Here is a 55,374-nt window from a genome sequence, read left to right as displayed (position 1 = left end):
GCTGCCCGTCATCAACGAGGAATGCGTCAAGCAGGCAATCCGCACCGGCCTGGGGCTGAAGGCGGCGATCAACCACAAGTCGGTCTTTGATCGGAAGAATTACTTCTATCCGGACCTGCCGCAGGGCTATCAGATTTCGCAGTTCAAGCAGCCGATCGTCGGCGAGGGCACGGTGATCGTCTCCGTCGGCCCCGACCGCCAGGGCGAGTTCGAGGACATCGAGGTCGGCATCGAGCGCCTGCACCTGGAGCAGGATGCCGGCAAGTCGATCCACGATCAGCACCCCACCATGTCCTATGTCGACCTCAACCGTTCGGGCGTGGCGCTGATGGAGATCGTGTCCAAGCCCGACATGCGTTCCGGCGACGAGGCCAAGGCCTATGTGACCAAGCTGCGCACCATCATGCGCTATCTCGGCACCTGCGACGGCAACATGGACGAGGGCTCGCTGCGCGCCGACGTCAACGTCTCGGTGCGTCGGCCAGGTGGCGAGTTCGGCACCCGCTGCGAGATCAAGAACATGAACTCGATCCGCTTCATCGGCCAGGCCATCGACTACGAGGCGCGCCGGCAGATCGCGATCCTCGAGGATGGCGGCAAGATCGACCAGGAAACGCGCCTGTTCGATGCCGTCAAGGGCGAGACGCGCTCGATGCGCTCCAAGGAAGAGGCGCACGACTATCGCTATTTCCCCGATCCCGATCTTCTGCCGCTGAAATTCGATCAGGCCTATGTCGATGCCCTGGCCAAGGAATTGCCGGAACTGCCCGACGACAAGAAGGCGCGGCTGATCACCTCGCTCGGCCTCTCGACCTATGACGCCGCTATCCTGGTGTCGGAAAAGTCGATCGCCGACTATTTCGAGAAGGTGGCTGCCGGCCGTGACGGCAAGCTCGCCGCCAACTGGGTCATCAACGATCTGCTCGGTCAATTGAACAAGGCCGGCAAGGACATTGAAGATGCTCCGGTTTCGCCCGAACAGCTGGGAGCGATCATCGACCTGATCAAGGACGGCACCATCTCCGGCAAAATTGCCAAGGACCTGTTCGAGATCGTCTGGAACGAGGGCGGCGATCCGCGCCAGCTCGTCGAGAGCCGCGGCATGAAGCAGGTCACCGACACCGGTGCCATCGAAAAAGCGGTCGACGAGGTCATCGCGGCCAACCCCGACAAGGTCGAACAGGCGCGCGCCAAGCCGACCATGGCCGGCTGGTTCGTCGGCCAGGTGATGAAGGCGACCGGCGGCAAGGCCAATCCGCAGGCCGTCAACGACCTCGTCAAGGCCAAGCTGGGTATCGAGTAGGGGCATGTTCGTGCGCACCGCCGGGGATCGCGACCTCGCAGCCGTCCGGGCGCTGCTGGTCGAGACCTGGCATGCCACCTATGACGCGATCTACGGTGCCGAACGGGTCACCGAGATCACAAATGAATGGCACTCCATCGCCTCGTTGAAGGCTAGGCTGGTCAAGCCGAGCAGCGAGTTCCTCGTTGCCGATGACGGCAAGCGCATCGGCGGCATGGCGTTTGCCGAGGCCGTCGGTGACGGCGGCGTGGTTATGCTCAGGCAGCTCTATGTGCTTCCCGCGCTGCAGGGCCGAGGTATCGGCGGCATGCTGCTCGACGAAATCATCGAGAGTTTTCCGGAAGCCCACAGGATTAGGCTCGAAGTGGAAGAGAAGAACTCGCGCGCGGTCGCCTTCTATCAGGCCAATGGCTTCGTCCAGGCAGGCCGCACCGAGAATTGCGGCTCCGCCGGCTCGGCCATCCCGGCGCTGATCTATGAACGGATCCTTGCCGCCTGAGCCCCGTCGGGACGTGATCACCTTCGCGCGAGTGCGCGTCCCGGGCTCTGTTTTCGTTTGACGGCCCTGATCTCCGGCACCAAAGCTGCCTGGGCCAATCCGTGCGAAGCCGGAATAAACCGACACGCACGGGATGGCTTTGGGGGAAACCATGCCAAGCTTGCCGGAACTGATGCCGACGCAGGTGTCGGACGAAACCTTTGGTGGCGTCACCTATCACATAGCGGGCGAACTGGTGCCCGTGCTCTCCGTCGACGTGACGCGGATGCCTGTCTATTTCGAGCACCATATCCTGCTGTGGAAGAATTCCACGATCACCATCGGCCTGAAATCGCTGAAGGGTGCGCTGAAGCGCATGATGGCCGGCATGCAGATCTTCGTCACCGAAGCGTCGGGGGCGGGCATCATCGCCTTCAGCCGCGACGGACCGGGTCACATCGTGCCGATCCACCTGCGGCGGGGCGAGGAGATTCAGGTGCGCGAGCACCAGTTTCTGGCTGCCACCGGCAATGTCGACTACACGTTCGAGCGCGTGCGCGGCCTGGCGACGATGCTGTTCGGGCAGAGCGGCTTCTTCATCGACCGGTTTCGCGGCGACGCCGGGGACGGCATCGTCTGGCTGCATGGTTATGGCAATGTTTTTGAAAAGACGCTCGCCGCTGGCGAAACCATCGACATCGAGCCCGGCGGCTGGCTGTTCAAGGATGCCTCGGTCAGGATGGAAACCAAGATCGACCGGCTGTCGAGCGGCTTCTTCGGTGCCAATATGAACTTCATCGTCAACCGCTTCACCGGGCCGGGCAGGGTCGGCATCCAGTCGATGTACCTGCATATGCCGACCGAGGAGTAGGCTCGGAGGCAGAACCGGACGGATGAAAGCCTGTGCCAGCGCGAACGCGGCGGGACTTATCTCCGGTTAGGTTTCCCCTGCGCCTTGGCAGTGTCGAACCTGCAAACCGTGATCGAACGCACGAGCGCCGATCAGGCGGCCGGAACACCCACATTGTCGATCAGCCTGGTTTTTCCCAGCCATGCGGCGGCGAGAACGCGGCCCGCGCGGTCGTGCCGCCATGGTGCCAGTGTCAGGCTTTCGCGGGCCTCGACATAATCGACCTTCTGGAAGCCGGCGGCGATCAGGGCGCGGCTTGCTTCGGCGATCGTTTCCTCTTTACCCGCGCCCGCCGCCAGCGCCGCCGCCGCCTTGCGCAGGATGAGGTTGAACTGGCGGGCGATCTGGAGTTCGGCTTCATCGAGATAGGCGTTGCGTGACGACATGGCCAGCCCATGCGCGTCGCGTATGGTCGGCGCGCCGATGATCTCGACGGGCAGGTCGAGGTCGCGGCAAAGCTGCCTGACGACGCAAAGCTGCTGGTAATCCTTTTCGCCAAAGATGGCGACGTCGGGGGCCGCCTGCAGGAGAAGCTTGGCGACCACGGTGGCGACGCCGTCGAAAAAAGTCGGGCGAAAGTCCGTTTCGAGCCCGGCTGACGGGCCGCCGACCGAGATTTTCGTGGCAAAACCAGCCGCATACATCTCGCCGACATCAGGCGTGAAGGCAAGATCGGCCTTGGCTGTCGCGAGCATGTCGAGGTCGCGCGCCAACTGGCGCGGATACTTGTCGAGATCCTCGCTCGGCGCGAACTGCGTCGGGTTGACGAAGATCGACACCACGCATCGATCGGCTCTTTCGAGGGCGATCTTGACCAGCGAAAGATGCCCGTCATGCAAGGCGCCCATGGTCGGCACCATGGCGATGCGCAGCCCATCGCGCCGCCACTCACGGATACGCGCGCGAAGTGCTGCAACGCTGTCGACGACGACGGGCCGGCTCATGCTTCATCCCCGCCACTTGTTTTCGAAAAGACATGGGCACGGCCGGGGAATTCGCGGTCCCGCACCTCCAATGCGTAGCGCTCGGCGGCATGCGCGATCACGCTGCGCAGATCGGCGTATTGCTTGACGAATTTCGGCACGCGGTCGACGGTCAGCCCGACCATGTCGTCGATGACCAGGATCTGGCCGTCGCACTCGCTGCTGGCGCCGATGCCGATGGCTGGAATGGCGATGCGGTGGGTGATGTCGGCGGCGACCGTCTCGATCGTGCCTTCGATGACCAGGGAAAACGCACCGGCCTGCTCGACCGCGAGCGCGTCGGCCAGCAGGGCGGCGATATTCTCGTCCGTGCGGCCCTTGATCTTGTAGCCACCGTCCTTTTCCACCGATTGCGGCTGCAGGCCGATATGACCCATGACCGGGATGCCGGCGGCGACGATCGCCGCGATCTGCACGGCCACATCGACACCGCCCTCGAGTTTCACTGCCTGGCAGCCGGTCTCGCCAATGATGCGCCGCGCCGAGGCCACTGCCCGCGCGGCCGAATCCTCATAGGTGCCGGCCGGCATGTCGACGACGACGCAGGCCCTGGCCGAGCCCCGCATCACGGCCTGGCCGTGCGCGATCATCATCTCCAGCGAGGCGCCCAGCGTGGTCCCGTGGCCATGCAGGACCATGGCAACGCTGTCGCCGACCAGGAGCAGGTCGACATGAGGATCGAGCAGGCGGGCGATGGGATAGGTGTAAGCGGTAAGGCAGACGATCGGCGTGCCGCCCTTGCGGCGGCGAATCATGTCGGCGCCGATGCGAATGTCGGTGGTCGGCAATTGCGTGGCCAATCGTCGCCTCCTTCAGCCCGCCGCTGGAGTGGACTTCCGCATGGGCGCGCAGAGCTTTAGAAAGAGCGGCGAGGCTTGGCAAGCGCGCATCCAGCCACCCCGGGGGATCACAGGCCAGGGATCACAGGCTTGTGTCGGATCCCTGGCGCGCCATTTGTGCGCTCCCGTGGCAAAACCCTTGCCTTCGCGAAGGCCTGACGCCATAAGCAGGAAACGGGCGCCGCCAGCGCGAGGGTTCTGAGATGAAGACTTTCCTGACGCAGTTTTTCACCTGGTGGAACAGCCAGACGCTGGGAACGCGCCTGCACACCTGGCGCTACGGCAAGAGGGTCGGCCAGGACGAGACCGGCAATGTCTACTACGAAGGCGGCATCGATTCGGAAGGCCGTACGCGCCGCTGGGTCATCTACCGCAACTATTCGGAAGCATCGGCCATCCCGCCGGGCTGGCACGGCTGGATTCATCACCGTGTCGATGTCGCTCCCCCCAGCGATGACTACCAGCCGCGCGACTGGCAAAAGCCGCATCTGCCCAATCTGACCGGCACGCCCTCGGCCTATCGCCCGAAGGGCTCGGTGCTGACCAACCAACACCGCCCGCAGGTCACCGGCGACTATGACGCCTGGACACCGGGCTCGTAACGGCGCGGCTTATAACGGTAAGGTGCAGGCCGGTCCTTTATCGCCACAATTGGTGTTTAGCTGCTTGCTGATCAGAAAACGGCGACTAGCCTTGGCGATCGACGGAATCACCTAGGCGCGAACCACCGGTACCCCTGCATGAGCTTTTTCAACCTGATATCGACGGGCGGTCTGACGCTAGCCGCCAGCCTCGCCGTCGGCACCGCCGCCTTTGCGGCGTCGCCTGCGCCCGCCGCGCCGGCGCCGGCGCCGCCCGCGGGATCGGACCGCATCACCAACCCGGTCGCCGAGTTCGCCGGCATCGACAAGATCACCGGCCGCATCATCACCTTCGATGTTTATATCGACGAGACTGTGCAGTTCGGCGCGCTGCAGGTGACGCCGCGCGTCTGCTATTCCCGGCCGCAGAATGAAGAGCCGAAGACCGATTCCTTCGTCGAGGTCGACGAGATCACGCTCGACCGCAAGATCCGCCGCATCTTCACCGGCTGGATGTTCGCCGAAAGCCCTGGTCTCAACGCCGTCGAGCACGCCGTCTATGACGTCTGGCTGAAGGAATGCAAGCAGAAGTCGGATGTGCCGGCGCCCGATGCTGGCAACAGCGACGCGACCAAGGCCGAAGGGGCGAAAGTCGACGCCTCGAAGCCAGCCGCGCCCAAGCCCGCCTCGGCCAGGCCGAAGCCCGCGGCCACTCCCGACGCAGCAGAGCCCGACGACGCAGTGGAATCGGATACCACGACCACCAACTGATCCGTTGGAACCGCCATGGCTGGCGCGCGTTGGACCATCACCACGCGCCCGGAGGATATGCCGATGTCGGACAGCAAGCGGATCACCGCCAACAAGGCCGAGTTGCTGGAGCTCGAAAAGGGGTTCTGGACCGGTGACGCTGCCTACTTCGCCGCCAATGCGGATACCGAGTGCCTGGTGGCGTTTCCGCAGATGGCTAAAGCGATGGACAATGCCGATCTGGCCAAGACCGCGACCAAGCCCACTCGCTGGCGCGATCTCGACATCGAACTCAAGGGGATAATCGAACCCGGCAGCGATATCGTCATGCTGACTTACGAAGCGCATGCGACGCGCGAGAATGGCGAGCGCTACGCGGCGCTGGTCAGCACCGGCTACGTCCACCGCGTCAACGGCTGGAAGATGATGTTCCATTCGCAGACGCCGATCGAGGCCACCGCCGAGTAGGCCTTGATCCCTAAGGAAAAAAGACCGCTTCACCCTTCAGCGCGTCGGCCAGCATCTTTTCATACTTGCCGCGCGGCACATCGACCGCGCCGAAGCGCTTGAGGTGCTCGGTGGTGAACTGCGTATCGAGGAGCGCAAAGCCGCGCGCCTTGAGGCGCTCGACAAGATGCACCAGGCAGGTCTTCGAGGCATCGGTCTCCCTGGAGAACATGCTCTCGCCGAAGAACACCCGTCCGAGCGAGACGCCATAGAGACCGCCGACCAGCCGCTCCTCACGCCAGGCCTCGACGGAGTGGCAATGGCCCATGCGATGCAGTTGCACATAGGCCTCGCGGATCGGTGCGTTGATCCAGGTCGAGCGGCGCTCTTCGCGCTTTTCGGCGCAGCCGTCGATCGTCGCCTCGAAATCGAAGTCGAAACGGATGTCGAACTGGTGCCTGCGGATCGTCTTCTTCAGGCTTTTTGGGGTGTGGAACCCGTCGAGCGGAATGATGCCCCGCGTCTCCGGCCGCACCCAGAAAACTTCCGGGTCGCTGGCACTTTCGGCCATCGGGAAGACGCCCGAGGCGTATGCCTTGAGCAGAAGGTCGGTGGGGATGCGATAGCCTGGCGCGTAGGGACGGGTCATCGCATCATCATGGCGCCAAGTTGGGCCTATTCGCCCTTGGCCAGGTATTTTTCCAGCCAGTGGATATCGTAGTCGCCATTGGCGATGTCGGCATTGCCGACGAGGTCGCGAAACAGCGGCAACGTCGTCTTGATGCCGTCGACGACGAATTCGTCGAGGGCCCGGCGCAGCCGCATCATGCATTCGACGCGGTTGCGTCCATGCACGATCAGCTTGCCGATCAGGCTGTCATAGTAGGGCGGGATCTTGTAGCCGGAATAGACCCCGGAATCGACGCGGATGCCGAGGCCGCCGGGCGTGTGAAAATGGGTAATCGTGCCGGGCGATGGGGTGAAAGTGCGCGGATCCTCGGCATTGATGCGGCATTCAATGGCGTGGCCATTGAACTTGATGTCTTCCTGCTTGACCGAAAGACCGCCGCCGGAAGCGACCCGGATCTGCTCGTGGACCAGATCGATGCCGGTGATCGCTTCCGTCACCGGATGCTCGACCTGCAGGCGCGTGTTCATCTCGATGAAATAGAACTCGCCATTCTCGTACAGGAACTCGATCGTTCCGGCGCCCGAATAGCCAAGATCGGCAATCGCCTTGGCGCAGATGCCGCCGATGCGGGCCCGTTCCTCGGCGTTGAGCGCCGGTGAATTGGCCTCTTCCCAGACTTTCTGGTGGCGCCGTTGCAGCGAGCAGTCGCGCTCGCCGAAATGCACGCCGCGGCCGAAGCCGTCGCCGAACACCTGCACCTCGATGTGGCGCGGCTTTTCCAGGTATTTCTCGATGTAGACCGCGTCGTCACCGAAGGCGGCTCCCGCTTCCGAGCGGGCCGTCTGCAAGGCGACCTCGAGGTCGCCTTCGGTAAGCGCCACCTTCATGCCGCGCCCGCCGCCGCCGGCCGATGCCTTGATGATCACGGGGTAGCCGATCTCGGCGGCGATCCGCTTGGCTTCCTTTTCCTCGGTCACGGCTCCATCGGAGCCGGGCACCACCGGAATGCCAAGGCGTTTTGCCGTGCGCTTGGCCTCGATCTTGTCGCCCATGACGCGGATGTGGTCGCCGGTCGGACCGATGAAGGTGATGTTGTGCGCGGCCAGAATGTCGGCGAACTTGGCGTTCTCCGACAGGAAGCCGTAGCCCGGATGCACGGCGTCGGCGCCGGTGATCTCGCAGGCCGCCACGATCTGATGGATGTTGAGATAGCTGTCACGCGACGGCGGCGGACCGATGCAGACACTTTCGTCGGCAAGCCGCACATGCATGGCGTCGGCGTCGGCGGTCGAATGCACCACCACCGTCTGGATGCCGAGTTCCTTGCAGGCGCGCAGCACCCGAAGCGCGATTTCGCCGCGATTGGCGATGAGGATCTTCTGGAACATCCGGCCCGCTCTACTCGATCACGACGAGCGGCATGCCGTATTCGACCGGCGTCGCGTCCTCGAACAGGATCGCCGTCACCGTGCCGGCGCGCGGCGAGGGGATCTGGTTCATGGTCTTCATCGCCTCGATGATCAGGAGCGTCTGTCCTTCCTTGACCTTCTGGCCGACCTCGATGAACGGCTTGGCGTCCGGCGACGGCGCCAGATAGGCGGTTCCGACCATGGGCGAAGGGACGGCGTTCTTGGACACGTCGACCGCCGCCGGGGCAGCCACGACGGCGGATTGGGATGCGGCCGCCGGCGCATAGGCCGGTTGCGGCGCGGCCATCGCATGGACGGTGGGCGCCTGCCGCGACACCCGCACCTTCAGATCGCCGAGTTCAACCTCGATCTCGGTCAGGTTGGTGTCGTTCAGTATGCCCGCCAGATCGCGGATCAGTTGCTGGTCAACACCGGTCTTCTTTATCGACATTTTCGAGCCTTCTGTTTGTGGGCCGGTCATAGGCGTGCGGCCAGCGCCTGTAGCGCAAGCTGGTAGCCGAGCGGCCCAAAGCCACAGATCATGCCGACAGCGACCGGCGCGACCATGGAGACGTGGCGGAACGGTTCCCGCGCATGGATGTTGGAAAGGTGAACTTCGGCGACCGGCAACGGCGCGACCGAACGGATGGCGTCGTGGATCGCGATCGAGGTATGGCTGTAGGCGCCTGGGTTGATGACGATGCCGGCGGCCTTGTCGCCGGCTTCCTGGATCCAGTCGACAAGATCGCCTTCATGGTTCGACTGGCGGAAATCGATCTCGATCCCAAGCGATTGTCCCGTCTGTTTGCAGTCATCCGCGATGGCGGCAAGCGTCTTGCCGCCATAGATGCCCGGCTCGCGCTTGCCGAGCGCGTTGAGATTGGGACCGTTCAGGACGAAAACCGTTTTCAAAAAAGCCGACCTTTTCCGGCGCCGGCGTCAAGCCGGCGCGCTGGGCCTCTATACCGGGCATAGTCGCCCGCGGAAAGAGCGCAAGTGCGTTCTTTCACTGTCCACAACAGGCCGAAATGCGCCAGTGAAGAAAACCGCTCGCCGATCAAAGCGCGGCTTTCGCCGCCTCGATCTTTTCGGCGAGCACTTCCTGCCCGAGCGCTCCGAACACGACCTCGTTGCCGACGACGTAGGACGGTGTTCCGGTGATCTGCAGCTTGTTGGCGAGATCGTAGGTCTTGGAGAAGGCCTCGGTGATCGACGGATCCTTCATTTTCTCGCGCAGTGTCGCCTCGTCGGCGCCGAGCGAAAGCGCGATCTTCATCGCGGTTGCCTCGGTGGCGCGCCCCTGGCCGCCGAGCAGCGCGTTGTGGAATTCGCCGTACTTCTCCGGCTTCATCAGATGGAACGCCATCGAAACGACGCTCGCCTTCTGCGAATCCGGGCCGAGGATCGGGAACTCCTTGAGCACGAAACGCAGATCCGGATCGGACTTGGTCAGGGCCCGCATGTCCTCGATGGCGCGTTTGCAGAAACCGCAATTGTAGTCGTAGAACTCGACGATGGTGACCTTGCCGTTCGGGTTGCCGACGACGCCGTCGAAGGTGGAGTTGAAGATCTGGTCCTTGGCGTTCTTGATGACGCCGAGTGCGGCGAGCCGCTGTTCTTCCTTCTGCTTGGCCTCGAGCGCGTCCTGCACTTCGAGCAGCACTTCCGGGTTCTTCAGCAGGTAGTCGCGGATGATTCCCTCGACCTCGGCGCGGTCGATTTTGGTATCCGCCACGGTGGTCTGGGCCGGCTGCGTCGCCTGGGCAGGCTGCGTCGTTCCGGCCTTCGCGACCTGAGGATTGCCGGCCACGAAACCGAAAGCCAGCATGGCAAGGGCGACCGCAACCCCCGTGGTGCCCAGCAGCAGTGCCTTTTTCATCGTTCTCGTTCCTTCTGCCTGTGTTCCGGTCTGGCTGTGTCGCAGCACGCGGCCGGAGGGTTCATGAGATCACTGGCTCTTGCCTGATGATTTGTAGTTTATGATGTCCTGCGCGCGTATCCAACGCGGTTCGCCGCGCTTCATCTGCTGCTGTGCCCGCATGGCGAAGATCTTCGCATCCTTGTAGCTACCGGAATAGAAATGGCCTTCGGCGGTGGCAAGCTCGGCGCCCGGTATGTCTCCCAACTCGCCATAAGCCTGCGCCAGATAACGATACCCGGTGGAATTTTCCTTGTCGCGGCTCAGGCCATTGTTGATCTGCACGACAGCTTTCTTGAGCGAATCGGGCGTGCCGACCGCCATCAGCGCCTGGCCAAGCGAAACAGGCAGCAGGCCGGACCGTGCCGGATCGAGGCTGACCGCCTTGGCGTAGGCGTCGGCCGCATCCCCAGGCTTGTTCGCTTTCATCAATATGTCGCCGCGCAGCTCCTGGAAGTAGGCATTCCTGGGCTGCGCCTTGATCAGGGCGTTGGTCTTCGTGAGCGCCGCGTCGAGGTTGCCGTAGAGATAGGTCGACTGGGCATCGCCATATAGCGCCGCCATGCCGCCGCGCATCTTTTGCATCAGCCGCGCCGCGGCGGCCTGGCCTTCCATGTAGACGGCAATCTTCACCCGCATCATGTCATGGCGCTGCTGCAGCGCCGGCGCGTCGGCCTTGTCGACATTTGGGCTCTGCTTGACCAGCACTTCGAGGTTGGCGATGCGGTCCTGCGGCATCGGATGGCTGATCCGGTAGGGATCCACCTGCGCGCCCGACAGCGACAGCGCCGTCTGGAAGCGGTGGAAGGTCTTCAGCATGCCCAAGCCGGACTGGCCCGTCGCATTGAGATAGGTGATGGCGGAGCGGTCGGCGGTGATTTCCTCGGTACGCTGATAGGCGAGGATGCTGCGCTGCGCCATCTCGCCGCCGCCAGCCGCCACGCCCATGCCGGCGCCGGCAAGGCCGCGGCTGTTCGTGGTCGCGCCGGCAACCATGGCGCCGGCACCCAGCAAGGTGGCGATGATGGCCATGGTCTTGGCGCGTTCGAGCTGGTCGCGCAGTTTCTGCTGGTGGCCTCCGGCGATATGCCCGGCTTCGTGCGCGATGACGCCGATGATTTCGTTCGGCGTCTCGGCCGTCATCAGGGCGCCGGTATTGATGAACAGCCGGCGCCCGGTGACGAAGGCGTTGAAGCTGGAATCATTGACCAGCACGATGTCGATGCCGTCATTCGCCAGTCCGGCCGCCCTGAAGATCGGCCGTGCGTAATCGCGCACCAGAGCCTCGATCTCGGCGTCGCGCACCACGGGCACGCCTTGAGCGAAGGCGGTCACCGAACCGGCCATCGCAACCGCGGCGGCAAGCGAGATCGTCGCGAAGGCGCGCGCTGCCTGGGCAATCGTCGATCTGGGTCGGCTCAACATAATGTGTCCACTGGTAGACGAGCGGGCGAAAGATGAAAAGTCGGCGCCGGAAAAACTTCCTCAACTTGTGATCCTCACATCAATCGGGCATTTGTGCGGCGCATGCGTCAGGACCTGGCGCGCTCAATCCTCGCAACAGGGGTAAAAATGGTCGTTTCGCTCTCCCGTCGCGGCAATGTCGAGCCGTTCCACGCCATGGATGTGCTGGCTGAAGCGAACCGGCTGAAGGCCCAAGGCGTGCCGGTGATTTCCATGGCGGTCGGCCAGCCTTCCGATCCGGCGCCTCTCGGGGTTCGCGCCGCCGCGGCCAAGGCGCTGGAGGATGGACGCATTGGCTACACCGACACGCTGGGTCTGACCTCCTTGCGCAAGGCGATCGCCGGGCACTACGCGGATCACTATGGCCTCGATGTCGACCCCGGGCGGATCGCGGTGACCACCGGATCGTCGGCGGCCTTCAATCTTACCTTTCTGGCGATGTTCGATCCCGGCGACCGGGTCGCCATCGCCGCGCCCGGCTACCCCGCCTATCGCAACATCATGGCGGCCCTTGGCATCGACGTGGTCGAAATCGAGCTCGGCGACGCGGCTTATCTGCATGCCGGCCATCTGGAGGCCGCGCATCGCGAGAAGCCGTTGAAGGGCGTGCTGTTCGCAAGTCCGGCCAATCCGACCGGCGCCGTCATACCGGCCGACGAACTGGCGACCCTGGTCGCCACGGCGCAATCCCTCGGTATCGCCGTCATTTCCGATGAGATCTATCATCGGCTGGCCTATGGCGCCCCGGACACCACGGCGCTCGCCTTTAGCGACAGCGTGACTGTGATCAATTCCTTCTCGAAATATTATTGCATGACCGGCTGGCGCATCGGCTGGATGGTTTTGCCGGAAGAGCTCGTGCGGCCCGTGGAGCGCATCGCCCAGAGCCTCTACATTTCGCCGCCGGAGCTGTCGCAGATCGCGGCGGTCGAGGCTTTCGCCGCGACCGAGGAACTGGAAGCGGTGAAGCGGCGCTATGCCTGGAACCGCGAGCTGCTGATGACGCGCCTGCCGGAGCTTGGGTTTCCCCTGGCGGCGCCCATGGATGGCGCCTTCTACGCTTTCTGCGATGTCACCCGGCACAGCAATGACAGCATGGCGTTTGCCCGCAAAATGCTGGCCGAGGCGCATGTGGCGGCGACGCCAGGCCGCGATTTCGACACCCGGGCGGGCCACCGCACGATGCGGTTTTCCTATGCCGGCAGCCACGACGACATGGTCGAGGCGATGGCCCGTATCGAACGATGGTTGAGGTAGCGCCATGCCGGAACTCGAACAGGCCCCCAAACTCGATCAAACCCTCAAACTTGATCAAGCCCTCAAACTTGGTCAAGCATTGGCGGAAGTCGCGGCGGAAATGGCGGAACGCACCGATCGCGGCGATGTCGCGACCTATATTCCCCAACTGGGCAAGGTCGACCCAAAGAAGTTCGGCATCTGCGCCGTCACCAATGACGGCCGCACGCTGCTGGCTGGCGATGCCGAGGAAGCATTTTCGATCCAGAGCATCTCGAAAGTGTTCACCCTGACGCTGGCGCTCGGCAATGTCGGCGACGCGCTGTGGAAGCGAGTAGGGCGCGAACCCTCCGGCAACCCGTTCAACTCGATCGTCCAGCTCGAGCACGAGAATGGCATTCCACGCAATCCGTTCATCAATGCCGGCGCCATCGTCATTTCCGACATCCTGCTTGCCGGCCACCAGCCGCGCGAGGCGATCGGCGAGATCCTGCGCTTCATCCAGTTCCTCGCCGACGACGAAACAATCATTATCGACCGCGACGTCGCGGCCTCCGAACGTGCCACCGGCTACCGCAACTTCGCGCTCGCCAATTACATGAAGTCCTTCGGCAATCTCCACCATGCGCCGGAGCTGGCGCTGGGCGTCTATTTCCATCATTGCGCCATCGCCATGAGCTGCCGGCAACTGGCGATGGCCGGTCGCTTCCTCGCCAATGGCGGCAAGAACCCGGCAACCGGGCATTCCGTGGTGTCGGCGGAGCGGGCGCGGCGCATCGGCGCCATGATGCTGACCTGCGGCCACTATGACGGCTCCGGCGACTTCGCCTTCCGCGTCGGTATTCCCGGCAAGAGCGGCGTCGGCGGCGGCATACTGGGCATCGTGCCGGGTGTCGCCTCGCTCGCCGTCTGGTCGCCCGGCCTCAACGCCAACGGCAATTCCAAGCTGGGTTCGATCGCGCTGGAAAAGCTCGCCAGGATGATGAACTGGTCGATCTTCGCGCCCTAGAGCAATTCCAGGAAATGTGTGTAACGGTCTTCCCGGGGGAAGCGCGTAGCGCTTCCCCTTGGGAATTGCGTAAAAACAAAGAGTTAGAGCGGTTCGGCGATTCTAACAAACGCTGAACCGCTCTAGGGTCAAGACCTGCCGGATATGAAACCCCCGCGCCGTTCATTTCGATCGGCGCGGGGGTCTTTTTGTCAGAAAATCAACTCAAGAATTTGAAAAGCTTAGAAAAAGCCTTTCCGCTGCCACCAGCCGGCACGCTTGGGCTTTTCTTCGGATTCGGCTTTGGCTTCCGGTTCATCGGCGACGGTCGAGGAAACCACCGGTACGACAGGTGTATCGGCGGCTGCGGCCTTGCGGCGTGATGGCCGGGTCTTCGGTGTCTCCCCGGCGACCGCTGCCTCGTCCGAGGCCGTGGCTGGCGTCTCAGCGGCTGCCTGAACGGCCACTTCCACGGTCGGCTCCTCGGCCACAGCCTCGGCGGCTGCCTTCTTCGGCTTGGCTGCGCGCCGGGGCTTCTTGGGCTTTTCGGTGCTAGGCACCTCGTCGCTCACGGTAGTTGCCGGCTCTTCGGCGGCCGCGGCAGCCACCGGCTCGATCGACACAGGCTCGCTTAGCGAAGCGTCAGCCTCGGCAGGTTCGGTCGTTTCACCGGCTGCCGCCTCCGTCTCGCCTTCGCCGTCCTCACGGCGGTTGCGTTTGCCGCCGCGCTTGCCGCGTCGGCGCTTCTTGCCCTGGCCATCGTCGGGTGCTTCGGCCGTTTCGACGGTCTCGGTTGCGGCGACCGCAGCCTCGTCGTCTGCCTCGGCATCGTCATGGTCCGCCGCGCCTTCCGACGCGGAGAAGCCGTCATCCGACGTGGAAGCGCCCTCGGTCGGAGCACCATGCTCGCGGTCGCGATCCTTGCCGCCGCGCCGCCTGCGGCGCTTGCGGCGCTTGCGGTCGCGGCCTTCGCCATCCTCGCCGGTCCGCTGCTGCTGGCCCTGCTGGGGCTGACGCGGCTGTTCGGCCTGAGCCGGCGTTTCGTCCTCTTCCTCGACGACAACGATCTCGTCCTCGGGCTCTTCCGGCTCGATGTAGGCGGGCAGGCTGCGCGCCTCGACGAAGCCTTCCGGCTTTTCGGCCAGCGCGCCGCGGAAGATCGCGTAGTGCTGGGCGCCGACCGTATCGTCGGCCTCGATGGTGATGGTCAGGCCGAAGCGGCTTTCGAGCTCCACCAGCGTACCGCGCTTGTGGTTAAGCACGTAGAGCGCGGTCGCGGCCGGCGTGCGCACCGTGATGTGGCTGCGCGAATCCTTGAGCAGGAATTCCTCGATCGCTCGCACCACCATCAGCGCGACCGACGAATCGGAGCGCACATGGCCGGTGCCGCCGCAATGCGGGCACGGCTTCATGGTCGATTCCAGCACGCTGGCGCGGATGCGCTGGCGCGACATCTCCATCAGGCCGAAATGCGAGATACGGCCGACCTGAATGCGGGCGCGGTCGTTCTTGAGGTGATCCTTCAGCCGCTTCTCGACGGAGCGGTTGTTACGGTTCTCCTCCATGTCGATGAAGTCGATGACGATCAGGCCGGCAAGGTCGCGCAACCGGAGCTGGCGGGCAACTTCTTCCGCTGCCTCCAGATTGGTGTGGAGCGCGGTGTCCTCGATCGAGTGCTCCTTGGTGGAGCGTCCCGAATTGACGTCGATGGCGACCAGTGCCTCGGTCTGGTTGATGATGATGTAGCCGCCGCTCTTCAGCGTCACCTGCGGCTGCAGCATGCGGTCGAGCTGCGCTTCAATGCCGTTGCGCACGAAGATCGGCGTCGTGTCGCGGAACGGCTGAACCACCTTGGCGTGGCTCGGCATCAGCATGCGCATGAAGTCCTTGGCCTCGCGGTAGCCCTCTTCGCCGGAAACCAGAATCTCGTCGATGTCCTTGTTGTAGAGGTCGCGCACCGAGCGCTTGATCAGGCTGCCTTCCTCGTAGACGAGGGCAGGGGCGGTGGACTGGAGCGTGAGATTGCGCACGTTCTCCCACAGCCGCATCAGATATTCGTAGTCGCGCTTGATCTCGGCCTTGGTGCGGCTCTCGCCGGCGGTACGCAGGATGACCCCCATGCCTTGCGGCACTTCGAGATCGGCAACAACTTCCTTGAGGCGCTTGCGGTCGACCGCGCTGGTGATCTTGCGCGAAATGCCGCCGCCGCGCGCCGTGTTCGGCATCAGAACCGAATAGCGGCCGGCGAGCGACAGATAGGTGGTGAGCGCCGCGCCCTTGTTGCCGCGCTCTTCCTTGACCACCTGCACGAGCAGAATCTGCCGGCGCTTGATCACTTCCTGGATCTTGTACTGGCGACGCACCGGCTTGCGGCGGTTGCGCACTTCTTCCAGCGCATCCTCGGCGCCGACCGATTCGATCTCATGATCGTCGGGATGGGAAGAGGATACTTCCTCCAGCATGCCGCGATCATTGTCGGTGGAGGTGGCTTCGCTGCCTTGCTCCGCCTGCGCGACAGTCTCGGAAATCACATCGGCTTCGACGGAGGCGGCGATCGACTTGGGGCCGCCGTCGCTGGCCTCGCTTTCATCCTGTTCGGAAGAACCGTCGTTATCTTCGGATGCAACGGCGTGCTCCGAGGCATCCGACGCGTGTTCCGTGGTTCCGGAAACGTCGGACATGTCCTCGGCGACCGCGTCAGCGCCATTGTCGTTGTTTTCGTCCGTCTCGCCGATGCCTTCGTTTGCGTCCCCGGAATCGGCCGAACCCGCATCGCGCCTGCTTTCACCGCGGTCGCGAGTCTTGCCGCCGCGCCGGCGGCCGCGCCGTCCGCGATCCCGGCTCTGGCGATCCTCGCCTTCGCCGTCCTCGTTCTCCTCGTCCTCGGCCTCCTGCGCTTCCGCGCGCAGCAGTGCCTGACGGTCGGCGACCGGAATCTGGTAGTAATCGGGGTGTATTTCACTGAAGGCGAGAAAACCGTGACGGTTGCCGCCATATTCGACAAAGGCTGCCTGAAGGGAGGGTTCGACGCGCGTTACGCGGGCGAGGTAGATATTTCCTTTGAGCTGCTTCTTGTCCTGGGATTCAAAGTCGAATTCTTCGATACGGTTACCGCGTATGACGACTACGCGTGTTTCCTCCGGGTGGGAGGCGTCTATCAGCATTTTGTTGGGCATTATTTCGTTTCCCCCCGGCAGCCGTCAGCCGCAGCTGGCGGGGCAAAGCCCGCTGCTGTGTGTCTGGATGAGAGTGGGTGCCGGATAATTGAACGTCCGCCGGACGCTGCCCGCGTGTCATGGCGGTGCCGCCCGCAGCCAAATTGGCGCGGTTTGATGCGGACCTTTCCATGATTGCGCTTGAAGCCATCGTCACCAGCAGAACTTTTGAACCAAAGCCCGGAAACCGGACCAGCTTATTTGCTCTTACAGAGCCGGCACGGGAACAACCCGGCCGTTTTCCTCACGCAGGCGATTCCCCCGCCACGGGAGCACACCTGCGAAATTCGTCGCAATCACCTGAAGCCTTTTCGCGTGAAGCGAAAGGAGCCGCCTTTCATCTGACCCTTTAGCAGGAAGCTGCGGAGGAGGGCGGTTCCAGGATTGCAGTGATCCACCATCGCTTTTATGATTTGGCGGGTTGGAAGGCAACCCCGATTTCCGATGCCGGCAAAAAGCAGTTCCGTAGCGTAAGCCTGGTTCCGATCCTTGCATGAAAAGGCTTGGTTAACCTTCTCTGGATACCAATCGTTAATCGAACTCGTGGCCTGACCGGCGCTTCGATGAAACGAGCCGGCGCCGGGCGCCAAACCGGGAGCGACTGGGAGAGAGATGGGACTGGCGGACTTCACAGACAAGGGATGCCGTGTTGGCGGCCGGTTTCTGTGCGCCTTCTGTCTCTTGTTGCTGCTGGTGGTTTCGTCCGCCTTTTCCACTGTTGCCAACGCCGCCGACGCACCGCTCGTGGCGAGGGGGTACAAGATGGCCGGCGACGCCACCAAGATGCGCATCGTCATGGATTTCGATCGCGAGCCCGACATCAAATGGTTCCTGCTGCGCGGGCCCAACCGGCTTGTCATCGATCTTGCGAACACGCGATTTGCCATCGATGCCAAGGATTTGAAGCCGCGCGGCCTAGTCAGGGGCGTGCGGCTCGGCGAACTCGGCGAGGGCGTTGCGCGACTGATTCTGACCGGCAAGGGGCCGTTCGCCGTCGACAAGCTCGATGTGCTCAAGAACGAGGACGGAACCGGTTACCGCATTGCCATCGACATGTCGGCGGCCTCCGAACGAGAGTTCGACGCCGCCCTTGCCAATCAGGCGTTGACCACCGGCTCCACCGTTTCGACCGACAAGGGCGGCCGGGTCGGCACCGGTCCCGTCTCCAATCCGGGACATCGCTTCACCGTGGTCATCGATCCCGGCCATGGTGGCATAGACGGCGGCGCCGAAGGCCTGAACGGCACCATCGAGAAGAACGTCACCCTGGCCTTTGCCACGGAGCTGCGCGACAAGCTCGCGGCCATCGGCAGATACGATGTCTTCATGACCCGCGATACCGATGAATATCTGCGCCTGGACGACCGCGTGCGCATTGCCCGCCAGCATGAGGCCGATCTGCTGATTTCGATCCATGCCGACACGATCAGCGTCAAGGGCATCCGCGGCGCCACGGTCTATACGGTCTCCGACAAGGCCTCCGACCCGGAAGCGCAGGCGCTTGCCGACCGCGAAAACCTGTCCGACCAATTCGCCGGCATGGTCATCAAGGACGACAATAAGGAAGTCACCGACATCCTCATCGACCTGATCCGCCGCGAGACGCACACTTTCTCGATGAGTTTTGCCCACACATTGGTCGGCCAGCTCTCGACCAGCGTCGGCCTCATCAACAATCCGCAGCGTTCGGCGGGATTCAAGGTGCTGAAGGCGCCGGACGTGCCCTCGGTGCTGGTCGAACTCGGCTATCTCTCCAACGCCAAGGACGAGGCGCAGCTGCTCGACGCCGAATGGCGCGGCAAGGCAGCGCAAAGCATCACCAATGCCGTCGCATTGTTCGCTTCCGCGCGCGCCGGGGTCGGAACCGGAGGTTGACATGCGTCGCGGCGCCTGCAACCAGAAGCGGCGTTGCGGGATGACAACACAAGGTGCTTTTATTTCCGGCTTGCGGCCGCCAGACGCGGCCTTGCCGTATTTTGTCCACATGGTCGCGACATGGGTTTTCGATTACGGTTTGGGACCGGCTCGAAAGCTTGCGTGGAAGGCGGCTTCGTTTAGGAAATTCCCGAACCAAGGACTGGAGCGGGTATGATTCGTCTCATTGGCTATTTCTTCGGCATCGGCACGACGCTGGCCCTTCTGGTCGCGGCGGGCGTTGCGATTTACATTGGCCACCTGTCGAAGGACCTGCCCGACTACGAGGTTCTGGCCAAGTACGAGCCGCCGGTGACCACCCGCATCCACGCCTCGGACGGGTCGCTGATGGCGGAATACGCGCGCGAGCGTCGCCTTTATCTGCCGATCCAGGCCATTCCGGATCGGGTCAAGGCCGCTTTCCTGTCCGCCGAGGACAAGAATTTCTACAACCACCCAGGCATCGACGTGACCGGCCTTGGCCGCGCCATCATCGTCAATTTTCAGAATCTCGGCTCGGGCAGGCGTCAGGTCGGCGCCTCGACGATCACCCAGCAGGTGGCCAAGAACTTCCTGTTGACCGCGGACCAGACCTACGAGCGCAAGATCAAGGAAATGATCCTGGCCTTCCGCATCGAGCAGGCCTATCCCAAGGACCGCATTCTCGAGCTCTACCTCAACGAAATCTTCTTCGGCTTCGGTGCCTATGGCGTCGCCGGAGCGGCATTGACCTATTTCGACAAGTCGGTGAACGAACTGACCGTGGCCGAGGCCGCTTACCTGGCCTCCCTGCCGAAGGGGCCGAACAACTATCACCCCTTCAAGCATGCCGATCGCGCGATCGAGCGCCGCAACTGGGTCATCGACCAGATGGTCGAGAATGGCTACGTCACGCGTGAGGAAGGCAACAAGGCCAAGGCCGAGCCGCTCGGCGTAACGCCGCGCCGCACCGGCACCTATCTGTTCGCCGGTGAATATTTCACCGAGGAAGTGCGTCGTCAGATCATTGCCCGTTACGGCGAGAACGCGCTCTACGAAGGCGGCCTGTCCGTCCGCACCACGCTTGACCCGAAGATCCAGCTGATCGCTCGCAAGGCGATGCAGAACGGCCTCATCAAATACGATACGCTGCGCGGCTATCGCGGGCCGGTGACGACCATCGACGCGTCAGGCGACTGGGGCGTGCCGCTGGGCGCCGTCAAGGGACTGGAGGACGTTCCGGAGTGGTCGCTGGCCGTCGTGCTCGACAGTTCGGCGTCAGGTCTGTCGATCGGCCTGCAACCCGCGCGCCAGGCCTCCGGCGATATCGTGAAGGAACGCGTCGAAGGCACTGTCAGCAAGGAAGACATGGGCTTTGCCATGCGCCATGTGGTCGACGGCAAGACGGTCAAGGCCAAGTCGCCGGCCGACGTGCTGAAGCCGGGCGACGTCATCTTCGTGCAGAAGAACGATGGCTCCGACAATGCCTACAGCCTGCGTCAGGTTCCCGAGGTGGAAGGCGGTCTGATCGCCATGGATCCGCATACCGGCCGCGTGCTGGCCATGGTCGGGGGCTTCTCCTACGCCCAGTCCGAGTTCAACCGCGCCACCCAGGCGATGCGCCAGCCGGGCTCCTCGTTCAAGCCGATCGTCTATTCGGCCGCACTCGACAATGGCTATACCCCGGCCTCGGTGATCATGGATGGACCGATCACCATCCAGAGCGGCAACACCACCTGGACGCCGAAGAACTATGACGGCACCGTCGCCGGCCCGGCAACGCTGCGTTCCGGCATCGAGAAATCGCGCAACCTGATGACGGTGCGGCTTGCCAACGACATGGGCATGAAGCTGGTCGTCGAATATGCCGAACGCTTCGGCGTCTATGATCATCTGGCGCCGTATCTGCCGATGGCGCTGGGCTCCGGCGAGACGACCGTGATGCGCATGGTTTCGGCCTATTCGATCATGGCCAATGGCGGCAAGTCGATCAAACCGTCGCTGATTGACCGCATCCAGGATCGCTACGGCAAGACGGTGTTCAAGCAGGATGAGCGCGGCTGCGAGGGCTGCAACGCGCCTGAATGGAAGAATCAGCCGGAGCCGGAACTGGTCGACAATTCCGAGCAGGTGCTCGATCCGATGACCGCCTACCAGATCACCTCGATGATGGAAGGCGTCGTCCAGCGCGGCACCGGCGCCACCATTGGGGAGCTTGGTCGCCACATCGCCGGCAAGACCGGCACCACCAACGATGAAAAGGACGCCTGGTTCATTGGCTACACGCCGAACCTCGTGGTCGGGCTCTACATGGGTTACGACACGCCGCGCGGCCTAGGCCATGGCGCCACCGGCGGCGGTCTTGCCGCGCCGATCTTCAAGGATTTCATGCGCGTGGCGCTGGACGGCACGCCCAATGTCGACTTCAAGGTGCCCGACGGCATGAACCTGGTCGCCATCAACCGCAAGACCGGCATGCGGGCTTCCTCGGGCGATCCGGGAACCATCATCGAGGCCTTCAAGCCGGGCACCGGCCCCGCCGACAGCTACTGGGTGATCGGCATGGGCGCCGATGGCTCCAACGCATCGGGTGGCGCACTGTCGCCGCAGGCCAACCAGGCCATCCAGGACGGCGGCGGCGGCCTTTACTGACGGTTCACACGCAGAATGGGCCAGCCCCTGGGCTGGCCCATTTCGCTTTACACATGGCGGCACCGTCCCTATGTATCGCGCCGACCGAAGCGTCATCTCAGCAACAGGACAAAACATCAGGCCATGCGCGCGGAAACGCAGAATATTGTCGACGAGATCAGGCAGGCGATAACCCTGCTGAGGAGGCATCTTTGACTGGGATCAGGCCATAAAGCGGCTTGAATACCTCAATGTGCGGGCCGAGGACGCCAGCCTCTGGAACGAACCGCTGGAAGCGCAGAAGCTGATGCGCGAACGCCAGGGCCTCGAGGAAGGCATCGCCTCTGTCAAAGGCCTGACCCAGGCGCTGGAAGACAATATCGGCCTGATCGAACTGGGCGAGGAAGAGGGTGACGAAGGCGTCATCGCCGAGGCCGAGGCCGCGCTCCGCTCGATGCAGGGCGAGGCCAAGGCCCGCCAGGTCGAAACGCTGCTCTCGGGCGAGGCCGACGGCAACGACACCTATCTCGAAGTCCATGCAGGCGCCGGCGGCACCGAAAGCCAGGACTGGGCCTCGATGCTGCTGCGCATGTACACGCGCTGGGCCGAGCGCCGGCGCTTCAAGGTCGAGGTGCTTGAAGTGCATGACGGCGAGGAGGCCGGCATCAAGTCCGCCACGCTTCTGATCAAGGGCCACAATGCCTATGGTTGGCTGAAGACCGAATCCGGCGTCCACCGCCTGGTGCGCATCTCACCCTATGACAGCAATGCGCGCCGGCACACATCCTTCTCCAGCGTGTGGGTCTATCCCGTCGTCGACGATGCGATCGAGATCGACGTTTCCGAATCGGACGTCCGCATCGATACCTATCGGTCGTCGGGTTCCGGCGGCCAGCATGTCAATACCACCGATTCGGCCGTGCGCATCACCCATATCGCCACGGGCATCGCGGTCGCCTGCCAGGCGGAACGCTCGCAGCACAAGAACAAGGCGAAGGCCTGGGAAATGCTCCGCTCGCGACTCTATGAGGAAGAGCTGAAGAAGCGCGAAGCGGTGGCCAACGCGACCGAAGCCTCGAAGAGCGACATCGGCTGGGGTCACCAGATCCGTTCCTACGTGCTGCAGCCCTACCAGCTGGTGAAGGATCTGCGCACCGGCGTCGAAAGCACCAGCCCCTCCAGCGTCCTCGATGGCGATCTCGACGACTTCATGGAAGCCTCGCTGTCACAGCGCATCGAAGGCGGTGCCGGCGAAGCCGTGGCGGATCTGGATTAAACAGTCCGCGCGTCTTCGGTTCGGCCGGGTTCCTCATGGTCTCGGCGCGGGTGCTACCGTGTGAGAAACAGATGTGCCGGGAAGGCCGGCAATATGCGGCCTCCGGCAATTCTTGCGCCGACTCACATTTCGGCTCACCATCGCGGCCGGGAGGAGACAAAAGCATTTATGGCCGGTCGCGGCATATCTGCTGACGGTTCGGCCGCTGGGAAGACACGTTCCGGGAAACGGGCAGGCGAAACGCTTGAACCTCGTTTGAAAGGAACGTTGCCATGTTTGCTTCCAGTTCCAGATCGGCCGTCGCCGTTCCGTCGGTTGGCCAACTCCTCCTTCCTGTGTATGCGGCCTGTGTGATCGCATCCGTGTCGGCACCGGCTGTGGCGCATGACGCCAAGCCGACCGCGGCCAAGCCGCAAGGCTGGAGTTACCCGTTCGCCTGTTGCGCCAATTTCGACTGCCACGAGGTGTCGCAAACCTCGATCAGCGAGCGCCCGGACGGCTATGTCATCAAGGACACCGGGGAGGTGCTGGCCTATAGCGACAGGCGAATCAAGGATTCGCCCGATGGCGAGTTCCATTGGTGCGCGCATGAGGCCGGGCTCGATGCCGGCAAGACCATCTGCCTGTTCGTGCCGCCATCGTCCTACTAGTTTGGATCTGCTGCCGCCTGTCCAGGCCTAAAGCCTGCTGAGGGACGGTTGTCAGGATCGCCTCTTTATGGTGCCCTGCCGCCTGGGCGGCGGACAATGGAGAGGTGATGTACATGACCATCAAGGCAAGCTGCCACTGCAAGGCGACGACATTCGAGGTTTCGGAGGCACCGGGCACGGTGACGCAATGCACCTGTTCGTTCTGCTCGAAACGCGGCTCGCTCTGGGCCTATTACGTCCCATCGCAGTTCAGGCTCATCACGCCGCCGAAGAACGTTGCCTTTTATCAATGGGGCTCGAAGACCATAAAGCACGGTTTTTGCGCCACTTGCGGCTGTGGCACTTTCACCGAAACGCCGGACTGGTCGACCGGCGAGCCGGATTTCGACAATCCGAAGATCAGCGTCAACGCGCGGCTGTTCGATGATTTCGATCTCGACAAGGTCGAAGTGGTGGTCATTGACGGCAAGAATCTCTGGTAGCCGGTCACGGCGCTTCGTCACGCCGCCAGCTCCGGGAAAAGCCGCGCCGGCCACTTTTCCCGTTCCGCTTTTCGCCGCAATTCATGGTACAAGTCGCGGCAAGGGCTGATTTGGCGCCATCGTAAGGCGTGACTTGGAGAGGGACCATTCTATGAAAAAGACCGTGCTCGTCGTTGTGGCGACGGCTTTGCTCGTGACCGCGTGCACCACCACCGATCCGTATACGGGCGACCAGAAGATTTCCAACACGGCCGCGGGCGCCGGTCTCGGCGCTCTGGCCGGTGCCAGCCTCGGCCTGCTTGCCGGCGGCAATGACCGCCGCAATGCGTTGATCGGCGCCGGCATCGGCGCGCTGGCCGGCGGCGCCATCGGCGCCACGATGGACCAGAACGAGGCCGAACTGCGCCGGCAGCTTCAGGGCACCGGCGTCAGCGTCACCCGCACCGGCGACCAGATCATCCTCAACATGCCGTCCGACATCACCTTCAATATCGATCAGGACGCTGTGAAGCCCGGTTTCTATCCGGTGCTGAATTCCGTCGCGCTGGTGCTCAAGAAGTTCAAGCAGACCACGGTCGACGTCTTTGGCCATACCGATTCGACCGGTGGCGATCAGCACAATTTCGATCTGTCGCAGCGCCGTGCGCTGGCGGTCGCCAACTACCTCTCTGGCCAGGGCGTTGATCAACGCCGCTTCGCCGTCACCGGCTTCGGCAAGACGCGGCCGATCGCTTCCAACGCGACGGCCGCTGGTCGCGAACAGAACCGGCGCGTCGAGATCCAGCTTTCGCCGCTCACCTGATTGTTCGGCAAGGAAATGCGAAACGACCCCCAACGGCCCCCATCCGGGGGCCGTTTTTGTTTGAGCGGATTTCGACGCCCCTCGGGGCGCCGCTTTAAAATTAGCAATCTCTAAATAACGGCTTTCCCGCGGTCGCGGAAAGGAATAGGATCGGCATCGTTCCAGAGGGGATGAGGCGGTACAACTGGCCGCGTAATCAACACTTTCCGCCTCGGTCTTGCACGGCCAGATCATGAAATCTGGGAGGAATGCAATGACAAGAACAGCCAGCCTTGGACGCTGTGGCGTCCTCGCTTTGACAAGCGTCGTCGGTGCATGGTTGAGCCTCGCTGTGGCTCATGCCGAGGACGCCAGCAAGGCCGACATCGACGCCTTGAAGAAGTCGCTCGCCAAATATGAGGACTACACCGCCGCCGTCCGCGACCTCTATCTCTCGACGGTCGGCTGCGTCTATTACAGCGGCGAAAAGATACCCGGCTCCATGGACTATCCGAAGGGCGCCATGGGCATCCATTTCGTCAACGTCCCGAGCATCGGCCAGAAACTCGACCCGATGAAGCCCAACGTCCTGATCTACGAGCCGACCAGGAAAGGCCTGAAATTGGTCGGCGTGGAATGGCTGGTGCCGTTGACCCCGGACGTCAAGGCGCCGCCGAAGCTGTTTGGTCAAACCTTCATGGGCCCGATGGAGGGACATTATCCGCTCATTCCGAGGGAGTTCGTCCACTATGACCTTCACGCCTGGCTGTTCGCCGACAATCCGAACGGTATGTTCAGCCCGACGAATCCGAAAGTGAAATGCAACAAGGCCGAGTTCCCGATGCTGGAGAAGCCGACCAAGATGATGCCTGGGCCAATGTAACGGGGATTCCGGGCGGCGTTCAAAATAACCGCTGAACCCATCCAGCGCTTTGTTTCCACGCAAGTGTGAGCGGAAACCGCTGTACTTTTCCTGGAATTGCTCTGGGCCAAAAAGGGCAAGCCGGGTACCCGGCTTGTCCGCAATAGCAGCAATCAGACCTTGGCGACGATGCGCATGAAGGCCGGCATGTCGTCGCCGAAACCGACGGTGGCGTCGTTGTCTTCCTGGCGGTGCCGGGCGGGGCGGTTGCCTTCGCGTTGCGGCCGCGTATCGCCACGCTCGGGCGCGCGATCCGAAGAGGTCTTGCGCTCGCTGTTTTCCGAGCGGATCGCGTCCTTGCGCGCGCGCCGATCGGTAGTGTCGGCCGCTTCCGCTACATCGGGCTGGTCGTGCGGCTGGGCAGGCACGGCCGAGACGTCTTCCTCGCTGTGTCTGGAACGGCGTTCGCCGCCCCTCTTGCGCTCGCCATTGTCCTTGCGGTCATGCGCCTTGCGGTCTTCGTCCTTGCGGCCAGCGCGGCGCGGCGCGCCCTTGCCGCGGCGCGGAGCATCGTCCTCGCCTTCGCTGGCGACCACGGTCGACAGGTCGCCGTCATGCCACTCGATCTTGGTGCCGATCAGGCGCTCGATGGCGTCGATATATTTGGTGTCGGACTTGGTCGCGATGGTGAAGGACTTGCCCGAGCGGCCGGCGCGGCCGGTGCGGCCGATGCGATGGACATAATCCTCGGCATGGATCGGCACGTCGTAGTTGAAGACGTGGCTGACGTCGGGAATGTCGAGGCCGCGCGCGGCGACATCCGAGGCGACGAGGTAGCGCAGTTTGCCGTCGCGGAAATTGGCCAGCATCTGCATGCGGGCGCGCTGGTCCATGTCGCCATGCAGCGCACCGGCGTCGAAATCGTATTTCAGCAGCGAGCGGAACAGCTCCGAGACCTCGATCTTGCGGTTGCAGAAGATGATCGCGTTCTTCAGTTCCGCGTCCTCGGCCTTGATCAGGTTGCGCAGCGTTTCGCGCTTGTCCCAAGGCTTGGCGCCCGATTTGACCAGCCGCTGGATGATGTTGGTGGCAGCCGACGCGGCCTTGGAGACCTCGACGCGCACCGGCGCATGCAGGAATTTTTCCGTCAGCTTGGTGATCTCCGGCGGCATGGTGGCCGAGAAGAACAGCGTCTGCCGGGTGAACGGAATCATCTCGCAGATGCGCTCGATGTCGGGAATGAACCCCATGTCGAGCATGCGGTCGGCCTCGTCGATGACGAGGATCTCGACGCCATTGAGCAGCAGCTTGCCGCGTTCGCGGTGGTCGAGCAGACGGCCTGGCGTCGCGATCAGCACATCGGCGCCGCGCTCCAGCTTCTTGTCCTGCTCGTCGAACGAAACGCCGCCGATCAGCAGCGCGATGTTGAGCTTGTGGTTCTTGCCGTATTTGACGAAGTTTTCCTCGACCTGCGCGGCAAGCTCACGCGTCGGCTCGAGGATCAGCGTGCGCGGCATGCGGGCGCGGGCGCGGCCTTTTTCCAGCCGGGTCAGCATCGGCAGCACGAAGGAGGCGGTCTTGCCGGTGCCGGTCTGGGCAATGCCCAGCACGTCCTTGCCGAGCAAGGCGTGCGGGATCGCACCAGCCTGGATCGGAGTCGGCTGCGTGTAGCCGGCATCGGTGACTGCGGAAAGCACCTTCGGCGACAGGCCGAGGTCTGAAAAGGTCAACGCTTCTTGAGCGATCGTCGTGTCTGAGGACAAGTGTTGCTGTCTTTGGCTGGTTCGGGGAAGCGCAACGTCATTCGTCGCGGCAAGCGCCACGCGCCTGCAAGATTGGTATTGCGATTAGGCGCAAGCCCGCGATTTGTCAACAGAAACGGGCAGGATTGGCGCGATTGTGAAGTTGTAACCTTAATCGCGATGCTTAATCCGGCCGCTTGTCTCTGTGCCGGCTCAGTAACGGAACTGCTCGGCCAGGATGCGCTCGTTCCAGGAGTGGTTGGGATCGAACAGCAAAGTCGCGGTGGCCGTCGGCGATTCCCGCACCGTGACCGAGGTCACAGCCTTGACCTCCGTGTGGTCGGCGGCGGCGTTCACCGGCCGCTTTTCCGGCTCCATTATGTCGAAGCGCACGGTCGCCTTGTTGGAAAGCAATGCGCCGCGCCAGCGTCGCGGGCGAAACGGGCTGACGGGCGTGAGCGCCAGAAGCGGCGCATCGAGCGGCAGGATCGGACCGTGCGCGGAAAGATTGTACGCTGTCGATCCGGCCGGCGTCGCGATCATCACGCCATCGCAATTCAGTTCCTCGAGCCGCACCTGATCATCGATGCTGATGCGGATCTTGGCCGTCTGATAGGATTGGCGCCAAAGCGCGACTTCGTTGATCGCCAGCGCCGTGACGTGTTCGCCGTCCGAGGTGGTTGCCAGCATCTCCAGGGGGCGGATCGTTTCGGCGACCGCGGCCGCGAGGCGCTCCGTGAGCCCTCCGGAGCGGTACTCGTTCATCAGGAAGCCGATGGTGCCACGGTTCATGCCGTAGACTTTCTTTCCCGTACCCATCGTGTCGCGCAAGGTCTGCAGCAGGAAGCCGTCGCCGCCCAGCGCCACCACGACAGCCGCCTCGGCGACCGAACATTGGCCGTAGCGCGCCGACAGGCTCTCCAGCGCCGCTTTGGCGTCCGTTGTGTCGGACGAGACGAAGGCAATGCTGTTGGCAGCTGTGTTCATGGCTTCCCGATCGCGACCGATTGGCGCCGGCAGGTTCTGGCCGCGCCTGCGCCGGGGTAGCATGGGGCGGCGGGTCTGCAAAGAGAGCCTCAAGCGATGGTGCGGCAGGGCGGTCGCGGTTGATGTCATGGCGCGAGCGAATGTGATGGTTAAGACCGGGCTTAAGCTCTCGTAAAGCCAGATCGGTCATGTTAGCCGGCATGGGTGGTGTGGGCGCCCGCGGCATCGCTTGTTTTTCTCGACGCTTGGCATGCCGCGGCACGTTAGATTTGTGTGCATGATCCCGCGCATTCTGTTGTCGGGGCATGCGCCAACCAGACGAGGCCGACATATTGCCGGTAACACGCCTGATCATCGTCTTTGTCGTGTTGGGAAGCTTCGCGCTTGTCTTTGCCGAACTGGTGCGCCGGTCGGAAGAAATGAGCGCCAGGCCGCTGCCCACGGCCTCACGCTGCGGCGATGCCGCCGGAATGCCTTGCCCGCAAAGGGCGCTGTAGGCCGCCCAAATACCCTCATGGACCGCACCACCGAGGATCGCCGACGCTTGGCGGGCTCTGCCGTTGATCCCGAGGCGTGGCGCAAGACAAGTTGATCGCGGCAATTGCGGCATCGACAAAACCACTGGTAGAAAGGCTCGGATCCGAAACTGGATCCCGTTTCCCTCATCGCTAGGAAGCGATCCCCGCGCCGCGTCGACCGGCCGAGTTCTGGAATGGTGGGCGCATGCCACGCAGCGTGTTGGTTTCCGGTGGCTGCGGCTTCATTGGCTCGCATCTGGTCGATCGTCTGCTGCGGCGCGACGACCTTGAGGCGCTTGTCGTGGTCGACAATTTGTGGACCGGATTGCGCGACAACATTGCCCATATCGACGACCCACGCTTCAGCCTGAGGGTTGGCGATGTCGAGAGCTTTACGGACAGCGGGCATTTCGATGAGATCATCCATCTGGCGTCCCCGGCTTCGCCCGCATGGTACAGGCGCGAGCCGGCCCGCACGATCAAAGCCAACATAGGCGGTGCGCTCAATCTTCTGCCGCTGCTCAGGCCCGGCGGCCGCTTCTGCTTCGCCTCGACTTCGGAAGTCTATGGCGACCCCCTGGTGTCGCCGCAGCCGGAGAGCTACCGAGGATCCGTGGACTGTACCGGGCCGCGGGCCTCATACGACGAAAGCAAGCGCTGCACCGAGGCGCTGCTGTTCGAAGAGCAGCGCGTCAGCGGGCTCGATGTCCGCGTCGTCAGGCTGTTCAACACCTATGGGCCGCGAACGCGCATCGACGACGGCCGCGCCGTTTCGAATTTTATCTGCCAGGCTCTGACCACCGGAATCCTGACCGTCTACGGCGACGGTTCCCAGTCGCGCAGTTGGGGCTATGTCGACGACATTGTCGATGGGCTGGAGCGCTTCTTCTGGCGCGACAGCATTTCGCACCGCGGCCCCCTGAACATCGGCAACAATCGCGAGGTCTCGGTTCTCGACATCGCGAAATTCGTCTGCTCGCTGGTTCCCGGCAGCCGAATCGAACACCACGCGCCTGCCCCGCAGGATCCGACGAACCGGTGCCCGGACCTGACCCTGGCAAGGCAGGTTCTGCCCGGATGGGAAGCTGCGACCAGCTATCAGGAGGGGTTTCAGCGTACTTTCGAATGGTTCCGGCAACAGATTGCCGCCGGCGGCGAAGCGGCGCCGAAGGCCTGAAAGCGAGATACGCGGCTCCCGGCCTTGTCCATCATGGCGATCGGGAAACGGAAGCGAGCCGGCTGGCGAAATAGAGATCGCGCGGCGGAGTTTTCCATCCCGCCTACAGAAATGGCGCCTGAAGGCTGGCGCCCTTGGCTTGTCGGGCGAGCCACGCAATCGCGGGCGGTGGCAGGGCTGGCGAAAAGATATTGACTGTATAGTTAGTTATAATCTAGATTCATAACTGAAAAGCGAGTTGGCCAGCTGGCATCCGCCAGTGAATGGCTACGAAGAGGGGATATCTCGACAGCCATTCGGCCCGTTGTGGGGGGCGAACGGCGTCACCCGGCTTGTTGATCGGCAGGAAATGGACCTGAGGCGGCGATGCCGCCGGTCCCAACAATGGGAGCAACTCGTATGAACTGGAAACTGACCGCGGCTGCCGTCGGGCTGTCGCTCTTCGCCGCGACGGGCATTGCCCGCGCCGATGGCGAACTCAACATCTACAATTGGGGCAATTACACCAGCCCGGACCTCATCAAGAAGTTCGAGGAGACCTACAAGATCAAGGTCACCGTCACCGACTACGACTCCAACGACACCGCCTTGGCCAAAGTCCGCCAGGGCGCTTCCGGCTACGACATCGTCGTGCCCTCGGCCAGCGTCGTGCCGATCTGGATCAGCGAAGGCCTGCTGCTGGAAACCGACCCCAACAAGATGGAGAATTTCAGGAATGTCGATCCCAGATGGGTCGACGTACCCTTCGATCCGGGCCGCAAATACACCGTTCCCTGGCAGTGGGGCACAACGGGCATTTCGGTGAACAAGTCAGTCTATGCCGGCGACCCGAACACGTCGGCACTGTTCCTCGACCCGCCGGCCGAACTGGTCGGCAAGATCAATGTCGTGCCCGAAATGGGTGACATCATGTTCCTCGCCATCGCCTATGAGGGTGGCCAATACTGCACCAAAGACATGCAGGTGCTGAAGAAGGTGCATGACAAGCTGGTCGAGGCGAAGGCGAAATGGCTGTCGCTCGACTACGCCGCCGTCGACGGCTTGGGCAGGGGCGACATCGCCGCCGGCGTCAACTGGAACGGCATATCGCTGCGCGAGCGGCTTGAGAACGACAAGATCGTCTACGGCTATCCCAAGGAGGGCTTTCCGATCTGGATGGACAACGTCGCCGTCCTCAAGGACGCCAAGAATGTCGAGAATGCCAAGCTCTTCCAGAACTTCATCATGGACCCACGGAACGCCGCGCTGATTTCGGCTTTCGCCCGCTATTCGAACGGGATCAAGGGCTCGGAAGCTTTTATGCCGCAGGACATGAAGAACGCACCGGAGGTGAATATCCCGGCTGAATTCGCCGCCAAGGGCCAGTTCATGCCGGCCTGTCCGCCCGATGTGCAGGCGCTTTACACGAAGATCTGGACCGACCTCCAGAAATAGCGCCACCAGCCGAACCCAACAAAGAGCCGCCGGGCCGCGATGCGCGGTCCGGTCACCCTCATGCCCAAGTGCGATCACCTGATCGCGGGAGATTTTCGATGTCCGATCTCGACCTTTGCTACATGCCCGCCAGCGAGGCGCTGCGGCTGTTCAAGGCCAGGAAACTCTCGCCCGTCGAACTGATGCAGGCCACCATCCGCCGCGCCGAGGCCACCAACTCGGCGATCAATTGCTTCACCTTCACGCATTTCGAAGAGGCGCTCAAGCTGGCCGCCAAGGCGGAGGCGAAATACGCCAAGGGCGCCAGGACCGGCACGCTCGAGGGCCTGCCGATCGGCATCAAGGACGAGAGCTACATCAAGGGCAAGCCGACGTCGCATGGCTCGCTGCTGTCCAGGGATGCCATGGGCGGTCACACCTCGACGATGAACGAGCGCATCATCAAGGCCGGCGGCATCGTCCATGCCCGCACGGCGACGCCCGAGTTCAGCTGCGCCGGTTATACCTGGTCGAAACGTTGGGGCGTCACCCGTAACCCATGGAATCAGGATTTCACGCCTGGGGGATCCTCGGGCGGTTCGGCGGCAACGCTGGCTTCGGGCACGTCGTCGATCGCCACCGGATCCGACATTGCCGGATCGATCCGCATTCCTGCCTCTGCCTGCGGGCTTGTCGGTTTCAAACCGCCCTACGGCCGCAATCCGGACGAGCCGCCCTTCAACCTCGATTTCTATTGCCACACCGGGCCGCTGGCGCGGAACGTCCGGGATGCGATTCTGCTGCAGAATGTCATGGCGGGGCCGAGCCCGCTCGACATCGCCACGCTTCGCCCCAAGCTGCGCCTGCCGCTCGATTACAAGCCTATCAAGGGCTGGAAGATTGCCTTCTCGATGGATTTGGGTTCCTTCGAAGTCGACCCTGATGTGCGCAAGAACACGCTCGCTGCCTGCGAAGTGTTCCGCTCGCTTGGTGCGACGGTCGAGGAAGTCGATCTCGGCTGGGACGACAAGGTGCTCAAGGCCGGAATGGCCTATCTGGAGCATCTTTTCGGCGCGTCGCTGTCGCAACTGCTTGCCGAGCATGGCAGCGAGATGACCAGCTATGCCAGGCGGTTCGCCGAGGACGGGCAAAAGTCCAGGGCCACCGACTTCGTCGCGACGCTCGATGTTGCGGCCCGGATGTATCAGGCCCTGGGTCCGCTGCTGGAAACCTACAATGTGCTGATCTGCCCGACCAACGCGCTTCCCGCGGTGCCGGCGGAATTCGACCAGACCACGGGAACCGTCGAGATCAATGGCAAAGAGGTGAACCCCTCGCTGGGCTGGGTGATGACGACGCCGTTCAACATGATGAGCCGCTGCCCGGTGCTGTCCATGCCTTCGGGGCGGGCGGCAAGCGGCGTCCCGACGGGCTTCCAGATCGTCGGCCGAACCTATTGCGACGCCGACGTCTTCCGCACGGCGATGGCCTATGAAACGGCGCAGGGGCAATGGTACACAAGCGCCGGAACGCGCCCATCGCTTTGACAGGTGATGCAAGGGAAAGTCGATGAAGATGGTGCAACGCAAGGCAGCGGCAAAAGGCCGGGCTGGGACGGCCAAGGGCAGGGCTTCGGCCAATGACGCCGCGCCCAAGGACCGCCGGCGCGAGCGTGGCGAAGCCAGCGTCCAACGCATCATCGACGCCACCATCGAACTCATCGCGGAGGAAGGACTGGCGAGCGTCACCATGCAGCGCATCGCCGAGCATGTCGGCTCGTCGAATGCGCTGGTGGTTTTCCATTTTCGCAGCAAGGAGAACCTGTTCCGGGCCGTCCTGCAATATCTCAGCGATCAGTACGATGAGCTGTGGGTGACGCTGGTGCGGGTGCCCGGGCAGTCAGCGGTGGAGAGGCTGTTGGGCGCGGTCGGCTGTGCGCAGCGCTTCGCCAGGGAGCATCCGAAATGGGTGTCGGTCTTCGTCGCCTTCTCCAGCGACCGCAAGAGCATGCAGATCTACAATGAAATCGGCCTGCCAAGCGATCTCGCCTACACCGCCGAAGCGCGCGAATTGCTGGTCGAGATCGCGCGCGGCGGCGGCTATGGCGACGTGGACATTGACACGCTGTCGGAGAGCCTGAACTACCTCGTTCACGGCGCATGGTACTGGGATCATCTCAATCCGTCCGGCCGTGGCACCGATGTGGTGCGCAAGACCATGCTGCTCCTGCTGCACCAGGCCTTTCCACGGCATTTCGATTTGATGCCGTAACCCGGCCCTCAGGGACGCTGCCGCAAATGGCAGCCGGCCTGACGTTTCTGTTCGAGATATTCGTCGATCAGCTGGCCGTAGCGCACTTTGCCGAAGCTCGGAAAATGGCCGCCATGGACGACCGAGACGTCGAGATCGCGCATGGCGAGCAGCGTCGCCATATAGTCCGAAATATCCGAGTGGTAGACATCGTCGATCAGCGGACCGTCATAGATGATATCGCCGGACAGCAGGATGCCGGTCTTCTTCTCGTAAAGCGCAATGCCGCCCGGCGAATGGCCCGGCGTGTGGACGACCTCGAAGGCGCGGTCACCGAGATCGATGACGTCGCCATGCGCGAGCAGCCGGTCGGCCGGCGCGGGCTGGATGCCGTAGCGCGCCGTGTCCCAGCCCCGCGGCTGGCGATCGAACATCTCTTCGGTCGCATAAGTGCCGGCAGCGGTCCATTCGTTGCGCGGATCGGCCAGGATTGCCGCTTCAGCCGCATGCACGCAGCGATCGGGGAATTCATGGTGGCAGCCGATATGGTCGAAATGCGTGTGGCTGGCGACGCAGGTCAGCTTGCGCTCGCTCACCAGCGGCACATGGCCGCGCAGGCTGAAATGACCGAGACCACTGTCGAACAGCAGATCGCGGTCGCGTCCGCGCACATGCCACATATTGCAGCGGAAGAACGGTTTTATCCATGGCTCGTGGATCAGCGTGATGCCGTCGGCCATGCGGATTGTTTCGTACCAGTCCGGTGCGTCGATGACCGCAAGCGTGCTCATGTTCAATCCGTCAGCAGGATGATCTGGTCGGTATCACACGAAATCGCGACCCTGTCGCCCGCCTGGACGATGGCGGTCGCCGGCAGCTTGGCGATGAACCGCAGGGACGGCTCTTCGACGGAAGTCGCAAGGACGCGCTTGAAACTGCCCTGGAAGACGACGTCGCTCACGTCAGCCTTGCCGAGCTTCGTTCCGCCCGGCGCCGCGCCAAGCACAAGGTGCTCGGGCCGAATGGCCAGTGCGGCAGCCGACCCCAACGGCAAGGCACTGGACAAGGAAACCGGTCCGACTGGTGTGGCGACGGTGCACGTCCTGTTCCCGGTTTCCATGACAGTCCCGGCAAGGATCGTGCTCTCGCCCATGAAGGTCGCGGAAAAGCGCGTCGCCGGCCTGGCATAGACGCGCTCGGGTGGCCCCTCGTCCTCGATGCGGCCGTCATTCATCACCACGCAATGGTCGGCCAGCGCCATCGCTTCTTCTTGGTCGTGGGTGACATGGATGAAGGCGGTGCCGACCCGCTTCTGGATCGCCTTCAGTTCGTCCTGCATCTGCCGGCGCAGTTTCAGGTCGAGCGCCCCGAGCGGCTCGTCGAGCAGAAGCACCGCCGGCTCGATGACCAGCGCGCGTGCCAGCGCGACCCGCTGGCGCTGGCCGCCGGAGAGCTGGTGCGGCCTCTTGTCGAAGGCGGAGTCGAGCCCAACCAGCGCCAGCGTCTCGCGGGCGCGGGCCGCGCGCGTCGCGCCGTCGACACCCTGCATGCGCAGGCCAAAGCCGACATTGCCGCCGACGCTCATATGCGGAAACAGCGCGTAGTCCTGGAACACCGTCGTCGTCGGACGCTTGGCTGGCGGCACCGAGGTGCAGTCCTCGCCACGGATAAACACCTTGCCTTCGCTCGGGGTGACGAAGCCGCCCAGGATGGAGAGCAGCGTCGTCTTGCCGGACCCCGAGGGTCCAAGCAGGATCGTATAGCTGCCGGCCTCGGTCGTCAGCGAGACGTTCTTCAGCACGGGATGCTGGCCGAAGCGGTGCGAGACGTCGCGGATATCGACCAGGGGTGCGCTCATGCCGGCCTTCTCCGCAACAATGTCAGTTCGAAGAACACCACCAGCACGATCGAGACGGCAAAGACCAGCGAACCGACGGCGTTGGTTTTGGGGTTGAGGCCGGAGCGCAGCAGGTTCCAGATTTCCACCGGCAGCGTGGTGTCGAAGCGCGTCAGCAGGAAGGAGATGACGAACTCGTCCCAGGAGAAGGTCATCGACAGGAAGAAGCCGGCGAAAATGGCCGGCGCCATGACCGGAACGGTGATCAACAGCAGCACCTTCCACTCCGGCGCGCCGAGATCGCGCGCGGCGCGCTCGATGTTGATCTGGTGGTCGCCCATCTGGCTGTAGATGATGGCAAAGCACAGCGGCAGGTTGATCACGACATGGCCGATCCCGGCGGCAAGCAGCGACTTCGGCACGCCGGCCCAGTTGAACAGCACCAAAAGCCCCATGCCGATGATGAGGTAGCTCACCGTCAACGGCAGTGTGATCAGCCCGCGCAGCAGACCCGAGCCCGGCAGCACGAAACGCGCGAAACCCCAGGCCGAAAGGAAGCCGAGCGTGACGGCGGTGGCCGAGGAAAGCACCGCGACCAGCAGCGAATTGACCAGCGCCGAGGTGAGCCGCGTGTCTGAAAGAACCGCCTGGTACCAGCGCAGCGACGGGCCGGTGAACGGTGGAATCGGGAAGGAGGTCGACTGCAGCGAGAACAGCACCAGCACGACGACCGGAAGGAAGATGAAGCCATAGACGGCAAGCGCGTAAATCCAGGAAGCGACGGAGACAATCCTGCGCATGGTCAGGTCCGCTCGATCTTCAGCCAGCGGGCGCAGGCGAGGTAGGCGACAGTCACCACCGCCATCAGGATGATCGACAGCGCCGAGGCCAGTGGAAAGTCGCCGCGCCGGCCGATCTGCATCATCACCAGCTGCGGCATCAGCAGCTCGTTGTTGCCGCCGAGGATCTGCGGCGTGATGTAGTCGCCGATGCACAGCACGAAGGTCAGGAACGCGCCGACCATGATGCCGGGCAAGGTCAGCGGCAGGATGACATGCAGGAAGGTGCGAACCGGTCCGGCGCCGAGATCGGCGGCCGCCTTGCGGTAGCTTGGGCTCAACTGCTTCAGATTGGCGAAGATGGTCAGCGTCAACAGCATGACGAAGAAATGCACGAAGCCGGTGACGGTCGCCAGGCGCGTGTTGGCGAGCTGCAGCGGCTCGCTGATCAGGCCTGAGCCGGTCAGCGCCCGGTTGATGACGCCGTTCTGCGCCAGCACCAGCAGCCACGAATAGGAGCGCACGACGTAGGACGTCCAGAACGGCAGCACGGCCAGCATCAGCGCCAGCCGTTGCCAGCGCTCCGGCACCTGTTCGGCCAGAATCCAGGCGAAGGGATAGGCGAGCAGCACGGAAACCACGGTGACGATTGCGGTGACCTGCAGCGAGTTAACCATCGCCTGCCAATAAGCGGGGTTGGCGAAGAACTGGCTGTAATTGGACCAGGTGGCCGCGCCGCCCTCATGGGCGGTGAAGCTCGAAAGCCCCATGGCGACAAAGGGCAGCACGAAGAAAAGAAGCGTCCAGCCGAGCGCCGGCGTGACCAGCGCCCAGGGCAGGGCATCGCTCGCCCGGGGCAGGGCGCGGCCCGTCCGGTTTCCTGCTGTGCTCATGAGCGTATCAGCTCACTTGGCCTGCAGCATTTCGGTCCACATGTCCTGCATCTTCTTGTCGAGGTCCGCATTCGGCGCCGGGTAGGATTGCGCACGGGCGAGGAAGCCGGGCTGCTCGTCGAAGCGCAGCACCTTCTTCTGGTCGTCGCTCAACGCGGCCTTGGTGTTGGACGGCATGCCCCAGTAGCAGGACGAGGTCGCAAGCCGCGCCTGGCCTTCCGGGCTCATAATGTACTGGATGAACTTCAGCGCCATGTCCTTGTTCTTGGAATCCTTGAACATGGCGAGCGACTGCGACCACAGCACCGCGCCCTCCTTCGGGATTGAGAAATCCAGCGCCGGGTTTTCCTTGGCAAGGCCTGCCGTCACCCATTCGCCGCCGCCGACCAATATGTCGACCTCGCCCGTGGCGAGCGCCGTCTGGCTGGCGGTGACTTCGCCGACCAGCTTGGCGTTGGCCTTCATCTTGAGCAGCTCTTCCTTGAGCGCCGGCAGGTCGGCTTCGGTAAGGTCTGCCGTCTTCTTGCCGATGGCGAGCGCCGCCATGCCGATGACGGGGAGATAGTAGTCGTAGAGGGCGACCTTGCCCTTGTATTTGTCCGAAGTCAGCGACGCCAGGGACTGCATGTCGGCCGGATCGACCTTGGTCTTGTTGAAGCCGATCGTGTTGTAGCCGAATTTTTCGGTGATGCCGTAGCGCTTGCCACCAACCACCGTGGAGCCGTCCATCTTCACCTGCGGGAAGAGGTCGGCCAGGGGCAGCTTGTCTTCCGGCAGCGGCTCGAACAGGCCCTTTTCGACGCCGCGCGGCACGTCGATGCTGTCGATCACCATCACGTCCCAGTCGCCGGGTTGCGACTGCTCGACGATGGCGAGGCCGGCGCCGGTGCCTTCGAATTCCTTGACGTTGACCTTGACGTTGTTGGCGTCCTCGAAGGGCTGCAGCAGGGCTGGGTCGGAATGATCGCACCAGATCAGGGCGTTGAGATCGGCCGCCTCGGCGAGGCTGCCGGCGCCGAGCAACAGCGCGGTTGCGGCGCAAGCGGCGTGCAGATGGTGCTTCAAGACGAGAAGCGGATTCCTGGATGCGGATTTGACGGACATCGAGTGTTCTCCCTTGCCTTTGTGGCTTCTTGCAAAAAATTGAACCAATTCTAAAATTGAGTCAATTCTGTTTTTATGGCAAGAGGCTGCTATGAGCGGATTGCGGGCAAGGCAAAAGGCGGACCGGCACAGGCGCATCATCGAGGCGGCGGCAGCACTTTTCCGCGAGGCCGGCTATGAGGGCGCCAAGATCGAGGCGATCGCCGCGCAAGCCGAAGTCTCGATCGGCACGATCTACAATTACTATGAGAACAAGGGCGACATCCTCGGTGCCATCGTCTCGCTGGAAGTCAACGAAGTGCTTAATGCCGGGCGCGGCGTCGTCGCCAGGCCGCCGGCCAATGTCGGCGATGCGCTGGACACGCTGATCGGCATCTATATCGAGCACTCGCTGCACTATCTCAGCAAGGAGATGTGGCGGCAGGCAATGGCGATCTCGACGCAATTGCCCGACAGCCCGTTCGGCCAGGCCTATACCGGCCTCGACCGCTCGCTCACCGAGCAGATCCGCGCGCTGATCGCCCGGCTGCAGGAGATCGGTCTCGTGCGGCAGGACATCGACGGGGCAGCGCTCGGCGAACTGATCTTCAACAACATGAACATGATGTTCATCGAATTCGTGAAGCGCGACGAGGCGAGGATACCGGAGCTGAGGGCGGCGATACGGAGGCAGAATCGGATACTGGTGGCGGCGATCGGGGTGTGAGGGAGTCAGGAGCAGGCAGGAGAAGTCGTTGCTTCATGACCGCAGCCGCAACTGCTTGACGCTTGCCACAGTAAGCGATAGCAGAAAGCAATAAAGTTATATTAGAGTTTATGCAGATAAAATATTGTCTATTCAGCCACTTCTTCTCTTCACAAGTCCGTAAAAATATGATGGCTTAATCGAAAGCACTGCCTTCCAGCAACGCTTAGTTCGGAGAACTTTTGTTGTGCGCCCTTACTGCGCATGTGCGGGATTCCATGCGATATGGTGTTTGGCTTTGAAAGCGCTAAAAATACCGCTTATCGTTCTTTTGGTCGCCGCAGGGATAGCGGCGTTGGGCTGGTTTTCCGGTGGGTATTCGAAGCTTCTGGTATCCATCATGCCGGCAGCGGGCGCCAAATGGTCCCCAAGTCTTGAGCCCTATGACCTAGCGTTTGAGATAGACAGGCAGGCTCCGCGATCTCTCAATAGTGACCGACCACCGCCCCAACGCTTGGTATGGAAGCTTACTCTGCCGCGCGCATTCGTCTTCCAGGAAACAGGGGACAACAGCACCGTGTTTGATAGCCATGAGAACCTGCACGCGGTCTACCTCTTCGCAACGTATGATTCCGCCAAAGGTGCTTTCAGCCCGGGATTTCTGGCTGACAGGGCGATGCAGCCGGTTGAGGGGTTCGTCGTCAGACTGGCGAATGGGCCGGGCATCCGTGTCGCGCAAGCCGTGCGTGACGAAGACCTAGCCAAGCTGCCAAGAGATCAAACTATAGTTACCAGTCCCTGTAGTCCAGATGAAGGCATTGCTCGGTGTAACGTTCACATAAGTTTCCACGGGTGGCCTGTCACAATCATGATGCCGAAAAAATACTATTTTGGTGACTACAAAAGGTACAGTGATCTTTTAGAAGAGTTTCTGAATTCGAAAACCACTTCAATCTCCGATCGGACCATTAACTCAGACGAGGGAAACTAGCGATGTCAGAAGAGGCGAGGATACCGGAGCTGAGGGCGGCGATACGGAGGCAGAATCGGATACTGGTGGCGGCGATCGGGGTGTGAGGGAGTCAGGAGCAGGCAGGAGAAGTCGTTGCTTTGGCCTTCACACATCGTCTTACGCAAAGCTCGGCCCTTGAGTTGAGTTTGAAATCTGATACAACCTAAAGGGGTATAACAGAGGGGGGATAAATGGGAGCGTTTTCGATCTGGCATTGGGTGATCGTGCTGTTGTTGATCGGCGTGCCTGTTTTCTTTGCTGTTCGATCGGCCGCGAAGCCGCCACAGAATCCCGAGGCTCTCGTGGGCTTCGGCGGCTGGCTGATGCTGCTGGCTATCGGTCAGACATTGTCACCGCTGCGTACGGTTGCCGATTTGGCCAATTCGATCGAGGGTTACCAGCAACTGATGCCGCTGCCAAATGGGCCTCTGGCGGTGTATGGCGAGGTTGCCCTCAATCTGGCGTTTCTGGCGATCCAACTGGCCGTGCTCGTTTTCATGCTGCGGCGAAGCCGACACTTTCCCCGCTTGTTTCTGTTGCAGTGGCTTGCGATCCCGGCCGTGTTTATCGTGGACACGATTTTGATCTCGTCAGCGCTGGATGTCCCACTGAGCCAAGTGCTTGCAGGCGGCGACGGGCTGGTCGCCCCCATAATCTCGGTCGTGGTGACCGGTCTCTGGGTCGCTTATGTCTTCAAGTCGATCAGGGTGAGAAATACGTTCGACAGGGGCGCGGCCGCTGCGCAGGTTGCACCGGCCGTTCAATAAGGGCTGGTCCGTCACACCGGCGTTTAGGAAGATAATCCAACGAGCTTGAGGTGGCCCGCCATTCGAAGCTCGAAGAACGAAGGATGGTGCCCCCGGACGGAATCGAACCGCCGACCTTCCGGTTTACAAAGACTGCAGGTCGGTTGCGGCCTTCAAACGTGAATCCGATCAAACCCTCAGCAAAAGTGCACTGTCACCGTAATTCGGAGACGGGACCGCTGGCGGAGATTGACTGGTGGGCAGCGCAGGGCGATCCAATTGAAGCCACACACCTCGCTCACAACATCGCCCCAAAGCCGACGCCGATAGTCGTTGATGTCAGTGCAAGCATCCAAAATATAAAGCAAGTACTTCGCGGCTTCGTCCCTGCTATCCGCCCGCGTGGTCGCTGCCACCGTGCGCGGCGATAAACATGGCGACGGCCGACCGGCAGTAGGATTCGATTTCGTTGTCGTTCTCTGCTCTCGCCTCATCGAAGCGTGCGATAATCAGAAGATCGGATCCTTTGAAAAGCGCGGCAAACAAGCGGGCGGACCGGAGAGGGTCGGGCACGTTCAGAACCGCCTTCGCGTGCAACTGACGCAACAGGGCCTCGATTTGGGCGATGATGTGGGCGAGGCCGGCTTCGTAATGGAGCTTGCTCAACGACTTTTGACTCGTCATGTCGGCCATGACCATGGCTTCGACGTTGCGGACGTCTAGCCGCAGCAGCGTGCGAAGCAGCAATGATCCCACCGCCATCAGCTGATCTTCGGTCGAGCCATCGACGCCTTGAAAAAGCACCTGTGGAATCAACTGCTGACAGCGGGCCGCAAAGGCCGCGCCGAACAGCGCCTCTTTGTTCTCGAAGTGCCTGTAAATGCTGAGCTTCGATATCTTCGCTCGCTTGGCGACCTTGTCCAATGTCGTCGCTTGAAAACCCAATTCCGCAAAAAGTTCGCCCGCCGTATCGACGATCGTTTGTCCAAGCGCTTCGTTGACGGGCCGGCCGCGCCGGGGCTGGGTGTTTTTTTCGGTTGCCATAATTCAAGTCCTTGACAGTATCCTAATTATTGAATTACGATACCACGCAGTTCCTAAAATGTGAAGCCAATGGATAAGCTTCAACAGGATCCAGTCGAGCCCCTTCATCAACAACACGGAGCCTGTCACCATGGATGACGTCATCATTATCGGCGGTAGCTTTGCCGGTCTCGCCGCCGCCCTGCAACTCGGCCGTGCCCGCCGCAAGGTCACCGTTCTCGACACTGGCCTGCCGCGCAACCGCTTCGCCGGCCACTCGCATGGTATGCTTGGTCACGATCACAAGCCGCCGCTGGACATCTTGGCCGAGGCGCGCCGGCAGTTGGCGCGTTATCCTGCGATCAGTCTGGTCAACGCTCGGGCCGACAAAGTCTCCGGCGGCATCGACGATTTCTCCGTCCTAATGGGCGATGGCGAAAGCCTTGGGGCGCGTCGGCTGATCCTGAGCTATGGCATTACGGACCAGATGCCCGATGTGCCGGGATTTGCCGAAAGCTGGGGCACGTCCATCGTACCCTGTCCCTATTGCGACGGCTTTGAAGTCGCCGGCCAGCATTGGGGTCTCGTCTGGTCCGGCCCGCAGTCGCAAAATCAGGTCAGGCTGTTCCACGATTGGACCGACAGGTTGACGGTCTTCGCCGATGGTCACGACATTCCTCCCGATATCCGGGCCGATCTGGCGCGTCGCAACATACCTGTCGTCGATGGCCGGATCACTGAAATCGCCCGTCATGGGGGCCATGATGCCACCCTCAAGCTCAATGTCGGCCCCGATGTCGCTGTCGACATCCTGTTCGCGCATCCGCGCAACAAGCCGTCCGCAAACTTGCATGAATCACTGGGCCTCGCCACGCTCGATACTCCCCTCGGCATCGTCCTCAAGGTCGACGAGCGTCGCGAAACCAGCATGCCCGGCATCTACGCCGCGGGGGACCTCACCAACCCCCTCATCCCCTCAGTCACAACGGCATCCTGGCAAGGCGCGATGGCGGGCATCTTCGCCCAGCAGTCGATGCTGGTTTGAGAGCACAGTTTCTCCGGTCCCAATTGGCCATCCACAGCGGCGGCGCGCAAATCTAAAGCAAGAAGGAAGTGATCCCCATGGATACGATCAGTCCTGGCGTCGCCCTGGTGACCGGCACATCCTCCGCATCGGTCTCGCTACCGCCAAAGCCTTGCGGAATGAGGGCTTTCGAGTGTTCGGAACCAGCCGCCGCGCCTGCGACAAGCGAGCGCGTGCTGGACCTCGGCTGCGGCGCGGGCGCGTCGAGTTTGGCACTGGCTGCCCTCGTTGGCCGGCGTGGCCAAGTGCTGGGCGTGGATATTCCGAACCGCTGATCGGTCGGGCGCGCGCGCTTGCGCCATGGGATACGCCGGCCCTGTTCCGAGTGGCCGACGCCAGCAGCGCCGAGTTGCCCGAGGGCGCTGTCGACATCCTGTTCTCGCGTTTCGGGGTGATGTTCTTCGACGATCCGACGGGCGCCTTCACTCATCTGCGCCGCGCGCTCCAGCCGACCGGGCAGACCAACGGGCACGCCATGCGAACCTCATAGAGGGGTCAGATTCGTGTGAAAACCCATCAAGACGCCGTCTACCGCTTTCACAAATCCTTACACAAATGACCGATAGGCAAGCCATAGACACATGGCCGCATTTTGGGGTGCGCAAAATTATGTAGATAAAAGAATGGGTATGTCTTGAGAACTGGTGCCCCCGGACGGAATCGAACCGCCGACCTTCGGTTTACAAAACCGCTGCTCTACCAGCTGAGCTACAAGGGCATGGCGCTCCGGTAGCATATTTGGTGCGCCAGTAAAGACAAAACTCCATTTCGGCATCGGTCGTGGTGGATGGCGTATGGCCAGCATGCTGAAATCCGCAAACGTGCTTCCTACATGACGACAAGGGTGCAATCGCTTCGGACTGGAGTGTCGCATGATCAGGTTTGTCATCATTCTGCCGCTCGTCATCGTCGCATGGATGCTGCTGGTAAAGATCATCAGGGACGTCAAGAACGCGAATGTCGACTGGACAGGCGTCACCACCATCATCGGCTTCATCGCGCTCGCCTTCTGGCTGCGGCACGTCACGGGCATGGGCTGAGAAATAGCGAGTAGTCAGTAGGGAGTAGCCAGTAGGGGAATAGGCCGTGCATTGTTCGGATGCGCCTAGTGCCTCTTCACTACTCACTACTCACTCCGAAAAATCTCCTCGATCTTTCGAACCTTTCGCCGCCTCACGTCGACTGATCCTCAGAGGCGAATGGTCGCCTCGATCAGAGATCCAGGAGATCGTTATGTTCAAGCGCAGTTTCGTTTCCAGCCTCGTCGCCATCGTCGTCGCGACCGGTGCGCTCGCCGGCACCGTTCAGTCTTCGTCGGCTCATGGCATGCATCGCCATCATCATTACAACGACTACCTCTACTACCAGGATTACCCGGACTACCCGGATTACTGGTGGGTCTATGGCCATCATCATCACCATCACCGTCATCATCGCCACCACATCATCATCTACTGAGCGCAGCCCGGCGGCGTGATGAAGAACCAGTGCAGGAAAGGGCGGCTTCGGCCGCCCTTTTGCATTGATACGGCGCTTCTTGTTGCCGCCACGGAAGATGACGCGATCGGCGCAAGGTGCTGGAGCGCGGGGGTCTCGATAATCAACGCCGGCGAGGGCCGCCGTGCCTTTTCAGGCAGCGGATCCCTGCTTCTTCGAAAAAAAATCAAAACCGATCGAACCTTTTTCAATGCCGGGGCGACACATGATCAAGAGGCGGATGGATCGCCTCTCCAACGAAGCAAGGAGATCGTCATGTTCAAGCGCACACTCGTTTCCGGCCTCATCGCCACCACGGTCGCCGCCACCGCTTTGGTCGGCACCGTCCAGCCTTCGGCGGCCCATTCGCATCACCACGACCTTGGCATCGGCATCGCCGCCGGCGTTGGCGGTTTCGTCCTTGGCAGCCTGCTTGCCCAGCAGCCGCCGCGTACCGTCTATGTCGAGGAAGATGGCGGTTCCTGGCACGTCCGCCGCTGCTTCGACCGCTATTCCAGCTACGATCCGGACTCCGACACCTATGTCGGCTACGACGGCTATCGTCACTACTGCCGGCTCTGAGAGGAGAGTATCAACGCAGGAAAGAGGGGCTCCCGCAGCCCCCTTTTTTGCGTGCGGGCGGCGGGAAGGCCAAGTTTACAGGATCGGCAAACCGGTCGCACGGCAGGTGTCGCCAACGAGCCTCATATCTGGCGGCTCTTCACCCATCGCGACGAGTTCGAAGCTGCTTCCCGCATCCGGATAAATCTTGGCGGCAAACGCTTTGTCCCTCCCATTGCCGCGGGAAGGCTTGGTGGTGACATGGCCGCAGACCACGATCTCCGCACGGCCATTAAGGGTCCGTTCTCCGGCAAGCATCGTCCCGAACCTGGCGGTGGCCGGGTCCTGCAGATGTTGGCGAACGCCTGTCGTGATGATCTCTTCCAAAGCGAGCGAGATCGGCATGGGATCGACGCGCTGGTTGCCGGCTTCGGGTGTGGCTGCGGGCGGTGTCGCCACGCACCCGCAAAGCGAGGCGGCAAGCGAAAGCAGAGCCGTCTTTCTCATTCCTGCCCTTCCATGTGCTGTCCAGCCGCGCTGGCTGTCGCCGGCGCTTGTCCGAGCAAGCAGAGATGTACAGCGATTCTATGAGCGTTTAGTCTAATCGCATCGATTGCCGGCTGGGGAGGAGGGTGGCTTGGACGAGCAGGGCGAGAAAGAAGACCTGATCGAGCCGGTGTTTCGCAACGGTACGGTCACCACGGTCGGCATTCTGCTGGCGTTCTCGCTGGGCTTCATCACCCATTGGGCCGCCAACCCGATTCCCTGGCAGACCTATCACTTGGTTGCTGTCCTGCCGATCCTGGCCGGTATTGCCTTGCAGATGCGGGCGCTGGCGTTGCTGCTCGACACGGCGTCGCTGCGCCGGCCGGTCTATGCGCGCGCCAACCGTATATTCATGGCCGGCCTCATCTGCACCGCCAGCGGCGTCGGCCTGGCAATCCTGCTGGACGTCCTTCATGTGGCGGCCAGGAGCGCGCTGCCGGGCGCCGCCTGATCAGCCAGCCATCCCGCCGATCATTTTCGTCACCTCGACCGCTGCGTCGCGCACCAGCGGGCCGATCTCGGCCAGCCGCTCTGGCGTGACCCGTACCGTCGGCCCGGACACGGAAACACCGCCGACCGGTTCGCCATATTCGTTGAAGATGGCGGCGGCCACGCATCGCATGCCGGGGTGGCGCTCCTCGTCGTCGACCGACCAGCCGCGATGCTTGATGACAGCCAGATCGTGGGCGAGGGCGGAGATGTCGGACAGGGTCTTGTCCGTATAGCGCTGCAGGCCGGCCTTGCGCAGGATCGTCCCGACGCGCTCCGGTTCGAGATGCGCCAGCACCGCCTTGCCGATGCCCGAAGCATGGAAGGGGCTGCGCGTGCCCGGCCGGAAGAAGGCGCGGATTGCCTGATGTGTCTCGACCTGGCTGACGAAGACCACGCAGTCATCCTCGGCGACGCCAAGATTGGCGGTCTCGCCGGTTTTCTCCATCAATTCCTGCATGACGATGCGGGCGCGGTCGACCAGCTTGCGGCGGCGCAGGAACGCCGCGCCCATCCGATAGGTCTCGACCCCGATCGACCAAAGCTGGTCCGACGTATCGAATTCGACCATGCCGTGGTTTTGAAGCGTCGTCAGCATGCGGTAGGCGGTGGAGGCGGCGAGCCCGCTCTGCGCCGATATCTCGCTCAGCGAGAGGCCGCTGCCTTCCGCGACGATGGCCAGGATACGCAAGGCGCGGTCGAGCGACTGCACCGAGGCAGCTTCAGCCGGACCATTGAAGGCGCGCGGGCGCCCGCGCTGACGTTTTTCGCTGCTTTCCATGGCCGGCATTCTCGGCCGTTTCTCCAAAGATGCAATGAAAAAGTTTTTCATGAAATTTCAAGGCGCAAATCTGGAAAAGGGAAAGTCCAACAAAATCAGGTAATAATCGCCATTTTCTAGAAATGAAAAAATATTCTGGAAAAATTGAAAAATCGCGGAGCCGGTGACATCCTTAGCCATCCAACAATCATCTCGTGGAGGCTGGAAATGGCCAGGATGCGCGCTGTCGATGCCGCTGTTCTCGTTCTCGAAAAGGAAGGCATTTCCTGTGCCTTCGGCGTGCCCGGCGCGGCGATCAATCCGCTGTACTCGGCGCTGAAGGCGAGGGGCACCATCCGCCATGTCCTGGCTCGCCACGTCGAGGGCGCCTCGCATATGGCGGAAGGCTATACCCGCGCCAAGGCGGGCAATATCGGGCTCTGCATCGGCACTTCGGGGCCGGCCGGCACCGATATGATCACCGGGCTCTATTCGGCCGCGGCCGATTCCATTCCGATCCTGTGCATCACCGGGCAGGCGCCACGCGCGCGCCTCAACAAGGAGGATTTTCAGGCCGTCGACATCGCCGCCATCGCCGCGCCCGTCGCCAAATGGGCGGTGACGGTGATGGAGCCCTATCTGGTGCCGATGGCGCTGCAAAAGGCGTTCCATCTGATGCGCTCGTCGCGGCCAGGTCCGGTGCTGATCGACCTGCCGGTCGACGTCCAGCTGGCCGAGATCGAGTTCGACATCGACGCCTATGAGCCGCTGGCGCCATTCAAGCCGGCGATGACGCGCGCCCAAGCCGAAAAGGCGCTGGCGATGCTGAACGCCGCCGAGAAGCCGCTGATCGTCGCCGGCGGCGGTATCATCAATGCCGACGCGTCCGACCTGTTGATCGAATTCGCCGAAATCACGGGCGTTCCGGTCATCCCGACACTGATGGGCTGGGGCGCGATTCCCGATGACCACCGGCTGATGGCAGGCATGTGCGGCCTGCAGACGTCGCACCGCTACGGCAATGCGACGATGCTGGAAGCCGACTTTGTCTTCGGCATCGGCAACCGCTGGGCCAACCGCCACACCGGCTCGGTGGACGTCTATACCAGAGGCAAGAAATTCATTCACGTCGATATCGAGCCTACTCAAATAGGCCGGGTCTTCGCGCCGGACCTCGGCGTCGTTTCGGATGCGGGTGCGGCGCTGAAGATGCTGCTCGACGTCGCCACCGAATGGAAGACGGCTGGAAAACTGCGCGACTGGTCGGGCTGGGCCAGGGAATGCCAGGGCCGCAAGAAGACGATGAAGCGCAAGACCCATTTCGACCAGGTGCCGCTGAAGCCGCAGCGCGTCTATGAGGAGATGAACAAGGCGTTTGGCCGCGACGTCACCTATGTCACCACCATCGGCCTGTCGCAGATCGCAGGCGCGCAGTTCCTGCATGTCTACAAGCCGCGTAACTGGATCAATTGCGGCCAGGCCGGCCCGCTCGGCTGGACGCTGCCGGCCGCACTCGGCGTGCGCGCCGCCGATCCCGACCGCGCGATCGTGGCGCTGTCGGGCGACTATGATTTCCAGTTCATGATCGAGGAACTGGCGGTCGGCGCCCAGTACAAGTTGCCTTACATCCACGTCGTCGTGAACAACGCCTATCTCGGCCTGATCCGTCAGGCGCAGCGCGGTTTTTCGATGGACTACGAGGTGAGCCTCGCCTTCGAGAACATCAACCGGGCCAATGATCCCGAGGCGGGTTATGGCGTCGACCATGTCGCCGTCGCCGAAGCGATGGGCTGCAAGGCGGTCAGGGTGCGCAAGCCGGAAGAGTTCGCCGGCGCGTTCAAGGAAGCACAGCGGTTGATGAAGGAGCATCGGGTTCCGGTCGTGCTCGAATTCATCCTCGAACGCGTCACCAACATCTCGATGGGTACCGAGATCGACAAGATCACCGAATTCGAGGACCTTGCCGAACATCAGGAAGACGCGCCGACAGCGATCGTCATGCTGGACTAAATCATGCTGATATTCAGGTCAGGCCGGCCTGACCTGAATCTCAACACGGCTTTGGTTCCGGGCAGAAAATAGGAGAAAAAGAATGCCGCGTTTTTCAGCCAATCTGTCGATGCTCTTTGGCGAGCATGATTTCCTCGACCGTTTCGATGCCGCCGCACGCGCCGGCTTCAAGGGTGTCGAATATATCGGACCTTATGATCACGCGCCCGAGGTGGTCGCCGCCCGCCTGAAGAAGAACGGCCTGACGCAGGTGCTGTTCAATCTGCCTGCGGGCGACTGGGCCAAGGGCGAGCGCGGCATCGCCGTGCTGCCGGACCGCGTGCCGGAATTTCGCCAGGGCATCGCCAAGGCGATCGCCTACGCGCAGGCGCTGGATTGCCAACAGGTCAACTGCCTGGCCGGCATCGCGCCGCAGGGTGTTGCGACCAAGGTGCTTGAGGATACCTTCGCCGAGAACCTGGCGTTCGCCGCCGAAAAATTGGAGCAGGCCGGCATCAGGCTGCTGATCGAGCCGATCAACACGCGCGATATTCCGGGCTTCTTCCTCAATTATTCAGACCAGGCGCTTGAGGTCATTGATCGCGTCGACTCGAAGAACCTGTACCTGCAGTACGACATCTACCACATGCAGATCATGGAGGGGGATCTCGCCCGTACCATCGAAGCGAACCTTCCCCGCATCGCGCATATCCAGCTTGCGGACAATCCCGGCCGTCACGAGCCGGGGACGGGCGAGATCAACTATCCCTTCCTCTACGACCACATCGACCGGATCGGTTATTCCGGCTGGATTGGGGCGGAATACAAGCCGAAGGCCGGAACCGAGGCCGGGCTGGGCTGGTTTCGGGATCTGGCCGGACAGGGCAGCGCGGCGGCTTAGAGCATCCCTTCTCCCCGTCACTATACGGGGAGAAGGTGCCGGTTCACCCTCCGTAGCTGCACCGCAGCGAAGGGCAGGCGGATCAGGGGCAGCGCCGGCCTTCGACGAGTTCGAGCAAAGACTTCAGGAGAACCATAATGGAAACCATAGGCTTCATCGGCCTCGGCATCATGGGCGCCCCCATGGCAGGGCATCTGCTTGCTGCCGGCTACACGGTCGTGGCCAGCGACCACCGCTCGAAACCGCCGGCCGACCTTGTCGCCAACGGCCTGAAAACCGTCACCGGCCATGCTGCGGTGGCCAAGGCCGCCGACATCATCATCACCATGGTTCCTGACACGCCGCAGGTGGCCGAGGTGCTGTTCGGCGACAACGGCGTCGCCGCCGGCCTGTCGAAGGGCAAGCTGGTGATCGACATGAGTTCGATCTCGCCGATCGCGACCAAGGAATTCGCAAAGAAGATCAACAAGCTCGGCTGCGACTATCTCGACGCGCCGGTCTCGGGCGGCGAGGTTGGCGCCAAAGCGGCGTCGCTGACCATCATCGTCGGCGGCGACGAGAAGGTCTTCGAGCGCGCAAAACCAATCTTCGAGAAGATGGGCAAGAACATCAATTTGGTCGGGCCGAACGGCGTCGGCCAGACGACCAAGGTCGCCAATCAGATCGTCGTCGCGCTGACCATTGAAGCCGTCGCCGAAGCCCTTGTTTTCGCCGCGAAAGCCGGCGCCGATCCGGCCAAGGTCAGGCAGGCGCTGATGGGCGGGCTGGCCGCCTCGCGCATTCTCGAAGTGCATGGCGAGCGCATGGTCAAGCGCACCTTCGCGCCAGGCTTCCGCATCGAACTGCACCAGAAGGATCTGAACCTCGCTTTGGAGGGCGCGAAGGCGCTCGGCGTGTCGCTGCCCAACACATCGGCGACGCAGCAACTGTTCAATTCCTGCGCCGCCAATGGTGGTGCGAAGGAGGATCATTCGGCGCTGGTCAGGGCGCTGGAGCGGATGGCCAATTTCGAGATCGGCAAGGAGGCAACGGAAATCAAGGGTAAAGCGGCATAGGTCGGGAGAGGCGGCACAACGTTCCCAAAGCCGCCAACTCCTGTCCGTCGAAGAACGGGTTTCGGTTTTGTCGCCGGAACCCGTTTTTTGCTTCCTGGCGGGAGCTCGCCGCTTTCAGTCAGCCGCGCTTCAAAAATGCCCGTGCCGCATAAAGGCTCACCGCCGCGGCGTTCGACACATTCAGCGAACGGATGGCGCCGGGCATGTCGAGCCGCGCCAGCGTCGTCACCGTCTCACCCGTCTTCTGGCGCAGGCCCTTGCCTTCTGCGCCGAGCACCAGCGCGATCCGGTCGCCGGCAAAGCTGGTTTCGAGTTCAGCCGGCCCGTCCGAATCGAGCCCGATGGTCTGGAAGCCGGCCTCGTGCAGTTGCCCGAGCGCGTCGGCGAGGTTCTTCACCTCGATCTGGTCGATATGCTCCAGCGCGCCGGAGGCGGATTTCGCCAGCACGCCCGATTCCTGCGGGCTGTGGCGTGCCGTGGTGATCAGCGCGCCGACGCCGAAGGCCACCGCCGAACGCAAAATGGCGCCGACATTGTGCGGATCGGTGACCTGGTCGAGCACCAGCACCAGCCTGGTGCCGCCAAGCGCGTCGAGGCGCTTGGGCTTCAGCGGCTCGGCCTCGATCAGCACGCCCTGATGCACGGCGTCCGACCCGGTGACCTTGTCGATGTCCCTGGGTTCGACCAGTTCGGCCTTGAAAGGCAAGGCGGCGAGATCGGCGATCTCAAGCCGTTCGGCCGCATTGCGCGTCACCAGCATTCTTTTGATCCGGCGGCGCGGATTGTCGAGCGCGGCGCGCACAGTGTGCAGGCCATAAAGACGCACCAGGCCATCGCCGGCGTTTTCGCCTGGCGGCACGGGTTGGCGCGGCCTGAAGGCCGGTGCGCCGCCGCTTTTCTCGTCGCGATACGCGCGGCGCAGCTTGGCGTAGTGGGTGTCTTTCGGGGTGTTGGAATTGTTGCTCATGGCCGGCTTCTATAGCCGTCTCCTCCCGCCAAGGATATGCCCTGTCGCCGCAGCCGGCGAACAACATCGAAAAAGCCTTCCTGCGCGGTTGACACCCACTGGCCTTGCCGCCATAAGGCGCTTCGCTGATTTCGGAGAAGACAACTCGGGTCCGGATCGGCGTGAATGCCTCGTTGCATGGCTCCGGCGGCAGACTGGAGAGGTGCCCGAGTGGTTAAAGGGGACGGACTGTAAATCCGTTAGCTTAGCTTACGTTGGTTCGAATCCAACCCTCTCCACCACTGCCGGCCCGGAAGCCCTGAAACGCGAAAGCATCGGAGACGAAAAGTGCATGGCGCTTTTCCAGTGAATCCGGTACTTCAGTGCAAGGCGCGGGTATAGCTCAGTGGTAGAGCAGCAGCCTTCCAAGCTGAATATGCGGGTTCGATTCCCGCTACCCGCTCCAGACTTTCACCCAAACCAGTGTTACGCCGAAACGCTGCGCGGCAATGCGCGCAGCGCCTCTGGCATTCGTGCATGCCGCCCTAGCTGTTGAACGCTGACGCGACCTGGTGCTGCTGCGGCACCTGGCCGTTCGGCGTCAGCTTGTCGACGATGCCGGGCAGGGCCGTCGACAGCTGCTTGAGCAGTTCCTGCTCGTCGAGCCCTGTCCTTTGCGCGATCTCGCGGATGACCTGCGGTCCGATCGCGTTGCCGAGATCATTGGCGTTGATCGACTGGTTCTGCCCGGTGCCGACCCAGGAGTCGGCGACATTGCCATGGCCGGCATTCTTGAGCTTGTCGAGCAGGCCGCCCAAACCGCCGAGCAGGCCTCCGTCGCCGGGATTGGCTTCAGTCGGCGCCGGAGCGGCCGGAGCGGTTTGATCGGGCTGTTCGGCGCTTCTGCCGCTCAGCATCTTTCCGACCAGCAACGCGCCAAGTGCGATCATCAGCGGTTTGGTGATGTTGCCGCCAGGAACGGCGTTGTCAAAAAGTCCCATAGTGGATCCTCCATCTAGCCAAGCCCAACCCATCTTCAACAATGGCGCAATCGGGCGGAATTTCAAGCTGGCTTGTGGTTTTGACATTCATATGAAAATGTTGGGCTGGCGAGGGATGGAGAGGAAAAAATGGGTATCATCAGCTGGATCATTCTGGGCGTCATTGCCGGTTTCATCGGCAGCAAGATCGTCAACAAGACCGGCCAGGGCATGATCATGGATATCGTGCTCGGCATCGTCGGCGCGATTGTCGGCGGCCTGATCTTCAGCGCCTTTGGCGCGTCGGGCGTGACCGGCCTCAACATCTATAGCCTGATCGTCGCCGTGGTGGGCGCCGTGGTCGTCCTTTGGGCCTATCACCAGTTCAGCGGGCGCCGAACGCTTTAGCAGCCCGAGGCGACTGGCTGCGCCAGATAGGCGGCGGCCCCGCGCGGCTTTCGGGCCGCCTCGACCGCCGGCTTGCCTATGGCATCAGCACCGCGTCGGCGGCGGCAAGCTCCCTCGGCTGATTGGTTCGTCCCAGCCGCGTAGATGATCCCCACGGCGTCGGCAACGGCCTTCGGCGAGCGCCCCGCCGGCAACTAAGCGATCACCGTCAGCCGGCGCTTGCGCTGATCCAGCGACACGATGGTCAGCCCGCTGGCGACCACCAGCAGGATGCCGCAGACGGCAAGCGTGTTGGGAAATTGCCCGAACACCAGCAGGCCTGAAATGACCGCCCAGACCGTGAAGCAATAGTAGAATGGCGCCACCGCTCCGGTCGGCCCGACGCGATAGGCCATGAAGATGAAGAAGTGGCCGAAGATCAGGAAGAAGCCGGCGCCTGCCGTCAGCAGCAGGTGACGGGCCTCGGGCATGACCCAGCGTTCGGACATCAAATGCGCGGCGCCGGCGCCGATGAGCACGACGACGACGGCCGAGATCGCCACGATCATTCCCGGCACTTCGGCGGTGATCTTGCGGCCGGCCAGATCGCGCGCGGCGGCGAATGTCGCGTTGCCGAGCGCCAGCAAGGCGTAGACCGAAATGCCTTGCATGGTCGGCTGCGCCACCATCAGCGCGCCAAGGAAGCCCAATCCGATCAGTGCCATGCGTTGGCCGCCGATCCGCTCGCCAAACAGGATCGAGGAGCCGACCAGCATCAGGAGCGGCGTGATCTGGCCGAGCGCGGTGGAATCGGCGATCTGCATATTGGCGAGCGCGACGACGTAACAGAGGATCGCCGCCAGCTCGAGCAGGTTCCTGCGCAGCACCCGCTTGTCGAAGATCAGCGGGATCTGCTTGCCGTAGCCGAGCGCGAACAGCAGCGGAAAGCCCCACAGCGTTGCCGCGGCGCCACGCAGGAAAAGCACCTCGTAGGACGGCAAGCCCACTGTCGCGAGCTTCATCATCGTATCGTTGACCAGATACGACCCGGTCGAGACGATCATGAACAGCGGGCCGCGAATGGCAGTCGGAATGAAATGCATAGGCGCAGGAAATCAGACCGGGGTGGCCGCCGCAATGGGCCATGGACCGCCGGCAAATCCGACAGCGACCGATGCGCGGGCCTGCCAAATCCCCGCATTGTTCCGCCGGCTTCCGCCCATTCCATTTTCGACGGCGGCTCCCTATATCAGCGCCATACCCCCGCAATCGGATCATGGGTTCTGGCCGAGTGAGATGGCGCCCGGGCAAAAGACGCTTGTGTTTTTTGGCCTTTCTCGCTAATCGCCCCGCATTCGACTGAACTGAAGGTCCAGGCCGTCCAAGGAAAGAGACTATGGCAAAAGGTAAATTCGAGCGTACGAAGCCTCATGTGAACATCGGCACGATCGGCCACGTCGATCACGGCAAGACGTCGCTGACGGCTGCGATCACCAAGTATTTCGGCGAATACAAGCGCTATGACCAGATCGACGCTGCACCTGAAGAGAAGGCGCGCGGCATCACGATCTCGACGGCTCACGTCGAATACGAGACCGCCAACCGCCACTACGCCCACGTCGACTGCCCCGGCCACGCCGACTATGTGAAGAACATGATCACCGGCGCCGCGCAGATGGACGGCGCGATCCTGGTCGTGTCGGCCGCCGACGGCCCGATGCCGCAGACCCGCGAGCACATCCTGCTTGCCCGTCAGGTCGGCGTGCCGTCGATCGTGGTGTTCCTCAACAAGGTCGACCAGGTCGATGACGCGGAACTGCTCGAACTGGTCGAGCTCGAGGTTCGCGAGCTTCTGTCGAAGAACGAGTTCCCCGGCGACGACATTCCGATCGTCAAGGGTTCGGCGCTGGCAGCACTCGAGGATTCGGACAAGACGATCGGCGAGGACGCGATCCGCGAGCTGATGGCTCAGGTCGACGCCTACATCCCGACGCCGGTTCGTCCGCTGGACAAGCCGTTCCTGATGCCGATCGAGGACGTGTTCTCGATCTCGGGTCGCGGCACGGTCGTCACCGGCCGCGTCGAGCGCGGCGTGGTCAAGGTCGGCGAGGAGCTGGAGATCATCGGCATCCGTCCGACGACCAAGACGACCTGCACGGGCGTGGAAATGTTCCGCAAGCTGCTCGATCAGGGCCAGGCTGGCGACAACATCGGCGCGCTGCTGCGCGGTGTTGATCGTGAAGGTGTCGAGCGCGGCCAGGTTCTGGCCAAGCCGGGCACGGTGAAGCCGCACAAGAAGTTCGTGGC

The 55,374-nt window shown here is 62.5% G+C and carries 55 protein-coding genes, 3 tRNA genes and 1 pseudogene (1 of these 59 only partly in view); 36 read left to right on the top strand and 23 right to left on the bottom strand.

Features of this window, described 5'->3' with window-relative positions; translation table 11 throughout:
- The 3 genes from gatB to FJ948_RS28500 all read left to right on the top strand — a co-directional run.
- A protein-coding gene (gene gatB / locus FJ948_RS28510; RefSeq protein ID WP_140710383.1) for an Asp-tRNA(Asn)/Glu-tRNA(Gln) amidotransferase subunit GatB crosses the window boundary here: on the top strand, positions 1-1,303 show its 3' portion. It extends 197 nt beyond the left edge of the window; only the last 1,303 of its 1,500 coding nucleotides appear in the window; its start codon lies off the left edge, out of view; the stop codon is at positions 1,301-1,303.
- A gap of 4 nt (positions 1,304-1,307) precedes the next feature.
- Positions 1,308-1,802, top strand: a complete 495-nt coding sequence (locus FJ948_RS28505) for a GNAT family N-acetyltransferase (RefSeq protein ID WP_140710381.1) — start codon at positions 1,308-1,310, stop codon at positions 1,800-1,802.
- 151 nt (positions 1,803-1,953) lie between these two features.
- Positions 1,954-2,652, top strand: a complete 699-nt coding sequence (locus tag FJ948_RS28500) for an AIM24 family protein (RefSeq protein ID WP_027057088.1) — start codon at positions 1,954-1,956, stop codon at positions 2,650-2,652.
- Between the two features lie 131 nt (positions 2,653-2,783).
- Here FJ948_RS28500 and panC read toward each other — a convergent pair whose 3' ends face one another.
- Positions 2,784-3,635, bottom strand: a complete 852-nt coding sequence (panC, locus tag FJ948_RS28495) for a pantoate--beta-alanine ligase (RefSeq protein ID WP_140710379.1) — start codon at positions 3,633-3,635, stop codon at positions 2,784-2,786.
- On the bottom strand, positions 3,632-4,474 hold the full coding sequence (gene panB, locus FJ948_RS28490; RefSeq protein ID WP_140710377.1) for a 3-methyl-2-oxobutanoate hydroxymethyltransferase: 843 nt from the start codon (positions 4,472-4,474) through the stop codon (positions 3,632-3,634). Before panB ends, panC begins: the two co-directional genes overlap by 4 nt.
- Before the next feature lie 242 nt (positions 4,475-4,716).
- Here panB and FJ948_RS28485 point away from each other — a divergent pair, with 242 nt between their 5' ends.
- The 3 genes from FJ948_RS28485 to FJ948_RS28475 all read left to right on the top strand — a co-directional run bounded on the left by FJ948_RS28485 (position 4,717) and on the right by FJ948_RS28475 (position 6,312).
- A complete protein-coding gene (locus FJ948_RS28485; protein ID WP_140710365.1) occupies positions 4,717-5,115 on the top strand; it encodes an NADH:ubiquinone oxidoreductase subunit NDUFA12 in 399 nt (132 codons plus the stop codon).
- Positions 5,116-5,253: 138 nt separating this feature from the next.
- The gene (locus FJ948_RS28480) at positions 5,254-5,865 is read left to right on the top strand and encodes a DUF2155 domain-containing protein (RefSeq protein ID WP_140710363.1); all 612 of its coding nucleotides are present in this window, start codon (positions 5,254-5,256) and stop codon (positions 5,863-5,865) included.
- Positions 5,866-5,928: 63 nt separating this feature from the next.
- Entirely contained in the window at positions 5,929-6,312 is a 384-nt protein-coding gene (locus FJ948_RS28475; RefSeq protein ID WP_140710398.1) for a hypothetical protein, read from the top strand.
- Positions 6,313-6,322: 10 nt separating this feature from the next.
- Here FJ948_RS28475 and aat read toward each other — a convergent pair whose 3' ends face one another.
- From aat to FJ948_RS28445, 6 genes are all read right to left on the bottom strand, one after another.
- A complete protein-coding gene (gene aat / locus FJ948_RS28470) occupies positions 6,323-6,940 on the bottom strand; it encodes a leucyl/phenylalanyl-tRNA--protein transferase (protein ID WP_140710361.1) in 618 nt (205 codons plus the stop codon).
- A gap of 26 nt (positions 6,941-6,966) precedes the next feature.
- Entirely contained in the window at positions 6,967-8,310 is a 1,344-nt protein-coding gene (gene accC / locus FJ948_RS28465) for an acetyl-CoA carboxylase biotin carboxylase subunit (protein ID WP_140710359.1), read from the bottom strand.
- A gap of 10 nt (positions 8,311-8,320) precedes the next feature.
- A complete protein-coding gene (gene accB, locus FJ948_RS28460; protein WP_140710357.1) occupies positions 8,321-8,782 on the bottom strand; it encodes an acetyl-CoA carboxylase biotin carboxyl carrier protein in 462 nt (153 codons plus the stop codon).
- Between the two features lie 26 nt (positions 8,783-8,808).
- On the bottom strand, positions 8,809-9,243 hold the full coding sequence (aroQ, locus tag FJ948_RS28455) for a type II 3-dehydroquinate dehydratase (protein ID WP_140710355.1): 435 nt from the start codon (positions 9,241-9,243) through the stop codon (positions 8,809-8,811).
- Between the two features lie 145 nt (positions 9,244-9,388).
- Positions 9,389-10,210: a DsbA family protein gene (locus FJ948_RS28450; protein ID WP_140710353.1), complete on the bottom strand. Its 822-nt coding sequence runs from the start codon at positions 10,208-10,210 to the stop codon at positions 9,389-9,391.
- A 69-nt stretch (positions 10,211-10,279) separates the two neighbouring features.
- Positions 10,280-11,674, bottom strand: a complete 1,395-nt coding sequence (locus FJ948_RS28445; protein ID WP_140710351.1) for a M48 family metalloprotease — start codon at positions 11,672-11,674, stop codon at positions 10,280-10,282.
- 147 nt (positions 11,675-11,821) lie between these two features.
- Between FJ948_RS28445 and FJ948_RS28440 the strand changes: the two genes are divergently transcribed.
- The gene (locus tag FJ948_RS28440) at positions 11,822-12,970 is read left to right on the top strand and encodes an aminotransferase class I/II-fold pyridoxal phosphate-dependent enzyme (RefSeq protein WP_140710349.1); all 1,149 of its coding nucleotides are present in this window, start codon (positions 11,822-11,824) and stop codon (positions 12,968-12,970) included.
- Between the two features lie 4 nt (positions 12,971-12,974).
- A complete protein-coding gene (locus FJ948_RS28435; protein ID WP_140710347.1) occupies positions 12,975-13,958 on the top strand; it encodes a glutaminase in 984 nt (327 codons plus the stop codon).
- Between the two features lie 221 nt (positions 13,959-14,179).
- On the opposite strand, the gene FJ948_RS28430 is transcribed toward FJ948_RS28435, so the two are convergent.
- Complete coding sequence (locus FJ948_RS28430; protein WP_140710345.1) at positions 14,180-17,113, bottom strand: ribonuclease E/G; 2,934 nt, start codon at positions 17,111-17,113, stop codon at positions 14,180-14,182.
- A gap of 651 nt (positions 17,114-17,764) precedes the next feature.
- On the opposite strand from FJ948_RS28430, the gene FJ948_RS28425 reads away from it, so the two are divergent.
- The 7 genes from FJ948_RS28425 (at position 17,765) to FJ948_RS28395 (ending at position 25,748) form a co-directional block, all read left to right on the top strand.
- A complete protein-coding gene (locus tag FJ948_RS28425; protein WP_140710343.1) occupies positions 17,765-19,027 on the top strand; it encodes an N-acetylmuramoyl-L-alanine amidase in 1,263 nt (420 codons plus the stop codon).
- 213 nt (positions 19,028-19,240) lie between these two features.
- Positions 19,241-21,697 carry a penicillin-binding protein 1A gene (locus FJ948_RS28420; RefSeq protein WP_140710341.1) on the top strand — a complete coding sequence of 819 codons (2,457 nt, stop codon included), beginning with the start codon at positions 19,241-19,243 and terminating at the stop codon, positions 21,695-21,697.
- Between the two features lie 123 nt (positions 21,698-21,820).
- Positions 21,821-22,952 (top strand): peptide chain release factor 2 gene (gene prfB, locus FJ948_RS28415; protein WP_140710339.1). Its coding sequence is split into 2 segments (ribosomal slippage): positions 21,821-21,886 and positions 21,888-22,952, totalling 1,131 coding nucleotides; the frame shifts between segments, so codons are not numbered across the junction.
- 272 nt (positions 22,953-23,224) lie between these two features.
- On the top strand, positions 23,225-23,602 hold the full coding sequence (locus FJ948_RS28410; protein WP_140710337.1) for a hypothetical protein: 378 nt from the start codon (positions 23,225-23,227) through the stop codon (positions 23,600-23,602).
- Between the two features lie 113 nt (positions 23,603-23,715).
- On the top strand, positions 23,716-24,084 hold the full coding sequence (locus tag FJ948_RS28405) for a GFA family protein (protein WP_140710396.1): 369 nt from the start codon (positions 23,716-23,718) through the stop codon (positions 24,082-24,084).
- Between the two features lie 151 nt (positions 24,085-24,235).
- Positions 24,236-24,886, top strand: coding sequence for an OmpA family protein (locus FJ948_RS28400; protein ID WP_140710335.1), 651 nt, complete (start codon positions 24,236-24,238; stop codon positions 24,884-24,886).
- Positions 24,887-25,139: 253 nt separating this feature from the next.
- Positions 25,140-25,748, top strand: coding sequence for a hypothetical protein (locus tag FJ948_RS28395; protein WP_140710333.1), 609 nt, complete (start codon positions 25,140-25,142; stop codon positions 25,746-25,748).
- Between the two features lie 152 nt (positions 25,749-25,900).
- Here FJ948_RS28395 and FJ948_RS28390 read toward each other — a convergent pair whose 3' ends face one another.
- Both FJ948_RS28390 and FJ948_RS28385 read right to left on the bottom strand, forming a co-directional pair.
- Entirely contained in the window at positions 25,901-27,490 is a 1,590-nt protein-coding gene (locus FJ948_RS28390) for a DEAD/DEAH box helicase (protein ID WP_181173864.1), read from the bottom strand.
- Between the two features lie 192 nt (positions 27,491-27,682).
- Positions 27,683-28,456 (bottom strand): NAD kinase, encoded by a 774-nt coding sequence (locus FJ948_RS28385; protein ID WP_140710329.1) that lies wholly within the window; start codon positions 28,454-28,456, stop codon positions 27,683-27,685.
- A gap of 305 nt (positions 28,457-28,761) precedes the next feature.
- Here FJ948_RS28385 and FJ948_RS28380 point away from each other — a divergent pair, with 305 nt between their 5' ends.
- The 5 genes from FJ948_RS28380 (at position 28,762) to FJ948_RS28360 (ending at position 33,835) form a co-directional block, all read left to right on the top strand.
- Positions 28,762-28,953: a hypothetical protein gene (locus tag FJ948_RS28380; protein WP_140710327.1), complete on the top strand. Its 192-nt coding sequence runs from the start codon at positions 28,762-28,764 to the stop codon at positions 28,951-28,953.
- A 226-nt stretch (positions 28,954-29,179) separates the two neighbouring features.
- Positions 29,180-30,151, top strand: coding sequence for an NAD-dependent epimerase/dehydratase family protein (locus FJ948_RS28375; protein WP_140710325.1), 972 nt, complete (start codon positions 29,180-29,182; stop codon positions 30,149-30,151).
- Between the two features lie 399 nt (positions 30,152-30,550).
- A complete protein-coding gene (locus FJ948_RS28370; protein WP_140710323.1) occupies positions 30,551-31,585 on the top strand; it encodes an extracellular solute-binding protein in 1,035 nt (344 codons plus the stop codon).
- 98 nt (positions 31,586-31,683) lie between these two features.
- Positions 31,684-33,111 (top strand): amidase, encoded by a 1,428-nt coding sequence (locus FJ948_RS28365; RefSeq protein WP_140710321.1) that lies wholly within the window; start codon positions 31,684-31,686, stop codon positions 33,109-33,111.
- A 22-nt stretch (positions 33,112-33,133) separates the two neighbouring features.
- Positions 33,134-33,835, top strand: a complete 702-nt coding sequence (locus FJ948_RS28360) for a TetR/AcrR family transcriptional regulator (protein WP_224534507.1) — start codon at positions 33,134-33,136, stop codon at positions 33,833-33,835.
- Positions 33,836-33,843: 8 nt separating this feature from the next.
- Here FJ948_RS28360 and FJ948_RS28355 read toward each other — a convergent pair whose 3' ends face one another.
- Genes FJ948_RS28355 through FJ948_RS28335 form a run of 5 tightly spaced genes read right to left on the bottom strand, consistent with a single transcriptional unit; the run spans position 33,844 to position 38,427 of the window.
- Complete coding sequence (locus FJ948_RS28355) at positions 33,844-34,605, bottom strand: MBL fold metallo-hydrolase (protein ID WP_140710319.1); 762 nt, start codon at positions 34,603-34,605, stop codon at positions 33,844-33,846.
- 2 nt (positions 34,606-34,607) lie between these two features.
- Positions 34,608-35,672 carry an ABC transporter ATP-binding protein gene (locus tag FJ948_RS28350; protein ID WP_140710317.1) on the bottom strand — a complete coding sequence of 355 codons (1,065 nt, stop codon included), beginning with the start codon at positions 35,670-35,672 and terminating at the stop codon, positions 34,608-34,610.
- Positions 35,669-36,451, bottom strand: a complete 783-nt coding sequence (locus FJ948_RS28345) for an ABC transporter permease (protein ID WP_140710315.1) — start codon at positions 36,449-36,451, stop codon at positions 35,669-35,671. The genes FJ948_RS28350 and FJ948_RS28345 overlap by 4 nt, the downstream gene beginning before the upstream one ends.
- Positions 36,452-36,453: 2 nt before the next feature.
- The gene (locus FJ948_RS28340; RefSeq protein WP_140710313.1) at positions 36,454-37,323 is read right to left on the bottom strand and encodes an ABC transporter permease; all 870 of its coding nucleotides are present in this window, start codon (positions 37,321-37,323) and stop codon (positions 36,454-36,456) included.
- A 12-nt stretch (positions 37,324-37,335) separates the two neighbouring features.
- Positions 37,336-38,427, bottom strand: a complete 1,092-nt coding sequence (locus FJ948_RS28335; protein WP_140710311.1) for a spermidine/putrescine ABC transporter substrate-binding protein — start codon at positions 38,425-38,427, stop codon at positions 37,336-37,338.
- A gap of 91 nt (positions 38,428-38,518) precedes the next feature.
- On the opposite strand from FJ948_RS28335, the gene FJ948_RS28330 reads away from it, so the two are divergent.
- The 3 genes from FJ948_RS28330 to FJ948_RS28315 all read left to right on the top strand — a co-directional run bounded on the left by FJ948_RS28330 (position 38,519) and on the right by FJ948_RS28315 (position 40,891).
- Positions 38,519-39,133, top strand: a complete 615-nt coding sequence (locus FJ948_RS28330; RefSeq protein ID WP_140710309.1) for a TetR/AcrR family transcriptional regulator — start codon at positions 38,519-38,521, stop codon at positions 39,131-39,133.
- A 271-nt stretch (positions 39,134-39,404) separates the two neighbouring features.
- Positions 39,405-40,103 carry a hypothetical protein gene (locus tag FJ948_RS28325; RefSeq protein ID WP_140710307.1) on the top strand — a complete coding sequence of 233 codons (699 nt, stop codon included), beginning with the start codon at positions 39,405-39,407 and terminating at the stop codon, positions 40,101-40,103.
- A 212-nt stretch (positions 40,104-40,315) separates the two neighbouring features.
- Positions 40,316-40,891 carry a DUF2569 family protein gene (locus FJ948_RS28315; protein WP_140710305.1) on the top strand — a complete coding sequence of 192 codons (576 nt, stop codon included), beginning with the start codon at positions 40,316-40,318 and terminating at the stop codon, positions 40,889-40,891.
- A 369-nt stretch (positions 40,892-41,260) separates the two neighbouring features.
- On the opposite strand, the gene FJ948_RS28310 is transcribed toward FJ948_RS28315, so the two are convergent.
- Complete coding sequence (locus FJ948_RS28310) at positions 41,261-41,914, bottom strand: TetR/AcrR family transcriptional regulator (RefSeq protein WP_140710303.1); 654 nt, start codon at positions 41,912-41,914, stop codon at positions 41,261-41,263.
- Positions 41,915-42,044: 130 nt separating this feature from the next.
- On the opposite strand from FJ948_RS28310, the gene FJ948_RS28305 reads away from it, so the two are divergent.
- Together FJ948_RS28305 and FJ948_RS28300 are read left to right on the top strand one after the other, a co-directional pair.
- Positions 42,045-42,938 (top strand): NAD(P)/FAD-dependent oxidoreductase, encoded by an 894-nt coding sequence (locus FJ948_RS28305; RefSeq protein ID WP_140710301.1) that lies wholly within the window; start codon positions 42,045-42,047, stop codon positions 42,936-42,938.
- 185 nt (positions 42,939-43,123) lie between these two features.
- Positions 43,124-43,437, top strand: a pseudogene (locus FJ948_RS28300) (methyltransferase domain-containing protein); the annotation flags it as partial.
- Between the two features lie 182 nt (positions 43,438-43,619).
- Here FJ948_RS28300 and FJ948_RS28295 read toward each other — a convergent pair.
- Positions 43,620-43,695: transfer RNA gene (locus tag FJ948_RS28295), tRNA-Thr, on the bottom strand.
- 154 nt (positions 43,696-43,849) lie between these two features.
- Here FJ948_RS28295 and FJ948_RS28290 point away from each other — a divergent pair.
- From FJ948_RS28290 to FJ948_RS28280, 3 genes are all read left to right on the top strand, one after another.
- Complete coding sequence (locus FJ948_RS28290; protein WP_140710299.1) at positions 43,850-44,017, top strand: hypothetical protein; 168 nt, start codon at positions 43,850-43,852, stop codon at positions 44,015-44,017.
- A gap of 193 nt (positions 44,018-44,210) precedes the next feature.
- Positions 44,211-44,435, top strand: coding sequence for a hypothetical protein (locus FJ948_RS28285; RefSeq protein WP_140710297.1), 225 nt, complete (start codon positions 44,211-44,213; stop codon positions 44,433-44,435).
- A gap of 294 nt (positions 44,436-44,729) precedes the next feature.
- The gene (locus FJ948_RS28280; RefSeq protein WP_140710295.1) at positions 44,730-45,035 is read left to right on the top strand and encodes a BA14K family protein; all 306 of its coding nucleotides are present in this window, start codon (positions 44,730-44,732) and stop codon (positions 45,033-45,035) included.
- A gap of 75 nt (positions 45,036-45,110) precedes the next feature.
- Here FJ948_RS28280 and FJ948_RS28275 read toward each other — a convergent pair whose 3' ends face one another.
- A complete protein-coding gene (locus FJ948_RS28275) occupies positions 45,111-45,473 on the bottom strand; it encodes a hypothetical protein (RefSeq protein ID WP_246677646.1) in 363 nt (120 codons plus the stop codon).
- 178 nt (positions 45,474-45,651) lie between these two features.
- On the opposite strand from FJ948_RS28275, the gene FJ948_RS28270 reads away from it, so the two are divergent.
- On the top strand, positions 45,652-46,011 hold the full coding sequence (locus FJ948_RS28270) for a hypothetical protein (RefSeq protein ID WP_140710291.1): 360 nt from the start codon (positions 45,652-45,654) through the stop codon (positions 46,009-46,011).
- Here FJ948_RS28270 and bhcR read toward each other — a convergent pair whose 3' ends face one another.
- Positions 46,012-46,830, bottom strand: coding sequence for an HTH-type transcriptional regulator BhcR (gene bhcR / locus FJ948_RS28265; protein ID WP_140710289.1), 819 nt, complete (start codon positions 46,828-46,830; stop codon positions 46,012-46,014). It abuts the gene before it with no gap.
- A 207-nt stretch (positions 46,831-47,037) separates the two neighbouring features.
- Here bhcR and gcl point away from each other — a divergent pair, with 207 nt between their 5' ends.
- From gcl to FJ948_RS28250, 3 genes are all read left to right on the top strand, one after another.
- Positions 47,038-48,819 carry a glyoxylate carboligase gene (gene gcl / locus FJ948_RS28260; RefSeq protein ID WP_140710287.1) on the top strand — a complete coding sequence of 594 codons (1,782 nt, stop codon included), beginning with the start codon at positions 47,038-47,040 and terminating at the stop codon, positions 48,817-48,819.
- An 82-nt stretch (positions 48,820-48,901) separates the two neighbouring features.
- Positions 48,902-49,699 carry a 2-oxo-tetronate isomerase gene (gene otnI, locus FJ948_RS28255; protein ID WP_140710285.1) on the top strand — a complete coding sequence of 266 codons (798 nt, stop codon included), beginning with the start codon at positions 48,902-48,904 and terminating at the stop codon, positions 49,697-49,699.
- A gap of 56 nt (positions 49,700-49,755) precedes the next feature.
- On the top strand, positions 49,756-50,754 hold the full coding sequence (locus tag FJ948_RS28250; RefSeq protein WP_281405383.1) for a 2-hydroxy-3-oxopropionate reductase: 999 nt from the start codon (positions 49,756-49,758) through the stop codon (positions 50,752-50,754).
- A gap of 118 nt (positions 50,755-50,872) precedes the next feature.
- On the opposite strand, the gene FJ948_RS28245 is transcribed toward FJ948_RS28250, so the two are convergent.
- Positions 50,873-51,721, bottom strand: a complete 849-nt coding sequence (locus tag FJ948_RS28245; protein WP_140710281.1) for an RNA methyltransferase — start codon at positions 51,719-51,721, stop codon at positions 50,873-50,875.
- 196 nt (positions 51,722-51,917) lie between these two features.
- On the opposite strand from FJ948_RS28245, the gene FJ948_RS28240 reads away from it, so the two are divergent.
- Positions 51,918-52,002: transfer RNA gene (locus FJ948_RS28240), tRNA-Tyr, on the top strand.
- Positions 52,003-52,092: 90 nt separating this feature from the next.
- A tRNA-Gly gene (locus tag FJ948_RS28235) sits at positions 52,093-52,166 on the top strand.
- 79 nt (positions 52,167-52,245) lie between these two features.
- Here FJ948_RS28235 and FJ948_RS28230 read toward each other — a convergent pair.
- Positions 52,246-52,701 carry a YidB family protein gene (locus tag FJ948_RS28230; RefSeq protein ID WP_140710279.1) on the bottom strand — a complete coding sequence of 152 codons (456 nt, stop codon included), beginning with the start codon at positions 52,699-52,701 and terminating at the stop codon, positions 52,246-52,248.
- A 129-nt stretch (positions 52,702-52,830) separates the two neighbouring features.
- Between FJ948_RS28230 and FJ948_RS28225 the strand changes: the two genes are divergently transcribed.
- Entirely contained in the window at positions 52,831-53,088 is a 258-nt protein-coding gene (locus FJ948_RS28225) for a GlsB/YeaQ/YmgE family stress response membrane protein (protein ID WP_140710278.1), read from the top strand.
- A gap of 194 nt (positions 53,089-53,282) precedes the next feature.
- Here the strand turns inward: FJ948_RS28225 and FJ948_RS28220 are convergent, their stop codons facing one another.
- Complete coding sequence (locus FJ948_RS28220; RefSeq protein WP_140710276.1) at positions 53,283-54,170, bottom strand: DMT family transporter; 888 nt, start codon at positions 54,168-54,170, stop codon at positions 53,283-53,285.
- Positions 54,171-54,463: 293 nt separating this feature from the next.
- Here FJ948_RS28220 and tuf point away from each other — a divergent pair.
- Positions 54,464-55,374 (top strand): elongation factor Tu (gene tuf / locus FJ948_RS28215; protein WP_140710274.1); only part of this gene is annotated, 911 nt, incomplete at its 3' end.

This window comes from Mesorhizobium sp. B2-3-12, assembly GCF_006442205.1.
Taxonomy (GTDB): domain Bacteria; phylum Pseudomonadota; class Alphaproteobacteria; order Rhizobiales; family Rhizobiaceae; genus Mesorhizobium.
This window is presented reverse-complemented; position numbering and strand designations above follow the sequence as displayed.

What these genes read in the sequence shown, in the direction of transcription:
- FJ948_RS28485 (WP_140710365.1), top strand. Translation starts at nt 4,717, where the DNA reads ATGAAGACTTTCCTGACGCAGTTTTTCACCTGGTGGAACAGCCAGACG.
- FJ948_RS28400 (WP_140710335.1), top strand. Translation starts at nt 24,236, where the DNA reads ATGAAAAAGACCGTGCTCGTCGTTGTGGCGACGGCTTTGCTCGTGACC.
- accB (WP_140710357.1), bottom strand. Translation starts at nt 8,782, where the DNA reads ATGTCGATAAAGAAGACCGGTGTTGACCAGCAACTGATCCGCGATCTG.
- accC (WP_140710359.1), bottom strand. Translation starts at nt 8,310, where the DNA reads ATGTTCCAGAAGATCCTCATCGCCAATCGCGGCGAAATCGCGCTTCGG.
- FJ948_RS28230 (WP_140710279.1), bottom strand. Translation starts at nt 52,701, where the DNA reads ATGGGACTTTTTGACAACGCCGTTCCTGGCGGCAACATCACCAAACCG.
- FJ948_RS28385 (WP_140710329.1), bottom strand. Translation starts at nt 28,456, where the DNA reads ATGAACACAGCTGCCAACAGCATTGCCTTCGTCTCGTCCGACACAACG.
- FJ948_RS28410 (WP_140710337.1), top strand. Translation starts at nt 23,225, where the DNA reads ATGTTTGCTTCCAGTTCCAGATCGGCCGTCGCCGTTCCGTCGGTTGGC.
- FJ948_RS28340 (WP_140710313.1), bottom strand. Translation starts at nt 37,323, where the DNA reads ATGAGCACAGCAGGAAACCGGACGGGCCGCGCCCTGCCCCGGGCGAGC.
- FJ948_RS28290 (WP_140710299.1), top strand. Translation starts at nt 43,850, where the DNA reads ATGATCAGGTTTGTCATCATTCTGCCGCTCGTCATCGTCGCATGGATG.
- aat (WP_140710361.1), bottom strand. Translation starts at nt 6,940, where the DNA reads ATGACCCGTCCCTACGCGCCAGGCTATCGCATCCCCACCGACCTTCTG.
- FJ948_RS28375 (WP_140710325.1), top strand. Translation starts at nt 29,180, where the DNA reads ATGCCACGCAGCGTGTTGGTTTCCGGTGGCTGCGGCTTCATTGGCTCG.
- gcl (WP_140710287.1), top strand. Translation starts at nt 47,038, where the DNA reads ATGGCCAGGATGCGCGCTGTCGATGCCGCTGTTCTCGTTCTCGAAAAG.
- FJ948_RS28350 (WP_140710317.1), bottom strand. Translation starts at nt 35,672, where the DNA reads ATGAGCGCACCCCTGGTCGATATCCGCGACGTCTCGCACCGCTTCGGC.
- FJ948_RS28285 (WP_140710297.1), top strand. Translation starts at nt 44,211, where the DNA reads ATGTTCAAGCGCAGTTTCGTTTCCAGCCTCGTCGCCATCGTCGTCGCG.
- FJ948_RS28420 (WP_140710341.1), top strand. Translation starts at nt 19,241, where the DNA reads ATGATTCGTCTCATTGGCTATTTCTTCGGCATCGGCACGACGCTGGCC.
- otnI (WP_140710285.1), top strand. Translation starts at nt 48,902, where the DNA reads ATGCCGCGTTTTTCAGCCAATCTGTCGATGCTCTTTGGCGAGCATGAT.
- FJ948_RS28445 (WP_140710351.1), bottom strand. Translation starts at nt 11,674, where the DNA reads ATGTTGAGCCGACCCAGATCGACGATTGCCCAGGCAGCGCGCGCCTTC.
- FJ948_RS28395 (WP_140710333.1), top strand. Translation starts at nt 25,140, where the DNA reads ATGACAAGAACAGCCAGCCTTGGACGCTGTGGCGTCCTCGCTTTGACA.
- FJ948_RS28310 (WP_140710303.1), bottom strand. Translation starts at nt 41,914, where the DNA reads ATGGCAACCGAAAAAAACACCCAGCCCCGGCGCGGCCGGCCCGTCAAC.
- FJ948_RS28315 (WP_140710305.1), top strand. Translation starts at nt 40,316, where the DNA reads ATGGGAGCGTTTTCGATCTGGCATTGGGTGATCGTGCTGTTGTTGATC.
- FJ948_RS28380 (WP_140710327.1), top strand. Translation starts at nt 28,762, where the DNA reads ATGCGCCAACCAGACGAGGCCGACATATTGCCGGTAACACGCCTGATC.
- FJ948_RS28360 (WP_224534507.1), top strand. Translation starts at nt 33,134, where the DNA reads ATGAAGATGGTGCAACGCAAGGCAGCGGCAAAAGGCCGGGCTGGGACG.
- FJ948_RS28435 (WP_140710347.1), top strand. Translation starts at nt 12,975, where the DNA reads ATGCCGGAACTCGAACAGGCCCCCAAACTCGATCAAACCCTCAAACTT.
- FJ948_RS28440 (WP_140710349.1), top strand. Translation starts at nt 11,822, where the DNA reads ATGGTCGTTTCGCTCTCCCGTCGCGGCAATGTCGAGCCGTTCCACGCC.
- FJ948_RS28355 (WP_140710319.1), bottom strand. Translation starts at nt 34,605, where the DNA reads ATGAGCACGCTTGCGGTCATCGACGCACCGGACTGGTACGAAACAATC.
- FJ948_RS28220 (WP_140710276.1), bottom strand. Translation starts at nt 54,170, where the DNA reads ATGCATTTCATTCCGACTGCCATTCGCGGCCCGCTGTTCATGATCGTC.
- FJ948_RS28425 (WP_140710343.1), top strand. Translation starts at nt 17,765, where the DNA reads ATGGGACTGGCGGACTTCACAGACAAGGGATGCCGTGTTGGCGGCCGG.
- FJ948_RS28480 (WP_140710363.1), top strand. Translation starts at nt 5,254, where the DNA reads ATGAGCTTTTTCAACCTGATATCGACGGGCGGTCTGACGCTAGCCGCC.
- FJ948_RS28225 (WP_140710278.1), top strand. Translation starts at nt 52,831, where the DNA reads ATGGGTATCATCAGCTGGATCATTCTGGGCGTCATTGCCGGTTTCATC.
- FJ948_RS28475 (WP_140710398.1), top strand. Translation starts at nt 5,929, where the DNA reads ATGTCGGACAGCAAGCGGATCACCGCCAACAAGGCCGAGTTGCTGGAG.
- FJ948_RS28330 (WP_140710309.1), top strand. Translation starts at nt 38,519, where the DNA reads ATGAGCGGATTGCGGGCAAGGCAAAAGGCGGACCGGCACAGGCGCATC.
- FJ948_RS28305 (WP_140710301.1), top strand. Translation starts at nt 42,045, where the DNA reads ATGGATGACGTCATCATTATCGGCGGTAGCTTTGCCGGTCTCGCCGCC.
- FJ948_RS28430 (WP_140710345.1), bottom strand. Translation starts at nt 17,113, where the DNA reads ATGCCCAACAAAATGCTGATAGACGCCTCCCACCCGGAGGAAACACGC.
- FJ948_RS28370 (WP_140710323.1), top strand. Translation starts at nt 30,551, where the DNA reads ATGAACTGGAAACTGACCGCGGCTGCCGTCGGGCTGTCGCTCTTCGCC.
- FJ948_RS28345 (WP_140710315.1), bottom strand. Translation starts at nt 36,451, where the DNA reads ATGCGCAGGATTGTCTCCGTCGCTTCCTGGATTTACGCGCTTGCCGTC.
- bhcR (WP_140710289.1), bottom strand. Translation starts at nt 46,830, where the DNA reads ATGGAAAGCAGCGAAAAACGTCAGCGCGGGCGCCCGCGCGCCTTCAAT.
- FJ948_RS28280 (WP_140710295.1), top strand. Translation starts at nt 44,730, where the DNA reads ATGTTCAAGCGCACACTCGTTTCCGGCCTCATCGCCACCACGGTCGCC.
- FJ948_RS28245 (WP_140710281.1), bottom strand. Translation starts at nt 51,721, where the DNA reads ATGAGCAACAATTCCAACACCCCGAAAGACACCCACTACGCCAAGCTG.
- FJ948_RS28450 (WP_140710353.1), bottom strand. Translation starts at nt 10,210, where the DNA reads ATGAAAAAGGCACTGCTGCTGGGCACCACGGGGGTTGCGGTCGCCCTT.
- FJ948_RS28405 (WP_140710396.1), top strand. Translation starts at nt 23,716, where the DNA reads ATGACCATCAAGGCAAGCTGCCACTGCAAGGCGACGACATTCGAGGTT.
- FJ948_RS28505 (WP_140710381.1), top strand. Translation starts at nt 1,308, where the DNA reads ATGTTCGTGCGCACCGCCGGGGATCGCGACCTCGCAGCCGTCCGGGCG.
- FJ948_RS28335 (WP_140710311.1), bottom strand. Translation starts at nt 38,427, where the DNA reads ATGTCCGTCAAATCCGCATCCAGGAATCCGCTTCTCGTCTTGAAGCAC.
- FJ948_RS28365 (WP_140710321.1), top strand. Translation starts at nt 31,684, where the DNA reads ATGTCCGATCTCGACCTTTGCTACATGCCCGCCAGCGAGGCGCTGCGG.
- panC (WP_140710379.1), bottom strand. Translation starts at nt 3,635, where the DNA reads ATGAGCCGGCCCGTCGTCGTCGACAGCGTTGCAGCACTTCGCGCGCGT.
- FJ948_RS28500 (WP_027057088.1), top strand. Translation starts at nt 1,954, where the DNA reads ATGCCAAGCTTGCCGGAACTGATGCCGACGCAGGTGTCGGACGAAACC.